Origin of the sequence: Pseudomonas sp. R38(2017) (genome assembly GCF_002112395.1) — a bacterium.
GTDB lineage: Bacteria > Pseudomonadota > Gammaproteobacteria > Pseudomonadales > Pseudomonadaceae > Aquipseudomonas.
This window is the reverse complement of record NZ_NEHN01000003.1, coordinates 403,494-460,823: the sequence shown is the minus strand read 5'-3', so window position 1 is coordinate 460,823 and position 57,330 is coordinate 403,494. Positions and strand designations below refer to the sequence as shown.

Here is a 57,330-nt window from a genome sequence, read left to right as displayed (position 1 = left end):
GCGGCTGGATCGACCCGGCGCGCAACGTTCTGCCGGTCAACGGCACCCGTGAAGCGCTCTTCGCCTTCACCCAAACCGTGGTCAACCGCGGCGACGACGCGCTGGTGGTCAGCCCGAACCCGTTCTATCAGATCTACGAAGGCGCGGCGTTCCTCGCCGGCGCCAAGCCGCACTATCTGCCATGCCTGGACGAGAACGGCTTCAACCCGGACTTCGACGCGGTATCGCCAGACATCTGGAAACGCTGCCAGATCCTGTTCCTGTGTTCGCCAGGCAACCCGACCGGCGCGCTGATTCCGGTCGACATCCTGAAAAAACTGATCGCCCTGGCCGACGAATACGACTTCGTGATCGCCGCCGACGAGTGCTACAGCGAACTGTACTTTGACGAACAGACGCCACCGCCAGGCCTGCTCAGCGCTTGCGCCGAACTGGATCGCAAGGATTTCAAGCGCTGCGTGGTGTTCCATAGCCTGTCCAAGCGCTCGAACCTGCCGGGTCTGCGCTCCGGTTTCGTTGCCGGCGACGCCGATATCCTCAAGGGTTTCCTGCTGTACCGCACCTACCACGGCTGCGCGATGCCGGTTCAGACCCAACTGGCCAGCGTTGCCGCGTGGAATGATGAAGTGCATGTACGCGCCAACCGTGCGCTGTATCGCGAGAAGTTCGATGCCGTACTGGCGATCCTCAGCCCGGTGATGGATGTGCAGCGTCCGGACGGCAGCTTCTACCTGTGGCCAAACGTGCAAGGTGACGACGCGGTGTTCTGCCGTGATCTGTATGCCGAAGAGCACGTGACCGTGGTGCCGGGTTCGTACCTGTCCCGCGATGTCGACGGGGTCAACCCCGGGGCTGGCCGTGTGCGCATGGCGCTGGTCGCGCCGCTGGCGGAATGCGTGGAAGCGGCCGAGCGCATTCGCGATTTCGTCCTGCGCCACAAGTAATGCCTGAACGCTCGTGTCGGGCAATCCGGCACGGGCGCCTCATACATCGGGTTACAGATCCTCCAACTATTTACCCCACTTGCCGGCCGGTCAGACGTTAGTCTTGAGCCGCGCATATCTCTGCGCCTAAAACAAACTCAAGACTTTAACTTCAAGGAAGAAGTAAACATGAACGACCTGCTGGATTGCCAACTTGTTCAATGGCCCGATGATCAAACTGCCTACACGGCAGCCATCAATGAAAACCCCGCCAATGCAGGCGCAAATACTGGCAGCCGACGTAAACGCTCCGTCATTAACTACTCAAAGCTATGGGCCAACGGCCGAACCTTGAAAATAGCTTTCATGGATGCACCTGACGCCGACCACAAGAACAAGATAGTTGCTGCGGCCAACCAATGGTTGCCGTACATCAACCTGAAGTTTGAATTTGTCGAACATTTGAAAGGCGATATCCGGATTGCAACAAAGAACAATAACAACAGCTCGATGCTGGGCACCGATGCACTGTTGATCCACCCCGACCATCCCACCATGAACCTGGGGGTCAAACCGGAGCATGAAGATTTTGAGGTAATCGTGGTCCACGAATTTGGCCACGCATTGGGTGCGATGCACGAACATCAGCACCCCAAGGCCAATATTCCGTGGGATAAGCCAAGGGTTTATGAGTTCTACAAAAATCGCGAAATGAACCCGCTGACCGAGGAGCAGGTCGACAGGAACCTGTTCGCGTCCTTCGACACACTGGACGCGATCTACACCTCCTACGATCGGAAATCGATAATGCACCACCCGGTGGCAAACGCATTGACGGTGGGCAACTGGGAGGTACCGATCAACCGCCGGATCAGTAAAAAAGACAAACGGCTGATGAGATTGCTCTATCCCAAGTAACGTTTTTTCTATTTGACCTGCCCCAGGTTGGCCTCACTCAGGTCGAGCTCACCCAACACTTCACGCAACACGTCATCGCCAATCTGGTGCTGACGGCTGAGGCTGTACAGTTCAAGGCGTTGCGCGCGCAGGGCCTTGAGGCGCAAACGGCGTTCAAGCAGATCCATCTGGAACGCCAGCGCCTGGGCTTCGGCCGAATCGTTGAACACCTCAAGCTGATGACGGTATTCAGACATGATCCGCGCCTTGAGCTCCGCCGACAGTGCCGCTTGCGCAGCATCCTGCGGGTTGACCTCCTCGACTTCCAATGCATGGATCGCCGCTTCGGCGGTCTTGCGCCAGGCATCGCGGACTTCCTGTCGGCGCTTGTCGTCGGGGCTTTTCTGGATTCCACGCAGCAGCAACGGCAGGGCGATGCAGGCTGCGACCAGCGACATCAGGATCACCCCGGCGGCGATGAAGATCAGCAAGTCACGCTCGGGAAAGGCCTCGCTGCCCATCAGCATCGGCACCGACATCACTCCCGCCAACGTCACCGCACCGCGCACCCCACCGACGGTCAGCAGCCAGCACGAACGGGCAGTCGGCACTTGTGTCAATTCACCCTTGCCACGCAAGCGGCGCAGCAGCACCGACAGACGCCAGATGCTTTGTACCCAGATGAAACGCAACAGCACCAGCGCCAGGAAAATCGCCACCACGTCGAGGCAGCGGTAGAACAGCGTCGGCCACAATGACGTTTCGTGACTGACCACAGCCTTGATGATGTCCGGCAGTTGCAGGCCGAGCAGCAGGAAGATCAAACCGTTGAAAGCAAACTCCAGCAACGACCAGACGCTGCGGTTGAGCAAACGGGTGCTGGTCTGGCGCGGCAGCAGGTCGAGCCAGCTCTGCATCATCCCCGCTGCCACCGCCGAGAGAATGCCCGACGCGCCGAGCCGCTCAGCCAGCACGTAAGCGGCAAACGGCAGCAGCAACATGAACACCACATGGGTCGCCGGATCGTCCCAGCCCCGGGCGATCATCCACGCCCGCAGCCGCCCCACCAGCCAACTGAGTGCAACACCGACCGCCAGCCCGCCGACCGCGACCAGCACGAACGTCAGACTGGCGTTGGCCAAAGAAAACGCACCGGTGACCGCCGCTACCAGCGCGAATTTGAACGTCACCAGACCCGAGGCATCGTTCATCAACGCCTCGCCTTGCAGCATGTGCATCAGCGGCGTGGGCAAGCGGTTCTGCGAAATCGCCGAGACCGCCACGGCGTCGGTCGGGGACAGCACCGCCGCCAGCGCGAAGGCCACCGGCAATGGAATCGTCGGCAGCAACCAGTGAATGAAGTAACCGGCCCCGACCACGGTAAACAGCACCAGGCCGACCGCCAGCGTGAGTACCGGCCCGCGCAAGCGCCACAGTTCACGCTTGGGCATGCGCCAGCCATCGGAAAACAGCAGCGGCGGCAAGAACAGAAACAGGAACAGTTCAGGATCAAGGGCCACGTGCAGACCGAGGGTCGGCCAGGCCAGCAAGGCACCGGCGGCGATCTGTACCAGTGGCAGCGGCAGCGGAATCACCCGTCCAACCAGGCGCGAAACACTGACCAGCATCAGCAGGATCAGGACGGTATAAGCGGTTTGCATAAAGCGGAAATCCCGGACAATCGACAGCGTTGAACTGCCATATTAGCCGCTTAGGCTGTGACTGACCGTTGCACCTATGTCGCAGGCGCCCACAGCAGAAGCAACCTCGGCGCCGCGAAACCGTCTTGTCATGGCATAATCCGACACCATTTTTCTCCAGCACCTGTAAAGGGGGCGATTCCTTGACCGTTTCAAGCAAAACGTTGCACCTTTTCGGCATCAAAGCCTGCGACACCATGAAGAAGGCGCGCACCTGGCTCGATGAACACGCTGTCAGCTACGACTTCCACGACTACAAAACCGCCGGCATCGACCGTGAACACCTGACCCAATGGTGTGACGAACACGGCTGGCAAACGGTGTTGAACCGCGCAGGCACGACCTTTCGCAAGCTCGACGACGAACGCAAAGCCGATCTCGACCAGTCGAAAGCCATCGAACTGATGCTCGCTCAACCCTCGATGATCAAGCGCCCGGTGCTCGATCTCGGTGACCGAACCCTGATTGGCTTCAAGCCAGATATCTACGCGGCCGCCCTCAAGTAAGCAGCCCGTCACTTTTTGTAGAGGTATTCACATGTCCAACTCTCTGTTCAGTATCGCCTTCGGCGTCGGCACCCAGAACCGCCAAGGCGAATGGCTGGAAGTGTTTTACGCCCAGCCGCTGCTCAATCCTTCGGCTGAGCTGGTCGCCGCTGTTGCACCGATCCTCGGCTACACCGAAGGCAATCAGGCCATCACCTTCACCACAGCCCAGGCTGCGCAACTGGCAGAAGCCGTGAAAGGCATCGACGCGGTACAAGGCAAGCTGCTGACCCGCCTGGCCGAAAGCCACAAGCCGCTGGTCGCCACCCTGCTGGCCGAAGACGCGCAACTGACCTCCACGCCAGAGGCTTACCTGAAGCTCCACCTGCTGTCCCATCGTCTGGTCAAGCCGCACGGTGTAAGCCTGGCCGGGATCTTCCCGCTGTTGCCAAACGTTGCCTGGACCAGCCAGGGCGCGATCGACCTGAGCGAACTGGCCGAGCTGCAACTCGAAGCCCGTCTGCGCGGCGAGCTGCTGGAAGTGTTCTCTGTGGACAAGTTCCCGAAAATGACCGACTACGTGGTTCCGGCCGGCGTGCGTATCGCTGACGCTGCACGTCTGCGTCTGGGCGCCTATGTGGGCGAAGGCACCACCGTGATGCACGAAGGCTTCATCAACTTCAACGCCGGCACCGAAGGCCCGGGCATGATCGAAGGTCGCGTCTCCGCTGGCGTGTTCGTCGGCAAGGGTTCGGACCTGGGCGGCGGCTGTTCGACCATGGGCACCCTGTCGGGCGGCGGCAACATCGTGATCAAGGTCGGCGAAGGCTGCCTGATCGGCGCCAACGCCGGTATCGGTATTCCGTTGGGCGACCGCAACACCGTCGAGTCGGGCCTGTACGTGACCGCCGGCACCAAGGTGGCGCTGCTGGACGAGCACAACAACCTGGTCAAAGTGGTCAAGGCCCGTGAACTGGCCGGTCAGACCGACCTGCTGTTCCGTCGCAATTCGGAAACCGGCGCTGTGGAATGCAAAACCCACAAATCGGCGATCGAACTGAACGAAGCGCTGCACGCTCACAACTAAGCGCCGCGTCATCCTTCTGTGGGAGCGAGTCTGCTCGCTTCCACAAAGTTTGGCGTACACCCGCCCAAGTTCACCAGGGCTCGAAAGCATGATGATTCCCTCCCCCTGGCGCGCCGATTTTCCAGCCATCGCCGCCCTGCAACGGCAAGACCAGACTTACCTGGACAACGCCGCCACCACGCAAAAGCCCCAGGCCCTGCTCGACGCGCTGGCGCATTACTACGCCAATGGCGCGGCCAACGTGCACCGTGCGCAGCATCTGCCCGGCGCTCACGCTACACAGGCGTTCGAGGACAGTCGCCTGAAGGTTACCCAGTGGCTGAATGCCGGTGACAGCGGGCAGATCATCTTCACCCACGGCGCCACCAGTGCGCTGAATCTCCTGGCCTACGGCCTGGAACATCTTTTCCATCCGGGCGATGAAATTGTCATCAGCGCCCTGGAGCATCACGCCAATCTGCTGCCGTGGCAGCAACTGGCACAACGTCGCGACCTGCAACTGGTGATCCTGCCGCTGGACGATGACGGGGTGATCGACCTCGCCGCCGCGGTTCACCTGATCAGCCCGCGTACACGGTTGCTGGCGGTCAGTCAGTTGTCCAACGTGCTCGGTGCCTGGCAGCCCTTGCCGGCCCTGCTGGCGATGGCCAAGGCGCAGAACGCGCTGACCGTGGTCGATGGCGCTCAAGGCGTGGTTCACGGCCGGCATGACGTACAGGCACTGGGTTGTGACTTTTATGTGTTTTCCAGCCACAAGCTGTACGGCCCCGATGGCCTCGGCGTGCTGTTCGGGCGCAACGAAGCGCTCGAGCGACTGCGCCCATGGCAGTTCGGTGGCGAGATGGTGCTGGAGGCCAATTACCACGACGCACGTTTCCGCCCGGCACCACTGGGTTTCGAAGCCGGAACGCCGCCGATTGCCAGCGTGATCGGCCTCGGTGCGACGCTCGACTACCTCGCGGGTCTGGATCTGGGTGCCGTGTCCGCCCACGAAGCCGCATTGCACGATTATCTGTTGCGTGGCCTCGCCGCCCGCAACGGCATTCGTCTGTTGGGCAAGCCGCAACTGGCGCTGGCCAGTTTTGTCGTCGAAGGGGTGCACAACGCCGATCTGGCGCACTTGCTGACCGAACAGGGCATCGCCGTACGCGCCGGGCACCACTGCGCGATGCCGCTACTCAAACGCTTTGAACTGGCCGGGGCGATCCGTGTGTCGCTGGCGCTGTACAACGATTCCGAAGACCTGGAGCGGTTCTTTGAAGCGCTGGATCAGGCGCTGGAGTTATTGCGATGAGCCTGCCGGTCGAGGCCGCCGAAGCGCTGCAACCCTTTCAGAACGCCGCCGGTTGGGAACAACGGGCGCGGCTGTTGATGCAGTTCGGGGATCGTATGCCGCCTTTAAGCGATGCGGACAAGTGCGAAGCCAACCGGGTGCATGGCTGTGAAAGTCAGGTGTGGCTGGTCGGCGAGTTGCGCGATGGCCACTGGCAGTTCGCAGCGAGCAGCGATGCGCGGATGATTCGCGGATTGGTGGCGTTGTTGCTGTTGCGGGTCAACGGCTTGAATGCTGAAGAATTGCAGCAGGTGGATCTGCCGGACTGGTTCAATCAACTGGGGTTGTCGCGACAGCTGTCGCCATCGCGCAGCAATGGCCTGAATGCCGTGTTGCAACGGATGAACGAGCTGGCGCAGTAAAAGGGCTGCTGCGCAGCCCTCTGCTTCAGGCCTGAGGCTTGACCCGATCCGCCGGCCGCCGGACGCCCGCGACAATCTTGTCCACCGCCTTGGTCGCCGCGACCATACCGAACGTCGCCGTCACCATCATCACCGCGCCAAACCCGCCGGCGCAGTCCAGCTTCACGCCGTCGCCGACAAAACTCTTCTGCAGGCAAATGCTGCCGTCCGGTTTCGGATAGCGCAGTTGTTCGGTGGAGAACACGCACGGCACGCTGTAATGGCGGGTCACGGTGCGCGAGAAGCCGTAGTCGCGACGCAACGTAGAACGCACTTTCGAAGCCAGTGGATCGTTGAAGGTGCGGTTGAGGTCGCAGACCTGAATCAGCGTCGGATCGATTTGCCCGCCGGCACCGCCGGTGGTGATGATCTGGATCTTGCGGCGCTTGCACCAGGCAATCAGCGCCGCCTTGGCGTTGACCGCGTCGATGCAGTCGATCACGCAGTCGATGTTCGGCGTGATGTATTCGGCCATAGTGTCGCGGGTGACGAAGTCCGCCACAGCGTGCACCTTGCAGTCCGGGTTGATCCCACGCAGACGCTCGGCCATCACCTCGACCTTGGGTTTGCCGACCGTGCTGTCCAGCGCGTGCAACTGACGGTTGGCGTTGCTGACGCAGACGTCGTCGAGGTCGAACAGGGAAATCTCGCCCACCCCGCAACGGGCCATGGCTTCCGCCGCCCAGGAACCGACGCCGCCAACGCCGACAATCGCCACGTGGGCGGCGCGCAAACGCTCCATCCCTTCAATGCCATACAAACGGGCGATGCCTGCAAACCGCGGATCTTCTGTACTCATGACCATTACCCCAAAAACCGGCGCGCATTATAGGGCCGTCGGCGGCCAAGAGCACCTTTGCGCTATGAACGGCGAACCTGCCTGCTTTAATTAAAGCTGCACGTAACAAAGATTTGCCTTACATGCTGAAACGAAAGAACTTAAGTCGGGTTGGATTGCCCAACGTCCGGCATTTCCCTGTCTGTTGTAGGACTCGGCGAACTGCCGGTGTAGGATGCGCGCCCTCAGGCGTCAACCAGCCGACCCTTCGTTCCACAGACCTTGGAACCCGACACAGCTATGTCATCGCGTAAATTTGGACTCAACCTGGTGGTGGTTCTGGCAATCGCCGCCCTGTTCACCGGTTTCTGGGCGCTGATCAACCGCCCCGTCTCCGCGCCGAACTGGCCGGAGCAGATCTCCGGTTTCTCCTATTCACCGTTCCAGCAAGGACAGTTCCCGCAGAAGGATCAGTATCCGACTGACGACGAAATGCGCCGCGACCTTGAGATCATGAGCAAGCTGACGGACAACATCCGCATCTACTCGGTCGACGGTTCCCTGCAAGACATCCCGAAACTGGCTGAAGAGTTCGGCCTGCGCGTGACCCTGGGGATCTGGATCAGCCCCGACCAGGAACGCAACGAACGGGAAATTACCCGCGCCATCGAACTGGCCAACACCTCACGCAGCGTGGTTCGTGTGGTGGTCGGTAACGAAGCGATCTTCCGCAAGGAAATCACCGCCAAAGAACTCAGCGTGCTGCTCGACCGCGTGCGTGCTGCGGTGAAAGTGCCGGTGACCACCTCCGAACAGTGGCACGTCTGGGAAGAACACCCGGAACTGGCCAAGCACGTCGACCTGATCGCCGCGCACGTTCTGCCTTACTGGGAATTCATTCCGGTGGACAAGGCCGGGCAGTTCGTTTTCGACCGCGCCCGCGACCTGAAAAAGATGTTCCCGAAAAAGCCGCTGCTGCTGTCCGAAGTGGGCTGGCCGAGCAACGGCCGCATGCGCGGTGGCGCCGATGCGTCGCCGGCGGATCAGGCGATCTACCTGCGCACGCTGGTCAACAAACTCAATCGCCAGGGCTTCAACTACTTCGTGATCGAAGCGTTTGACCAGCCGTGGAAAGCCAGCGACGAAGGTTCGGTCGGCGCCTACTGGGGCGTGTTCAATGCCGCGCGCCAGCAGAAATTCAACTTCGAAGGCCCGGTGGTGGCGATCCCGCAATGGCGCGTGCTGGCCATCGGTTCGGTGGTGCTGGCACTCTTGTCACTGACCCTGCTGATGATCGACGGCTCGGCCCTGCGCCAGCGTGGCCGTACCTTCCTGACCTTTATCGCGTTCCTGTGCGGTTCGGTGCTGGTGTGGATCGGCTACGACTACAGCCAGCAATACAGCACGTGGTTCAGCCTGACCGTGGGCTTCCTGCTGGCACTCGGTGCGCTCGGGGTGTTCATCGTGTTGCTGACCGAGGCCCACGAACTGGCGGAGGCGGTGTGGATTCACAAGCGTCGCCGTGAATTCCTGCCGGTGGTCGGCGATTCGGACTACCGCCCGAAAGTCTCGATCCACGTACCGTGCTACAACGAGCCGCCGGAGATGGTCAAACAGACCCTCAACGCCCTGGCCAACCTCGATTACCCGGACTTCGAAGTACTGATCATCGACAACAACACCAAGGACCCGGCGGTCTGGGAACCGGTGCGCGACTACTGCGAAACCCTCGGCCCGCGCTTCAAGTTCTTCCATGTTTCGCCCTTGGCCGGCTTCAAGGGCGGTGCACTGAACTACCTGATCCCGCACACCGCCAAGGACGCCGAAGTCATCGCGGTGATCGACTCCGACTACTGCGTGCACCCGAACTGGCTCAAGCACATGGTGCCGCACTTCGCCGACCCGAAAATCGCCGTGGTGCAGTCGCCGCAGGACTACCGCGACCAGAACGAAAGCACCTTCAAGAAGCTCTGCTACGCCGAATACAAAGGTTTCTTCCACATTGGCATGGTCACCCGCAACGACCGCGACGCGATCATCCAGCACGGCACCATGACCATGACCCGTCGCTCGGTTCTGGAAGAACTGGGCTGGGCCGACTGGTGCATCTGTGAAGACGCCGAACTCGGTCTGCGGGTGTTCGAGAAAGGCCTGTCGGCGGCGTATTACCACGACAGTTACGGCAAGGGTCTGATGCCGGACACCTTCATCGACTTCAAGAAGCAGCGTTTCCGCTGGGCCTACGGTGCGATCCAGATCATCAAGCGCCACACCCGCAGTCTGTTGCGCGGCAAGGACACCGAGCTCACCCGCGGCCAGCGTTACCACTTCCTCGCGGGCTGGCTGCCGTGGGTGGCAGACGGCATGAACATTTTCTTCACCGTCGGCGCACTGTTGTGGTCGGCGGCGATGATCATCGTGCCGCAGCGGGTCGATCCGCCGCTGCTGATCTTCGCGATCCCGCCGCTGGCGCTGTTCGTGTTCAAGGTCGGCAAGATCATCTTCCTGTACCGTCGCGCCGTGGGCGTGAACCTCAAGGATGCGTTCTGCGCGGCACTGGCCGGCCTGGCGTTGTCGCACACCATCGCCAAAGCGGTGCTGTATGGCTTCTTCACCAGCAGCATTCCATTCTTCCGTACCCCGAAAAACGCCGACAACCATGGCTTCTGGGTGGCGATTTCCGAGGCCCGGGAAGAGCTGTTCATCATGCTGCTGTTGTGGGGCGCGGCGCTGGGGATTTTCCTGGTGCAGGGGATTCCGAGCAACGACATGCGCTTCTGGGTGGCGATGCTGCTGGTGCAGTCGCTGCCGTACGTGGCGGCGCTGATCATGGCGTTCCTGTCGTCGCTGCCAAAACCTTCGGCGGCGCCTGAGCCGGCACCTGTCGTCTAATTCCTCGACGAAGCACTAAACGGCGGCCAATGGTCGCCGTTTTGCTTTAAGATAACCGCCATTTTGCGGGGCTTGGCGTGATATCCAACCCTGTGGGAGCGAGCTGGCTCGCGATGGCAATGTAACAATCAGCCTTTATGTTGACTGACACACCGCCATCGCCAGCAGGCTGGCTCCCCATTGGCCCTTGCCCAATTTCAAGCATCCGGAGTTTTCCATGACGGCCCACGCCGACCTTTCGCCGACCCTCCAACTCGCCATCGACCTGATCCGCCGTCCGTCCGTGACGCCGGTCGACGCCGATTGCCAGAAGCAGATGATGCAGCGCCTGGGCGATGCCGGTTTCCAGCTGGAACCGATGCGCATCGAAGATGTGGATAACTTCTGGGCGACTCACGGCAAAAGCGACGGCCCGGTGCTGTGCTTCGCCGGTCACACCGACGTGGTGCCGACCGGTCCGGTGACCGCCTGGCAGATCGACCCGTTCAACGCAGTGATCGACGAACACGGCATGCTCTGCGGCCGTGGCGCGGCGGACATGAAAGGTAGCCTGGCCTCGATGACCGTAGCGGCCGAGCGTTTTGTCGCCGACTACCCGGATCACAAGGGCAAGGTCGCGTTCCTGATCACCAGCGACGAAGAAGGCCCGGCCCATCACGGCACCAAGGCAGTCGTCGAGCGTCTGGCAGCCCGCAATGAGCGTCTGGACTGGTGCATCGTGGGCGAACCGTCGAGCACCACGCTGGTGGGCGACGTAGTGAAGAACGGTCGTCGCGGCTCCCTCGGCGCCAAACTGACCGTGCGCGGTGTGCAGGGCCATGTGGCCTATCCGCACCTGGCGAAGAACCCGATCCACCTCGCTGCCCCGGCCCTGGCCGAACTGGCCGCCGAGCACTGGGATCACGGCAACGATTTCTTCCCGCCGACCAGTTTCCAGATTTCCAACGTCAACTCCGGAACCGGCGCGACCAACGTGATTCCGGGCGATCTGGTAGCGGTGTTCAACTTCCGTTTCTCCACCGAATCGACGGTCGAAGGCCTGCAGAAACGCGTCGCCGACATCCTCGACAAGCACGGCCTGGACTGGCACATCGACTGGGCACTGTCCGGTCTGCCGTTCCTCACCGAGCCGGGCGCACTGCTCGACGCGGTCTCGTCGAGCATCAAGCAGATCACCGGTCGCGAGACCAAGGCGTCCACCAGCGGCGGCACCTCCGATGGCCGTTTCATCGCGACCATGGGCACCCAGGTTGTTGAGCTGGGCCCGGTCAACGCGACCATCCACCAGGTCAACGAACGCGTACTGGCGGCTGACCTCGACGTGCTGACCGAGATCTACTACCAGACCCTGATCAAGTTGCTCGCCTGATGCTCGCGTGCCCGATCTGCAGTGAACCGCTGAACGCGGTGGACAACGGCGTGGTCTGCCCTGCCGGCCACCGCTTCGACCGTGCGCGTCAGGGTTACCTGAACCTGCTGCCGGTGCAGCACAAGAACAGCCGCGATCCTGGCGACAATCAGGCGATGGTCGAGGCCCGCCGCGACTTCCTCAACGCCGGCCATTACGCGCCGGTAGCCAAGCGTCTGGCGGAACTGGCGGCCAGTTATGCGCCAGCCCGTTGGGTCGATATCGGTTGCGGCGAGGGTTACTACACCGCGCAGATCGCCGAGGCCTTGCCGGACGCCGATGGCTACGCGCTGGACATCTCGAAGGAAGCGGTCAAACGCGCCTGCAAACGCAATCCGGCGCTGACCTGGTTGATCGCCAGCATGGCCCGGGTGCCACTGGCCTCCGGCAGCTGCCAGTTTCTGGCCAGTGTCTTCAGTCCGCTGGACTGGGAAGAAGCCAAGCGCCTGCTCAGCGTTGGCGGCGGTCTGATGAAAGTCGGCCCGACCAGCGGCCATCTGATGGAGCTGCGCGAACGCCTGTACGACGAAGTGCGCGAATACACCGACGACAAGCATCTGGCCCTGGTGCCGGAAGGCATGGCGCTGGCGCACAGTGAAACCCTGGAGTTCAAGCTGACGCTGGACAAGCCCGAGGATCGCGCCAACCTGCTGGCGATGACACCCCACGGCTGGCGCGCCAGTGCCGAGCGCCGTGCGGCGGTGATCGAACAGGCCGAGCCGTTCGTGACCACCGTGTCGATGCGCTACGATTATTTCGTTCTTCAATAACTTTTGGACTCGGGCAAGCAGCCCGGGGCCGGCTAAATCCGCGAATGGATTTTTCAGACCCGCAGTGAGGATATCCATGCGCCAACCGGACATCGAGATTTACCTGAAAGACGCCGACGTCGACCACAAGGCCATTTCCGCCTGGCTGGGCGCCGCCCTCGGCCCGTGCAGCGACTGGGTACAGAAAGGTCAGACCTACAAATGCAAGGCCGGCAACATCCCGGTCACCTGGCTGCCGAAAGCTGTGGGCAAGTGGAACAGCCTGTACCTGGAAAGCGACCAGACACCATGGGACGACGACATTGCCTGCGCCCGCGCCGCGTTCGCCGCGCTGAACGTCGAAGTGCGCTGCGCGCCGGGGACGTGGGTCGAGGAAGAAGGTGAGGAAACGGCGGACCGCTGGATCCGGATCAGCGAAGACGGTGAAGAAGAAATCACCTGGAAAACGGCCTGACGCTGAACACTCCCGCGCTCTGTGCCCCACGGTGGACGCAGAACGCGGGAACGATCATTACAGGCCTACAACATCCTCGGCCTGCAACCCCTTCTGCCCTTCCACCACCGCGTATTCAACCTGCTGACCTTCGGTCAGCGAACGGTGGCCTTCACCGCGGATCGCGCGGTAGTGCACGAATACGTCCACCCCGTCTTCGCGCTGAATGAAGCCGTAGCCCTTGGCGTCGTTGAACCACTTCACGTTGCCGGTTTCACGTGTTGCCATCTGTTCATACTCCTTTTTTATTATTGAACAGGCTTTTCGCAGGAAAGCCTTTGCGGAACGTCAGCCTGCGTCCGACGTCCATAAAAGGGCCCCGGCGACAGAGCGCCGAGTATATGACAGGCAACAAAACTCTCAACAGGAGATTACTTCGCCGCTTTTTTGCCGATTTTCCATGAATCCGGCACACTATCGACCGCCCGAGCAAACGCTCGGTTTATCCACTCATGCAGAAGCCGTATGACCCGTTCCCCGTTCCGCCGTCTTGTGTTTGGCACCTTGCGCCGACTGTTGTATCTCTGGGTTCGCTCCGAGACGATCAACCAGTCGTCGTTCACCCTCAACCTCGACCGCAGTCGTCCGGTGTTCTACGTCCTGCAAAACCCATCGCTGACGGATCTGGCGGTGGTCGACACCGAGTGCACCAAGGCCGGCCTGCCGCGCCCGGTGCTGCCGGTGTCAGTCGGAAATCTGTTGGAACCGGCGGCGTTCTTCTACCTGACGCCGGACCCGGACTGGCTCGGCCGCCAGGACAAGCGCGGTGCGCCGCCGACCCTGACCCGACTGGTCAGCGCCCTCACCCAGAATGCCGCCGAAGACGCGCAGATCATTCCGGTCAGCGTGTTCTGGGGCCAGTCGCCGGACAGCGAGAACAGCCCGTGGAAATTGCTGTTCGCCGACAGCTGGGCCGTCACCGGACGTCTGCGTCGGCTGCTGAGCATCATGATTCTGGGCCGCAAGACCCGCGTGCAGTTCTCCGCACCGATCCATCTGCGCGAACTGATCGAACACAACAAGGGCCACGAGCGCACCGTGCGCATGGCCCAGCGGATCCTGCGGGTGCACTTCCGCAATCTCAAAGCCGCAGTGATCGGCCCGGACATCTCCCACCGCCGTAACCTCGTCAAGGGCCTGCTCAACCAGCCGCTGGTCAAGCAGGCGATCCTCGACGAAGCCGAGCGCGAAAACATCTCCCCGGAAAAAGCCAAGGCCCAGGCCCTGCGCTACGGCAACGAGATCGCCTCGGACTACACCTACACCGCGATCCGTTTTCTGGAAGTGGTGTTGAGCTGGTTCTGGAACAAGATCTACGACGGGATCAAGGTCAATCACATCGAGGGCGTGCAGAAGGTCGCCCAGGGTCACGAAGTGATCTACGTACCGTGCCACCGCAGCCACATCGACTATCTGCTGCTGTCGTACTTGCTGTTCCGCAACGGCTTGACTCCGCCGCACATCGCCGCCGGGATCAACCTCAACATGCCGGTGATCGGCAGCCTGCTGCGCCGTGGCGGTGCGTTCTTCATGCGCCGCACGTTCAAGGGCAACCCGCTGTACACCTCGGTGTTCAACGAATACCTGCACACCCTGTTCACAAAAGGCTTCCCGGTCGAATACTTCGTCGAGGGCGGTCGCTCGCGTACCGGCCGCATGCTGCAACCGAAAACCGGGATGCTGGCGATCACGATGCGCAGTTTCCTGCGTTCGTCGCGGATGCCGATCGTGTTCGTGCCGGTGTACATCGGATACGAGCGCGTGCTCGAAGGGCGGACCTACCTCGGCGAGCTGCGTGGCGCGAGCAAGAAGAAAGAATCGATCTTCGACATCTTCAAAGTCATCGGCGCGCTCAAGCAGCGTTTCGGCCAGGTGGCGGTGAACTTCGGCGAGCCGATCAAACTCGCGGAATTCCTCGACAGTGAACAGCCGGGCTGGCGCCAGCAGGAACTCGGCCCGCAGTTCAAACCGGCGTGGCTCAACGAAACCACCAATCGCCTCGGCGAGAAAGTCGCACAGCATCTGAACGAAGCGGCGGCGATCAACCCGGTCAATCTGGTGGCGCTGGCGTTGCTGTCGACCACTCGTCTGGCGCTGGATGATCGCGCCATGGCGCGGGTGCTGGATCTGTATCTGGCGCTGTTGCGCAAGGTTCCGTACTCGCCGCACACCACCCTGCCGGAAGGCGATGGCCGGGCATTGATCGAACACGTCAAAGACATGGATCTGCTGTCCGAGCAGAATGATGCACTGGGCAAGATTCTCTATCTGGACGAGCAGAACGCCGTCCTGATGACCTACTACCGCAACAACGTGCTGCACATCTTCGCCCTTCCGGCGTTGCTCGCGAGTTTCTTCCAAAGCACTTCGCGCATGAGCCGCGAGCAGATCCTGCGCTACACCCGTGCGCTGTATCCGTATCTGCAGGCGGAACTGTTCATCCGTTGGAGCCTGGACGAGCTGGATGCGGTTATCGACCAGTGGCTGGAGGCGTTCGTCGAACAAGGCCTGCTGCGTTTCGAGAAAGACGTGTTCCTGCGCCCGGCGCCGAGCTCACGGCATTTCGTGCTGCTGACTCTGCTGTCGAAGAGCATCGCCCAGACCCTGCAACGCTTCTACATGACCGTGTCGTTACTGCTCAACGCTGGCCAGAACACCATCAGCGCCGAAGAACTGGAAGACCTGTGCACGGTCATGGCCCAGCGCCTGTCGATCCTGCACGGCCTGAATGCGCCGGAATTTTTCGACAAGAGCCTGTTCCGTCACTTTATCCAGACGATGCTTGATCTTGACGTTCTGCGTCGCGACGAAGCGGGCAAGTTGAGTTATCACGAACTGCTCGGTGAACTGGCTGAAGGTGCAGCGAAACGGGTGTTGCCTGCGGAGATTCGATTGTCGATCCGCCAAGTGGCGCTACATCGCAGTGAGGATGCGGCGGAAACTGCAACCTCGCCGACTTCCTGAAACTTGAGGACAACTAACCGGAAGACCGGATCGTTTTCCGGCTAGTTGTTTTATGAATTAATGGGTTCTTTTTAATCGATAAGGAAATCGATATGAGCTTATTAAACGAGCCTCCTCATAACATCACCGTAACGTTCAGCCTTCCACCAGAGTTCAGTGCCCCTCTCGACGGAGATAATGAAACCGTTGTAGACGTACAGGTGATCAATACCTGGCAAACGTTAAGCATCAAACACTGGAAACATCCCGCCATTGTCGACGGCCAGTGGAATTTCAGGTTTCCCCATCGATATAGCAATGGGAGCGTCAAATACCGCGTCACCATCCAGCTGTTTCATAACGGGCAGCCCTTGTTGCTGGAACAGGATCACTTCGTCATTGTTCATCAGCTCCCCCACCGCCAGACGCTGCATTTGAGTCCAGTCGGTTACTTGTACGTTGAAGTGCAGGAACCCGAAATGATTCCCCCCGAACAGGCAATCACCATCAGCCTGCATGAAAACGAAAGTCCCGATGTCGAACTCGCGCGCGTCTCTCACGATGAGAGAACTGCCACTTCGTTTTATCTTGAATATGATCCGGAGCATGTGCTGCCGGGCAAACGGTATGTACTGACGGGGATAGAAAACAGGTATCACCAACGGCTGTCCGTATTTCCTGAAGGTATCGAACTTGTACCAGCGACACGTCCGCCCCGATCACGCCTGTTGCGGGTCATCGATCAGTGGCTGAATGAACCGTTACGTTTGTTCACTGACTCACTTTCCAAAATCCGCTAGATTTCTCTGGGCGCCCCTCTGGCGCCCAAGTCTTTTGAGGTCCCCATGAAAAAACTTTCTCTTCTCGCCGCCGCCACCTTGTTGAGCGCCTGCCAGTCCACCACACCGAGCGGCAAAGTGAGCCTCGACGGCGAAGTGTTCTACTTGCAGCGCATCGCTCTGCCACCGAGCGCGACACTCAGCGTGAGCCTGCAGGACATTTCGCTGGCCGATGCGCCGGCTGTCGTGCTCGATGAACAGAAAGGCCCGATCAAGGGACAAGTCCCGCTGCCGTTCCATTTGAGCTACGATCCGGCCCAGGTCAAACCCGGCCACCGCTACTCGGTCAGCGCACGCATCGAAGTCAACGGCGAGCTGATGTTCATCACCACCGAAAACCATGCCGTGCAGCTCGATGGCAAGGATCCGCAGCCGCTGAAGATACGCGTCGACGCTGCCCGCTAACGCACCTATGAATAAGGAAGCCTTCATGCTCCGCCCTACCCTTCGCTTCGCCGGCCTGTGCGCGGGCCTGATGATCTCCGCCAGCGCACTGGCCCTGTCCCTCAGCGACCTGTCGCAAGGCGACGCCACCGGCGGCCTCAAGGATGCCCTGACCCAGGGCGCGCAACTGGCCGTCAAACAACTCGGCACCCCGGGCGGCTTCAGCAACAACCCTGACGTGAAGATCGAACTGCCGGGCAAACTCGGCAAAGTCGCCGGCAAGATGAAAGCCTTCGGCATGGGCGCCCAGGTCGAGGAACTGGAAACCGCCATGAACAAGGCTGCGGAAACCGCCGTCACCCAGGCCCAGCCGATCCTGGTCGACGCCGTGAAGAAAATGAGCGTGGAAGACGCCAAAGGCATCCTCAGCGGCGGCAACGACTCCGCCACCCGATACCTGGACAAATCCAGCCGCGAACAGATCCGCACCAAGTTCCTGCCGATCGTCAAACAGGCGACCGACAAGGTAGGCGTGGCGCAGAAGTACAACTCATTCGCCGGCCAGGCTGCGACCTTCGGGGTGGTCGATGCGAAGAGCGCCAACATCGAAAGCTACGTGACCGAACAAGCGCTGAATGGCCTGTTCGAAATGATCGGCAAACAGGAAGAAACCATCCGCAAGAACCCGGCCGCTGCGGCGACGAGTCTGGCGAAGAAGGTGTTTGGCAGCCTCTAGGCCGACGCTGCACGGGAGCGAGACAACTCGCTCCCGTGCTTCAACACACTGGCTGGACTGCGTAAAAAGAACACCCACTCGCTGCCCATTTTTCTTTTCTCGAAGACCTGCAACTCGACCAGTCCATTCAGGGCTGACATCGTGGTGCTGCAAGAACAACCCAAGTGTTCCCTCACGTTGCTCGCCGTAAATTCCTTCGCCACTCCGCTCTTGGCCGCCTGATACAGCGCCCGCTGCCTTTGCGTCAGCCGCTCGAAAAAAACCGACGCCATCAGCCAGCGCTCAAGGTCCTCCGTGTACGCCAGGCTTTTACGGTAGACATCCGTGAAGCGACTGACTGCACGCTGAATCACCGAACACTGAAACTCGATGAAATACGTCAGATCCAGCTCATCGGCCTCGCTATGCAAATACGACCGCCCGTACTTCACCGGCGCATTGCGCAGCAAAGGACTGATCGCAATGTAGCGAAATGCCGAAAACTCGTGATTGAACATGAACCAGTAGAACAACGCCCTCGCAACCCGTCCGTTACCATCGCGAAACGGATGTTCGTAGCCCAGAGAGAAATGCAGCGTAATCGCCTTGATCAACGGGTGCAGGTAGTCCTTTTCTTGAGGTGAACCGAGTGGCTGATTGATCCAGCGCACGAGCCTCTGCAAACGCATCACCAGCCCGACAGCGGGCGGCGGTGTATGCACCGTATTGCCCTCGCCGTCCTGTACCACCACTTCATCGTTCGTCCTGAAAAAACCGGGACTGTATTGCGCGTCATCGATCCCCTCGACGCCCACCCGATGCATTGCCGCGATCAAGTCGACGCTCAAGGGTTGATAACGGTTTTCCCAGGCGAAATTCATCATCCTGTAATTGCCCATGACCATGCGCTCATCCGGCGTGCGCGGCTGCCGTTGATACTTGAGCATGTCCTTGGCAACCCGCGTGGTCGTTGCCGCACCTTCCAACTGGCTGCTGGCGATCACTTCGTCTTCGATCAGATCATTGAGCAAATAACTGAAATGCGACCGTTCGCCAATCTGCCCGGTCATGCATTCCAGCGAAGCGGAAGTCGTCTGCAGATCGACGGCCGAAAGGGTTTTCCGTACCGAGGGTGTCAGCAAGTACTTGCCCCACTGCGGCGGCTCACCCAATGGCAGGAGATTGATGTACTGCGCAGCCCTCGCCCTCTTCACCAGCGCCCAACACAAACGAGCGTCCAGCCTCGGCGCCCAGCGATAGCGCAAATCCTCGAAAGGCAAATAACGCCCCCGATCATCGAGAGGCTTGAGCAGCGCCAGATAATCCACCAGATGCTGCTTGTGCGGCGCCCGCGCCAATAGGTCGAACACCGGATCGGACCGTCCTTTAAACACTGGCGGCTTCTTCACAAAAAACCTCTCGATCACTCATAAACACAGATGACCGAGTACAACACCCCAGACCAGACGACCTCAATATCAGAGAATTCTGAAAAAGCTGTAGGAGACACCGCAGCCCATAGCCCATAGCCCATAGCCCATAGCCCATAGCCCATAGCCACTCAAACACAATGAGCGTTAGCTCGAGTAAAGCTTTTGACGTGCCGGCCCCACCGGCAGGCTGAGTGGAGGGATTTATCCGGGGGTAGGCGCGAAGCGCCGTTCGACGAAGTCGAACACATCGAGAGGAGGTGCAGCGAAGCAAACCGGAGGCGATGTTCCCGGATGAATCCCGGAACGAAGGAACACCGAGCCAAAGCGAGGTGCCGTACGCCGGGGCCCAGACCTTTGGTTCCTTTGGGTCGTTTGCCAAAGGGACTCGCCGTAAGGGCGAAACCGCCAGCGGCAGCACCCGAAGAAACGGATATACACCCAGAACCCCAAGAGCCTGGCCGGCCCGAAGGCCGCCACGCTCAAACAAAAATCAAACCTCCTCACGTACCCGGAACCAAGCCGCATACAACGCCGGCAAAAACAAAAGCGTCAGAGCCGTCGCCACAATCAACCCGCCCATGATCGCCACCGCCATCGGCCCGAAAAACACACTGCGCGACAACGGAATCATCGCCAGCACCGCCGCCAGCGCCGTCAACACAATCGGCCGGAACCGGCGCACCGTCGCCTCAATGATCGCCTGCCAGGGCTTGAGCCCCGCCGTAATATCCTGCTCGATCTGATCCACCAGAATCACCGAGTTGCGCATGATCATCCCCGACAGCGCAATCGTCCCGAGCATCGCCACAAACCCGAACGGCTGACGGAACACCAGCAGAAACAGCGTGACGCCGATCAAACCCAGCGGCGCCGTCAGAAACACCATCGCCGTGCGTGAGAAACTGCGCAACTGCACCATCAGCAACGTCAGCACCACGACAATGAACATCGGCACGCCTGCATTCACTGACTTCTGCCCGCGTTCGGAGTCTTCTACCGTACCGCCGACATCCAGCAGATAACCGTCAGGTAATTCGGCACGAATCGGATCGAGCGTCGGCTGAATCTGTTTCACCAGCGTCGCCGGTTGCTCCTTGCCATAGATATCGGCGCGCACGGTGACGGTCGGCAGGCGATTGCGGTGCCAGATGATGCCTTCCTCGAAGCCATATTCCAGCGTCGCAATCTGCGAAAGCGCCACGCTGCGGCCATTGTCGGTCGGCACCGCCAGACTCGGCAGCAGGGTCAATTCCGTGCGTTCATGCACGGTGCCGCGCAGAAGGATTTCGATCAGTTCGTTGTCCTCGCGGTACTGGCTGACGCTGGAGCCGGTCAGCGAGCTCTGGAGGAATTTCGCCAGGTTCGCAGTGCTCACCCCCAGGGCCCGGGCGCGGTCTTGATCGATGTTCAGGTACACAACCTTGCTCGGCTCTTCCCAATCCAGATGCACATTCACGACATGTGGGTTCTCACGCACCTTGGCCGCGACTTTCCGGGCCAGAGCGCGGACCTCCTCGATATGCTCCCCCGTAACACGGAACTGCACCGGATAGCCAACCGGCGGGCCGTTCTCCAGTCGCGTAACCCGCGACCGCAGGGCCGGGAATTGTTCGTTCAAGGTATCGATCAGCCAGGTGCGCAGGGCTTCGCGTTCCTCGATGGTTTTCGCCAACACGACGAACTGGGCGAAGCTGGCCGCCGGCAGCTGTTGATCCAGCGGCAGGTAGAAACGCGGCGAGCCGGTACCGACGTAGGCCACATAGTTGTCGATGCCGGCATGATCCTTGAGCATCGCCTCCAGTCGCTTGACCTCGGCAGTGGTGTTGGCCAGCGAAGCCCCTTCGGCCAGTTTCAGATCAACCATCAACTCCAGTCGGTTGGAGGCCGGAAAGAACTGCTGCGGGACGAACTTGAACAGCATCACCGAGGCGACGAACAGCCCCACCGTCAGCACGATCACCGTTTTACGCCGACGCACGCACCATTCCACCAGACGTCGTACCCGCTGGTAAAACGGTGTGGCATAAGGGTCCGGTTGACCGTCGCCAGTGCCGTGTTTGGCGGCGTGAATTTTCGCCAGATCCGGCAGGAGTTTTTCCCCGAGGTACGGCACAAACATCACCGCCGCCACCCACGAAGCAAGCAACGCGATGGTGACGACCTGGAAGATCGAGCGGGTGTATTCACCGGTGCCGGACTGCGCCGTGGCAATCGGCAGGAAGCCGGCGGCGGTGATCAACGTGCCGGTGAGCATCGGGAATGCGGTGCTGGTCCAGGCATAACTGGCCGCCTTGATCCGGTCGAAGCCCTGCTCCATTTTGATCGCCATCATTTCCACGGCGATGATCGCGTCGTCCACCAGCAAGCCCAGCGCCAGCACCAGAGCACCGAGGGAAATCTTGTGCAGGCCGATACCGAGGTAATACATGCAGGCGAACGTCATCGCCAGCACCAGCGGAATGGTCAACGCCACCACCATGCCGGTGCGCACGCCAAGGGAGAAGAAGCTCACCAGCAACACGATGGCCAGCGCTTCGACCAGCACCTGGACGAACTCGCCGACGCCACTTTTCACCGCCGCCGGCTGATCGGACACCTTGCGCAATTGCATGCCGGCCGGCAGGTTTTTCTGGAGGCGGGAGAATTCGACTTCCAACGCCTTACCCAGCACCAGAATGTCACCGCCGTCCTTCATCGCTACCGCAAGCCCGATCGCGTCTTCGCCCATGAAGCGCATGCGCGGCGCCGGCGGATCGTTGAAACCACGCCGCACGTCAGCGACATCGGAGATACGGAACGTACGATCACCGATCCGGATCGGGAAGTTCCTGATCTCGTCGACTGTCTGAAAATTCCCCGAGACCCGTAGCTGCAATCGCTCACTGCCGGTTTCGAAGAATCCGGCGGTGGATACTGCGTTCTGTTCTTCCAGCGCCTGCTGGACCGCCGCCAGCGGCAAGCCGAGGGTGGCGAGTTTGACGTTGGACAGCTCGACCCAGATCTTCTCGTCCTGCAGCCCGAGCAGATCGACCTTGCCCACGTCCTTGACCCGTTGCAGCTGGATCTGGATGCGGTCGGCGTAGTCTTTGAGCACGGCGTAGTCGAAACCGTCGCCGGTCAGCGCATAGATATTGCCGAACGTGGTACCGAATTCATCGTTGAAAAAGGGGCCCTGAATCCCCGGTGGCAGGGTCTGGCGGATATCGCTGACCTTCTTGCGCACCTGGTACCAGAGGTCCGGAATTTCCACCGAATGCATCGAGTCGCGGGCGATGAACGTGACCTGGGATTCACCGGGGCGGGAGAACGAGACGATGCGTTCGTACTCGCCGGTTTCCATCAATTTCTTTTCAATGCGCTCGGTGACCTGACGCGAAACTTCCTGCGCAGTGGCGCCCGGCCATCGGGTTTGTATGACCATGGCCTTGAAGGTGAACGGCGGGTCTTCGCTCTGTCCGAGTTTGGTGTAGGACAATGCGCCGACGATGGCCAGCAAAAGCATCAGGAACAGTACGATCTGGCGATTACGCAGCGCCCATTCGGAAAGGTTGAAGCGCATCGGGCCTTACTCCTTGTCCGCCAGATTGACCACACGGTTGGAGCGATCCACGGGACGCACCTGCTGCCCTTCCAGCAGCACATGCACGCCGGCGGCCACGACCCAGTCGCTGGCGTTGAGGCCTTCGAGCACCGGCACGGTTTTCTCGCCGAACGGGCCGATACGCACGGGCGTCTTTTTCAAGGTGTTGTTGGCGCTGACGACCCAGACATAGGTCGCGCCGTTTTCGGCGGTCAGGGCCGAGAGCGGCACCGACAGCGGGATCACATCAGCGGTCTGCACGAATACTCGGGCGCTCTGGCCGAGTTCGACAGGCACTTTGCCGGCGGTGAAGGCGATGCGGGCGGCAAAGGTGCGGGATTTCGGATCGGCGGCCGGCGACAGCTCGCGGATCCGCCCGGCGAAGCGCTGGTTCTGTTGAGTCCACAACTCAACCGACACTGGCTGGCCGACCTTGAAGCGGCCAAAGCTTTGCTCCGGCAGGCTGATCAGCACTTCACGTTCGCCATCGGTGGCGAGGGTGAAAACAGTCTGCCCGGCGGCGACCACTTGCCCGACTTCGACCGAACGCTTGGCGACTACACCGTCCTGAGGCGCACGCAGCACGGCATAACTGGCCTGATTGGTCGAGACGTTGAATTCGGCTTTGATCTGTTTGAGGCGGGCTTCGCCGGAGCGGTAGAGGTTTTCGGCATTGTCGTAGGCCGAGCGGCTGACCATCTGCCGTTCCATCAGGGTCTTGTAGCGATCACGCTCGGCGCGCACCAGATTCAGATTGGCTTCGGCGGCAGTGACCTGGGCGCGGGTGGCTTCCAGCTGCAGGCGTACGTCCTGCGGATCGAGTTCGGCCAAGGGCTGATCGGCCTTCACGCGCTGGCCTTCCTCGACCAGTCGTCGGCTGACTTTGCCGCCGATGCGGAACGCCAGATCGGGTTCATAGCGGGCGCGCACCTCGCCCGGATAACTTTCCATCGCCTGCGCCGAAGGCTCTGGCTGTACCACCATGGCCGGTCGCACGCTGACTGGCGTCACCTCTTCCTTGCCACATGCCGACAATAAAAACGCCAGACTGACTGGCACCGCAAAGGACAACGCATGGCGGAACATGGTGAAGGACCTTTCGCTAAGGAGGCTTGGAATAATTATACTGGCCGGTATGTTATTAATAGCAAACTCACCAGTCCAGTATTAAAAGCGAAGAATGTCGAACAATCTTTCAGCTCCAAACGGCCCCGGCCGCCCGAAGGATCCGGCCAAGCGCCAGGCGATTCTCGAAGCGGCGAAAATCCTGTTCCTGAGTCATGGCTATGCCAACACCAGCATGGACGCGGTGGCCGCCGAGGCTGGCGTGTCGAAGCTGACGGTCTACAGCCATTTCAATGACAAGGAGACGCTGTTTTCCGCCGCTGTCGTTGCCAAATGCGAGGAGCAATTGCCACCGCTGTTCTTCGAATTGCCGGACGGCATCGCGGTGGAAAATGTGTTGCTGAACATTGCCAGAGGCTTTCATCACCTGATCAACAGCGATGAATCGGTGAACCTGCATCGCCTGATCATGGCGCTGGGCAGCCAGGATCCGAAGCTGTCGCTGATCTTCTTCGAGGCCGGCCCGCAGCGCATGGTGCAAGGCATGGAGCGCTTGCTGCGGCGGATTCACGAAACCGGGGTATTGAGCATCGACAACCCGCACAACGCCGCCGAACACTTCTTCTGCCTGATCAAGGGCGCGGGGAATTTCCGGTTGCTGTATGGCTGCGGTGAACCACTGACCGGCGAGGCGGCGGAAAGCCATGTACAGGAAGTGGTCGAGTTATTCATGCGCGCCTATCGCCCTTGAAAACAAAAATCCCACGCCATGCGTGGGATTTTCTTGTGTGACGGATCAGGCCTTGAGCGCTTTCTTCGGGTAGATGTCATAGCGACTGGATTTGCCATCCAGCGCATGGCTCGGCTTCGGCCCTTCGATGCACGGCGCCTTGCGCGGGCGCTTGACCACCACCCGGTGCGTGGCCAGCGCCAACGCTGCTTCCAGCAAGGCCGGTGCATCCGGGTCATCGCCCACCAGCGGGCGGAACAGGCGCATTTCCTTCTTCACCAGGGCGGTTTTCTCACGGTGCGGAAACATCGGGTCGAGGTAGATCACCTGCGGCGGCACGCCTTCCCAGTTGCGCATCACGTCAATCGAGTTGCCCTTGAGCAGCGTCATCCGCGCCACGATCGGTGCCACGTCGAAATCTTCCGCCGCGCGGGCCAGACCATCCTCAAGCAACGCGCCGATCAGCGGCTGACGCTCGATCAAGCTCATCTCGCAGCCCAGGCTCGCCAGCACGAACGCATCCTTGCCCAGCCCCGCCGTGGCATCCAGCACCCGCGGACGCACGCCTTGGGCGATACCGACCGCCTTGGCGATCATCTGCCCGCTGCCACCGCCGTAGCGCCGGCGATGGGCCGCGCCACCCTCGACAAAGTCGACCCGTACCGGCCCCGGCGCATCCGGCCCCAGCTGTTGCAGTTGCAAACCCTGCTCGCCTACCTGCAAGGCGAACTCGCCGTCGGCCACCTGTAACGGCAGGTTCAGGCGCTGCGCCCACTGCTCGGCCTGCGCTTCGAACGTCGGGCCGAGGGCTTCGACATGGATGCGGCAGGCCGCGGGTTGCTCAATCATGGAAAACACGCTCAAAAAAGTTAAGGATCGGCAAAATCCGCCGATAACCCAATCAACGCGCATTTTGCCAGAGCTGAGCGTCGACCGAAAAAAATGTCAGGCATTCTTCCCACATCGATTGGCTACATTTCGCCCACAGGCGATTTCAGCCGTCATAACACTCAAGCATTGGGCGGCGTCAGCCACCTGTGGCAGGATTTCTTTGCCCAGGCCCTGGCCGAACAATCGAGTGATGTGGTGCCGGCCTGTGGCACCTTCCCGCCGGTCGATCTCGAAAGCCCTGAAGAACCGACTGTCGGCAGCGAACTGCACGCCCACATCATCGACCAGCGCGAATGCAACGTGGTGGAAACCCCGGTTCGCCCGCCTGAGCCGCTGTTCCTGCCGATTGCCGAAATCGATATGAACCTGGCCGAGCCGTACCCTCCGTTCCCGCCGGAAGCAATCAAGACTCAGCAAAAGCAGCAGGATTTCGACAGCAGTTGGGTTCGTCCGGTCGTGATCAACAACGGTCAGCCAATTCCGGAACCGGGCCCTGCCCCGCAGAAAAAGCCGCTGTACCTGCCAATTGCCGAGTTCGACCTGGATCTGCTGCAACCTTACCCGCCGTTCCCGCCGGAAGAGATCGTCGAGCAACAGAAAGCCCTGGACTTCGATAACGGCTGGGTGCGCCCGATCGTTCAGCAGAACCTGCGCATCGCCGCCTGATTCCCTTCTGCTTCAGCCCTTGAAAAACTGATTGGCCTTCGCGTACGGCATCGAACGCGAAGTGAAGCTGAACGTGCCCGATTGCTGAATTTCTTCAGCAGCCCGAAAGAACTCACCAAACGCCGCCAGCGCCAGCGCCGAGCCGGTACTGATGCGTTTCACACCCATTTCTTCCAGTTGCTGCACGGTCAGTTTCAGGCCACCGGACATCAACACGTTGACCGGTTTCGGCGCGACTGCGCGCACCACTGCCAGTACCTCTTCAGCTGTCCTCAGACCCGGAGCGTAGAGCACATCGGCGCCAGCTTCGGCGAACGCCTGCAGGCGGCGAATGGTGTCGTTGATATCCGGATTGCCGTGCAGGTAGTTTTCCGCACGGGCCGTCAGGGTGAAGCGAAAAGGCAACGTGCGCACCGCTGCTACTGCGGCTTCAATCCGCGCCACGGCATGTTCGAAACAGTAGACAGGTGCGTCCGGGCGCCCTGTGGCATCTTCGATGGAACCACCCACTGCGCCCGCTTCGGCCGCTCGCAGCAGACTATGCGCGGACTCGGCCGGAGCGTCGGCAAAACCGTTTTCCAGATCCACCGCCACCGGCAAATCCGTGGCGGCAGCAATCGCCCGGACGTTGTTCAAGGTTTCTTCGAGGCCAAGGGCACCATCGGGCTTACCCTGGGAAAACGCATAACCGGCACTGGTGGTCGCCAGCGCCTGATAACCCAGGCTGGCAAGCATCTTCGCGGAACCTGCATCCCACGGATTGGGAATCACGAAAATCCCTGGGCGTTCATGCAGGGCTTTGAAGGCTTCGGCTTTACGGACTTGTTCTTTGCGGGCTTGGGCGTCCATCGGCAGGCTCCTGGGCAGAAAAAAATCGCCTCAGAGCAAGCCAAGTTGCTCCGCGGCGGGTTCTCTGTATAGCTCAGGCAGCGGTGGCAGGCCAGGCAAACGTTGCATCAGCTGTGCGTGAAAACGCTGCGCAAGCTTTGCTGCCAGGATGTTATCGGCGGTGTGCAGGAAGATGTACGGCGTACGGCCCTCTTCGATCCACTCGGCAATCTTCGCCACCCACGGCACCAGAAACGGATCGTTGGCCTCAAGCTCGGGATGGCCGATGAAGCGCACCTGCGGGAATTGGGTGAACGCTGCCGGACGGGTCGGCACGCGGGGCTTTTTCGATTGCGCGTGGATCACCGAAGACTCGGTGGACAGACAACTGAACAACGCGCGCGGATCGAGGCAGATGCGCTCAACGCCGCGATCCAGCAACAGGCGATTGAGCAGGCGTTCACTCTCGCCCTTGGCGAAGAACTGCTCATGGCGCACTTCCACCGCCAGCGGTCGATCAAACGCGTCGATGAAGGCTGCGAGTTCTGGCAAGCGTTGCGGAGTGAAGCTTTTCGACAGTTGCAGCCACAGTGGCGATACACGTTCGCCGAGCGGGCTGAGCAATTGAATGAAGGTTTCGGTGGCGGTCAGTTGATCGCGCAGGTCACCGCCGTGGCTGATATCGCCGGGGAATTTGGCGGTGAAACGAAAGTGTTCGGGCATGACCTCGGCCCAGCGCGCCACGGTGGCCGGCGAAGGGCTGGCGTAGAAAGTCGTGTTGCCTTCCACGGCGTTGAACACTTGCGAATACAGACCGAGGAAATCGGAGGTCTTGGCGTCTGCCGGATACAGATACTCGCGCCAGGCGTTTTCACTCCAGGACGGGCAACCGAGGTAGTAAGGCAGATCCATCAGATGTACAGATCGAGGCCCAGCACGTCTGCGTCCCAATCGACAAAACCGGCGGTGCTCAGGTAGCTGGCCAGAGCCATGGCCACGCTTTTCTTCATCGCACGGTGATAAATCATGTCTTGTTGGCGGGCGGGCAGATTGCTCAGGCGTTGCGCAGAGGCCTTGGCGGCGCGGGCAGCCAGTTGCGCTTCGGTGGGGAATTCCAGCTCGCCTTCAATATCCTCGACGGATTCATCCAGCGCCGGATTGCCTTTGCGAGGCTTGCGCTTGATGGGGTAGGAATGAGTGGAAACGCCGTCTATACGCATAAAGTCATGCTCGGTATCGATGATGGCAATTTAGCGGCACCTGACCGACTTAGCAAATCGCCGAGTGATAACTAGAACACATAAAAGACAAAAGGTTTAAAGCGGGGCGTTGGAAACTGACGATTGGCAGGAGCTGGCGGGACCCTGTGGCGAGTGCCACAGGGAGATTGTCTTCAGCGGGATTTCGGGGTGGCCACTTTATCGCGCAGGTAAACCGGCTGAGCGTCGTCTGCCGGGATCGACTCACCGCGCGCCCAAGCGAAGCGGGCCAACGTCAGCAGGTCTTCGGCATGGGGCAGCATGGTTGCGTCGGAACCGATCAGATTGACCGCGATGCGCTCGCCGTAGCCCCAACCGGTGCCGGCACCGAACCAGTCGCCAGTCGCATCGTCCGGCAGCGCGGCGACTTCCGGCGGCAACACAGCTTCGACGCCGACCAGACGCATCTCCCCGGCCGTCTCGCGATAGCAGCCCCAATACACTTCATCCATGCGCGCATCGATCGCCGCCGCGACCTGGCTCACACCGTGCTCGCGATAAGCCCGTTGCGCCAGCACTGCCAGGTTCGATACCGGCAACACCGGACGATCCAGGGCAAACGCCAGGCCTTGCACCACACCGATGGCGATGCGCACACCGGTGAACGCGCCCGGGCCACGACCGAACGCGATCGCCTCCACCGCTTGCAGCGTGGTGCCGGCGTCGGCCAGCAGTTGCTGGATCATCGGCAGCAGTTTCTGCGCGTGCAAGCGCGGGATCACCTCGTAATGGCTCGTGACCTTGCCGTCATGCAGCAAGGCAACGGAGCAAGCTTCAGTCGCGGTGTCCAGGGCCAGCAAGGTGCTCATCGATGTGTCCGTAAATCAGGTGGGGAAAAGTGCGCCAGTATAAACAACTACGGCCCGCAAGCGGGCCGTGGATGATGCAGCGGATCAGGTTTTTCAGCTCAGTGCTTCAAGAACCTTGGCGGTGATCGCTTCAACCGAACCGACGCCCGGGATGTGGCTGTACTTCGGCTTGCCGTTGGCAGCCGACAGTTTCTGGTAGAAGTCCACCAGCGGCTTGGTCTGCGAGTGGTAGACCGACAGGCGATGACGCACGGTTTCTTCGGTGTCGTCCTTGCGCTGCATCAGCTCTTCACCGGTGATGTCGTCTTTGCCGGCAATCTTCGGCGGGTTGTAGACGATGTGGTACACACGGCCGCTGGCCTCGTGAACACGACGGCCGGCGATACGCTGAACGATCTCTTCGTCTTCAACAGCGATTTCAACCACGGCATCCAGCTCGACACCGGCAGTCACCAGCGCTTCAGCCTGAGGAATGGTGCGCGGGAAACCGTCGAACAGGAAACCGTTGGCGCAGTCAGCCTGAGCGATGCGGTCCTTGACCAGTGCGATGATCAGGTCATCCGACACCAGGCCGCCGGCATCCATGATGCTCTTGGCTTGAACGCCCAGCGGAGTGCCGGCCTTGACCGCAGCTCGCAGCATGTCGCCGGTGGAAATTTGCGGGATGCCGAATTTCTCGGTGATGAACTTAGCCTGAGTACCTTTACCGGCCCCGGGAGCTCCCAGCAGAATGACGCGCATTAGATGTGCTCCTCAATTTTTTTATAAAAAGCTTTTGCAAAACAACGGATTCGCCTCATGGGGCGAAATCCTGAAAATAGGGTCGTGACCGCCCAAACGGCCAGAGGCTGACCAAGATACACAGCAGGCTGCGCCCACACAAGACGCCAAAAGTCGGAGAAACCCGCGCCTGCCGCGACTTTGCGACGCGGTCCCCCAAGTCGCAACCCCATCATTAACTGTCGCTTGCCCGCATTTTTCCCACGCTCGATAAACGGCACCCGACGCTTGCCCCGGGTGCCCTGCCCCACGCAGAAAACCTTAGCCGGTATTTCGCAAACCGGCGGCAATCCCCGCCACAGACACCAGCAACGCCTGTTCTACCGGGCTGCCCTGCTCGACATTCTGCTGCCGCGAGCGCGCCAGCAGTTCGGCCTGCAACAGATGCAGCGGGTCGAGATAGGTGTTGCGCAGACGGATGAATTCGAGGGTGTCCGGGCTATGTGCCAGCAGCTGCGACTGACCGGTCAGGCCGAGGACCACGGAACATGCCTGCGACAATAGGTCGCGTAAGTGCGCACCCAAAGGTAACAAGTCCGACTCAACCAGTCGCTCGTCGTAGGACAGCGCAATGTCGGCATCTGCCTTGGCCAGCACCATCTCCAGCATGTCGATGCGAGTTCGGAAAAACGGCCACTGCTCGCGCATCTGCCCCAGCAATTCGCCTTCGCCGCGCTCCAGCGCCTTGCTCAACGCGGTTTCCCAACCCAGCCACGCAGGCAGCATCAAGCGCGTCTGGGTCCAGCCGAAGATCCACGGAATCGCCCGCAGGCTTTCGATGCCACCGGCGCGGCGCTTGGCCGGACGGCTGCCCAACGGCAAACGCCCCAACTCCTGCTCCGGCGTCGACTGGCGAAAATACTCCACGAACTGCGGATTTTCCCGTACGACGGCACGGTAGGCGCTGACACCATCAGCAGCCAGTTCATCCATCAAATGCCGCCATTCGGGCGTCGGTGGTGGCGGTGGCAGCAAAGTCGCTTCGAGCACGGCAGCCAGATAGAGATTGAGGTTTTGCTCGGCGATGTCCGGCAGGCCGAATTTGAATCGAATCATTTCCCCCTGCTCGGTGGTGCGGAACCGCCCGGCCACCGAACCCGGCGGCTGCGACAGAATCGCCGCGTGAGCCGGGCCGCCGCCACGGCCCACGGTGCCACCGCGACCGTGGAACAGCAGCAGTTCGACTTGCTGCTCGCGACATATTTCCACCAGTCGCTCCTGAGCCCGGTATTGCGCCCAGGCCGCTGCAGTGGTGCCGGCGTCCTTGGCCGAGTCGGAATAACCGATCATCACTTCCTGCGGACCTTGCAGACGTGCGCGGTAACCCGGCAGCAGCAACAGGCGCTCGATCACCGGGCCGGCGTTGTCGAGGTCGGCAAGAGTTTCGAACAGCGGCACCACGCGCATCGGCCGCAGCACACCAGAGTCCTTCAGCAGCAGTTGCACCGCCAGCACATCGGAGGCAGCGCCGGCCATGGAGATCACATAGGAACCCAGCGAAGCCCCCGGCGCGGCGGCGATTTCCTTGCAGGTGGCGAGCACTTCGGCGGTGTCGGCCGAGGGTCTGAAATGCGCCGGCAGCAACGGCCGACGATTTTGCAGTTCACGGGTCAGGAAGCTGATGCGCTGTTCTTCATCCCAGTCTTCATAGCGACCGAGGCCGAGGTAATCGGTGATTTCGGTCATGGCGGCGGTGTGTCGCGACGAATCCTGACGCACATCGAGGCGCACCAGGAACAGACCGAAGGTCACGGCCCGACGCAGGCAATCGAGCAACGGTCCGTCGGCGATCACGCCCATACCGCATTCGTGCAGCGAGTGATAGCACAGCTCCAGCGGATCGAGCAGGTCGCGGTTGTTGTGCAACACATCGGCCGGTGCCGGGGTAGTTGCGGTCAAGGAGGCATGGGCCCAGTTGCGCGTGGCGCGCAGGCGTTCGCGCAATTGCTTGAGCACCGCGCGATAGGGTTCGGCGCTGTCACCGGCCTTGGCCTTCAGCGCCTCGCTGGCCTGCTGCATCGACAGCTCGGCGGCCAGGTGATCGACATCCCGCAGGTACAGATCCGCCGCCATCCAGCGTGCCAGTAGCAATACTTCGCGGGTCACTGCGGCAGTCACGTTCGGGTTGCCGTCGCGGTCACCGCCCATCCACGAAGCGAAGCGGATCGGCGCAGCTTCCAGCGGCAAACGCAGGCCAGTGGCGGCGAAAAGCGCCTGATCGGCCTTGCGCATATGGTTGGGAATCGCTTGCCACAGCGAATGCTCGATCACCGCAAATCCCCACTTGGCTTCGTCCACCGGAGTCGGCCGGGTTCGGCGGATTTCTTCGGTGTGCCAGGCTTCGGCGATCAAGCGTTGCAATGTGTTGTGGATCTGCTGGCGTTCAGCACTGGTCAAATCGCGGTGATCCTGAGCGGCCAGTTGCGCAGCGATCGCGTCGTACTTCTGGATCAGCGTGCGCCGGGCCACTTCGGTCGGATGCGCGGTCAGCACCAGTTCGATTTCCAGCCGCGATAACTGCCGGGCGAGGGAGTCGGCACTGTGCCCTTCCTCACGCAAACGGGCGAGCAATTCCGGCAGTACGCGGGATTCGAACGGTGCGGCTTGCGACTCTTCGCGGCGATGAATGAGCTGGTACTGCTCGGCGATGTTCGCCAGGTTGAGAAACTGGTTGAAGGCCCGCGCCACCGGCAGCAGCTCGTCTTCGCTCAATTGATTGAGGCTGGCGCTGAGTTCGGCGTCCATCGAGCCGCGCCGGTCAGCCTTGGCGCCCTTGCGAATCTGCTCGATCTTGTCGAGAAACGCCTCGCCGTACTGGTCACGGATGGTGTTGCCCAACAGTTCACCGAGCAGGTGAACGTCTTCGCGCAAGCGTGCATCAATATCGGTCATCAGCATCTCTCCAGCAGTAATCGGTGACGGATCGCAAGTGAGTGGATGGACAGAGAGTGCCGCTCTGGGACGCTTCTTACAAGCAGACGACGAAGGGACTTTAAACCTTGCGCCCTGAAGCTAGTCTCAACAGTAAGCCGCACAACGGCTTGCCGCCGGCTGACGGCGGATACTCACCCAGACCTGCCACGAGCAGGTGCGACATGAGGTCATTATGAAAATCCGTGAACTCGCCCAGCATTGGGAAGAAACCGCCAAGGGTCGCCTGACCGACACCGGCTACACGATTCATCTGGATGTGGAGGCCGCCGCACGCCTGGCGGCGATTGCCGAGATGTACCCCAAACGCCATGCCGAAGAACTGCTAGGCGAACTGATCGGCGCGGCGCTTGAAGAGTTCGAGGCGAGCCTGCCGTACGTGAAAGGTTCGACCGTGGTTGCCACCGACGAGGAAGGTGATCCGCTGTATGAAGACGTTGGCCCGACGCCGCGTTTTCTCGCGTTGTCGCGGCGGCATCTGCAGGACCTGTCGACGGCTGCCGGCAAGCAAAAACACTGATCTCTGACACTTCAAACTGTGGAAAATGGCTTGCCCTCGATGGCGCTGGTTCAGCCGCAAATGTGTTGAATTTGATGACCTCATCGCTGGCAAGCCAGCTCCCACATGGACTTTGTTCCCCCTCCGCTTTTGCGCCATTTTTCGCCCGCGCGTACCACTCTTCCCCGCCAAAGTTCCCGGTTTAGAGCCCTGTCCATTCGGTCAAAATATTTTTTGGCGATGGGCCATCTTTTCTGAACTTTTAAAAAATGCCTTCGGTCGGAACAGGTAACCAAGCCTGGAACGAGCGTTTCAAAACGCACTTGAACATGACGGTTGCGGCTCCGCTACCAGGATGGATTTCGAAGCTTCCAAGGAGTTAACCAATGGAGTTGAAGACCATGAAGACCCAAACCTCGTTCTCCCACCTGCGCGGTCTGAAACTGGCCGCCCTGGCCATCGGCACCAGCTTCGTGCTGGCCGGTTGCGCCGGCAATCCACCGACCGAGCAATACGCAGTGACTCAATCGGCGGTCAACAGCGCGGTCAGCGCCGGCGGCACCGAATTCGCCGCCGTGGAAATGAAGCAGGCTCAGGACAAGCTCAAACAAGCCGAAATCGCCATGCACGACAAGAAGTATGACGAAGCCCGCACGCTCGCCGAACAAGCCGAGTGGGATGCCCGGGTTGCCGAACGCAAGGCTCAGGCGATGAAAGCCGAACAGGCTCTGAAGGATTCCCAGAAAGGTGTTCAGGAACTGCGTCAGGAAAGTCAGCGCACTGTTCAGTAAGCGCGCATCCCGATCGCAAGGCTGAAACTCTTATCGATAGAAAGGACGAACGATTATGCGTAAACAACTGATGATCCCCGCTCTTCTGGCCGCAAGCGTTGCCCTGGCTGCCTGCTCGACACCGCCGAACCCGAATCTGGAACAGGCGCGCACCAACTACGCCGGCCTGCAGGCCAACCCGCAGGCCAGCAAAGTCGCGGCGCTGGAAACCAAGGACGCCAGTGATTATCTGGACAAGGCAGACAAGGCTTATCTGGACAAGGAAGATCAGCGCAAGGTCGACCAACTGGCCTACCTGACCAACCAGCGCGTGGAAGTAGCCAAGCAGACCATCGCCCTGCGTACTGCTGAAAACAACCTGAAGAACGCCGCCGCCCAACGTGCCCAGGCCCGTCTGGACGCTCGCGATCAGCAGATCAAACAGCTTCAGGACAGCCTCAACGCCAAACAGACCGATCGCGGTACGCTAGTGACCTTCGGTGACGTGCTGTTCGCCACCAACAAGGCCGATCTGAAATCCAGCGGTCTGGTGAACATCAATAAACTGGCGCAGTTCCTTCAGGAAAACCCTGATCGCAAAGTGATCGTCGAGGGTTATACCGACAGCACCGGTTCGGCGAACTACAACCAGTCGTTGTCCGAGCGTCGTGCCACTTCCGTACAGGTCGCACTGATCAAGATGGGCGTCGATCCGTCGCGCATCGTGACTCAGGGCTATGGCAAGGAATACCCGGTGGCGGATAACGGCAGCGTTTCGGGCCGTGCAATGAACCGTCGGGTGGAAGTGACCATTTCCAACGACAACCAGCCAGTGATGCCGCGTTCGGCGGTTAGCGCCAAATAATTCGCGAAGCAACATGAAAGCCCCGCCGGATCTGCTCCGACGGGGCTTTTTTTTGCAGCGGAGATTGACTACCACTCGTCTTGACCTGTCATTTATAACAGTAGGCGAAACAAATGAGTGCGCGTAACACTTTAGCTCCAAACCAAATGCTGGAAATCAAGGAGCGTTACCATGCGAACTCGGGCCTTTCTGACAACACTGTGTGCAGCCATGCTCGTTGCAGGCTGCGTAGCACCACCATCGAACGCCTCAACTGCAAATGATTTTGGGTATGACGAACGAGATTCCATCCCAAATGAGGTTCCATTGCCTGAACCGGAAGTCAATCAGCGTCCGGTAGTGGGAACCAAAACACTACTGGTCACCGTAACCCATTGGCAGGATGGCGACGCTCTGGATTTTCCATTGATCAGGCAACATACAGTTTCTACGGATCCCAACGCACTGCCGGCTTACATTCACGCAGCCTCGAACGGAAAGCTCACACTCACCGGACAGATCATTGAGCATACATCCGGCCCTCGCCCTGAACTATGCACATTCAAACCCGGAGACTCGGCACCAATGCCGATTAACCTGGCAGATTCAGAGGGGATAAAAGCCGCGCAGGCGCATGGACTGGACGCTAATAACTACGATTACCGCATCAGCGTAATTGACTGTGGCGGGTCAGCTTCAGCCTGGACACCCGGGAAATTCATTGGTGTATATGGACAATCGGGAGGCCCTCACGTTTACAAGCATGAATTCGGGCACAATCTTGGATACAGCCATGGAAGCACCTACATCAAGTGCCCAAAACACGGCGATACCGTATTAGCCCCACTGGAAATGGCCCCCATTGAGTGTGCGGTGATTGGCTATGGCGACAGTGGTGACTCTGTCTCTGGGGGTGGAACCCTCTATCCCGCCAACAATCGGTGGTACTCGGGATGGCTGGACAACTCACAGGTGGCAGTCATCGAACGCAGCGGCCTTTATCGCTTGGCAAAACTGGGCGATGCCGGACCTCAGCTTTATCTCATCAATCGACCTGAAACCACTCCGGCACAATTGGCTTTGGAATACCGAAAACCCACTCCATTCGATAATTTTCCTGCAACCGATAACCGGGTAAACGGCGTTTGGGTGAGATACACCACGATGGGGGGCACAGTTTTAAACACCCAGCTCGATGGCACACCGGAAACAGCCACGACGGATGATCCGACATTACTCCCCGGCAAGACTCTAAGAGATCCAGGGGTAGGTATCACCGTTACAACATGTAGTGCAGATTCGCAGGGTGCGACAATTGCCGTCGCTGTAAATCATGAGACGGCGCCTAAATGCACATCACCACTTCCGTTACCCAAAATTACATCCCCGGCCTTAGAGGGGCCAGCTGCTCCAAATCCGATTAATTTCTCAGGGAAGGGTATTCCTGGCGCAACAACAAAGATCTCCTACCAAAAAAGCGGTGAAAATACCTCTCATGAACTAACAGTCATCGCTGATGCGCTAGGTAACTGGAAAACTAACTTCCCTCATTTATCACCAGGGAAATATATTGCAGTTATATATCATCAGGTAAGCAGTACCTTTGCACCACCAAGAATAGGATCTTTTGACGTAGCCCCTTGAGCTTCCAATTCGCCAACTGTTCTTTGTAAGCAGCATTGTAAAAACACGGGCGCCTCCTGATTTTTCATCTGAAAAAGGGAAGGCGCCCGTACAGACCCTGTTTTACTGCGCCAGCTTCTGCGGCGTCTCCTGCCCCATGCACCGCACGGCTTTCTTGCGGTCGTTGACCAGCACGCCAGTCAGCCCCTTTTGCTCGGTATCAAACAACACCAACACCCCATCAATGCACTGCGCCACTTGCGCCGCTGGCTCCAGGGAGACTTTGTAGTCTTCGCCGGGAATGGTCTTGAGCATGGTGAATTCGTTGAGCAGCAACGCATCCTCGGGTTTGGCGAAGTGCAGGTAGCCATACCACCACAGGGCACCGACGGTGCCGAGGATGCTGCAGATACCGGTGATGATCAGCGGGATGGCGTTGCGTTCTTCAGTCATTGCGGACTCTCTGGTGGTTCGTCTTCAGAATTCGGAGGTGTCGGATAATTCGGGATCTCGCCGAGGCGGCGCAAGCCGTTGAAATGCTCGGGATCGTCGAGGTAACGCAGCATGACCTGACGCCACACCGGGTCGCCGAAAGTCTGCACATGGCCACCGCGGGTCAATTGCAGGACCCGGGGCGGCGGCGCAGCTTGATACAGGCGGATGCCGTTGGAAAGAGGCACCAGCGGATCGTCGATGCTGTGGAAGATCAGTTTCGGTACGCCTTTGAGCTGCGGCATCGAGTTGATCGCACTGTCGCTGTCCGGCACCAGCCACGACAGCGGAACCTGGAATGGCCAGGTCATCCATGAGGTGCTGAGGGCGTATTGACCGACGCTGCGGTAACTGGCCGGAACCCCGTCGAGCACAAAAGCCTTGAGCTGTTTTTGTCTTTCCGGATGTTGCACCAACCAATGCACCGCCATCGCCCCCCCGAGACTTTGACCGAGCAGGATCAACGGTTTGCCTTTGACTTCCGGCGCCTTGTCCAGCCAGGCGAACGCCGCGTCGATGTCCTTATAGATCGCCGGCAGGCTCGGCTCGCCCTCGGACAGACCGTAACCGCGATAGTCCACCAACAACACTTGATAACCGTTTTTCGGCAACCACCAACTGCCACCCAGGTGCATCGGCAGGTTGCCGCCGTTACCGTGCAGGTGCAGTACCGTGCCCTTGACCTCGACGCCGGGTTTGGCCGGCAGCCACCACGCGTTCAACTTGAGGCCGTCGGCGGTGGTCAGGGTGACGGTGCGGTATTCAAGTTTGGCCTTCTCCGGGGTGAATATCTGGCCCGGCTCGGGGTAGAACAGCAAAGAACTGCAACCGCCGAGGGTCAGGAGCAGGCAGAGGATGCCGAGGAGTCTCATCCGGTGAAACCTCGCAAGGTTCGGATTCCCGCGCGCAGCGCGGGAATGATCAATGGGCCTACAGGATGTTGGAGTAATCCGCCTCGATCCGGTCCAGGCTCAAGTGGTTGAGGAAGTTGGAGAAGCACATCCACGCCGACAACGCATTCATGTCACGGAACTGCTCCGGCAGGTACTTGGGCGGCACCACCAGGCCTTCGTCCACCAGCTGACGCAGGGTTCGCATGTCCTCAAGCGTGGTCTTGCCGCAGAACAACAGCGGAACCTGCTCGAGCTTGCCCTTGCGCACGGCCAACTGAATGTAGTTGTAAACCATGATGAAGCCCTTGAGGTAGGACAAGTCTTTGGTGAATGGCAGACCGGTCGGCGTCGATCCACGGAAAACCCGACTGGCGTTGCCGTAGCTTTCCGCCATCTCGAAGCCCTGCTCGCGGAAGAACTCGAAGATCTGCAGGAAGTCCGCGCCCTCCTCCACCATGTGAATGGCGCGGGTGCGGTTGGTCAGTTTGCGCAGGCGGCTCGGGTAGGAGGCGAAGGTGATGATTTCCATCAGGATCGCCAGACCTTCCTGAGTCACGGTCGACGAGGGCGGGCCCTTGGACAGGAAGGTGCAGATCGGCTGGTTCAGACCGTTGAGCGTGGTGCCAACGTGCACCAGGCCTTCGTGGACTTCCAAAGCGCGCACGTCGCGGTCGTTGAACATCGCGTCGGTGCGGATTTTGATGTAGTCGGCGCCCGCTGCCGCGTCGGCGACGATCCCGTCGGACTCAAACACGCGGATGGTTTCCTCGGCCTCGCCGAACACTTTGTTCAGACGGGTTTGCAGCAAGTGCACGGCATCCTTGGCGGTGAGGATCTTCGGTTCGTCCTTCAAGTCGCCACGGCCGTCGATGTTGTTCAGGTAGTCCGACATCATCAGGCCGAGGTCGGCCAGCGTCGGGTCACCGGCGTGGAATGCATCGGACGCGGCGCCATACAGTTCCTGGGAAATCAGGCCGAAATCTTCGGTGCCGCGCGCTTCGAGCATGCGCACCACCATCCGGTATTCCTTGCACATGCGCCGCATGATCTGGCCGACCGGGTTGAACTGACCGAGCTGACGGGTGATGTCGCGCTCGATGTTCTGGAATTCCAGCTTGACCCTGCTTGAGTCGAAGGACAGCGGCCGGTTGAGGTAGTAGTCGCGATCCACCGCCGGCAATTCCTTGCCCTTGGCTTTGAGGAAACCCTTGCGAATGTTCTCGTCCCACTTGACCGCGTCGAGCACGCGGATCGGCGTCTGTGCCAGCACAATGCGATCGGACAGCGTGCGTATCGTCTGCTGGTAATCGTCCACCCGAAACTCCTGTAGAAAACGTGACGAACTGAATTATTTAGCTTTGGCTTTGGCCTGATGCTGATAGCGCGCCGCTTCGACGAAAACGTCGGAGTTGGCCGGGTCGTCGAGGTAAGCAAAGACCTTTTCGAGAGCGCTGTCGACTTGCACGCCCTCGCCGTCATCGGTCTGGAAACCCTGGCCGTCGAGGGTTTTCTGGGCGATGGCCTGGTTGATCTGTTCGAGGTCGAGGTTGTAGATCACCAGTTCGTGCTTATCGGTAATCTCGAATCCGGCGATGGTGAAGTGCCCGCCATACTGCGCCGGCACCTTCGCCGACAGATACCAGCGATTGCCATGACGCGATACGGTAAACGGGTAGGCTTCCCGCTCGTGGGGACGGGCCTTGAACCAGGCGACCGCCTGATAGCGGTCATTGCCCAGGCGCGTCAGCTCCAGAGTCATCGGCTCGCCCCAGGCATTGGTGCTCGCCCATTCGCCGAGCAGGCCCTTGGGCGCCGGCTCACGGGCGGGCAGCGGATCCTTGAAGGTCACCAGACAACCGCTGAGCAGCAGGAACGACAGCGCGATCAACGCGCTACGCCAGGCTTTCATTCAACACTCCCTATGAACCGAACTCGCCACCGGACCTGTGGGAGCGTTACACCGACGCGAGTACCAGATGCATATAGCGCGTCAGAATGCCGAGCATGTCCTCTTCGGCCAAAGGCTCGGCGTCGTTGAGCAGGCCCTGATATTCCATCCGTCCGATAATCGCCGTCAACACCTTGGCATCCTGCTGCGGCTCGCGGGAGCCCAATACCTGGAACAACTGGCAGGTGCCCTGCAATAGAATCTGCTGATGGGAACGCACCAGTTCCGCCAGTCGCGGGTTGAGCAGTGCCTCCTGGCGGAACGCCTGTTCGGCCATCAAATGCTCGCGGCGGTTGACCAGTTGCCGGTGCACGTAATCAGCCATCAACCGGGCGATGTCGTCAGCCAGCTGCGAACGCGACTCCGGGCTGCCATCGCCGCTGACCACCATCTCGCGCAGCAGGCCTTCGTTGTTGATCCACAGCTTGGCCATGTAGGCCGCGCTGCGTTCGACGTACTGGGCAAAGGTATCGGTGAGCAGGTCATCGATGTCCTTGAAGTAATAGGTGGTCGCCGACAACGGCACACCGGCTTCGGCCGCCACCGCACGGTGGCGCACGGCCCGCACGCCGTCGCGCACGACAATGCGCATCGCCGCATCGAGAATGTCCTGCCGACGCTGCTCGCTGCCCTGTCGGCTGGCCTTGCGACCCTGGTACTGAACACTTTCAGCGACCGCAGTGGCGATATCCGCTGCACCCTCTTGAGCCATTGCACCGATCACGACAGGACTTCCTCTGTTGTTTTTTTCAAAAGTAACCATTTGATACGTTTGTACCAGACAGGCAATAAAAAGCCGCCCATTTCAGGCGGCTTTTTTATTGAAACACTTACGCTTGCGGCCGCATGTGCGGGAACAGGATCACGTCGCGGATCGACGGCGAGTTGGTCAGCAACATCACCAGACGGTCGATACCGATACCTTCGCCGGCCGTTGGCGGCATGCCGTACTCCAGCGCGCGAACGAAGTCGGCGTCGTAGTGCATGGCTTCGTCGTCGCCGGCGTCCTTGTCAGCCACCTGCGCCATGAAACGCTCGGCCTGGTCTTCCGCGTCGTTGAGCTCGGAGTAGGCGTTGGCGATTTCACGGCCACCGATGAACAGCTCGAAGCGGTCGGTGACGTTCGGGTTGTCGTCGTTGCGACGGGCAAGCGGCGACACTTCGAACGGGTACTGGGTAATGAAGTGCGGCTGCTCCAGCTTGTGCTCGACCAGCTCTTCGAAAATCATCACCTGCAGCTTGCCCAGACCTTCGAAGCCCAGCACCTTGGCGCCGGCCTTCTTGGCGATGGCGCGAGCCTTGTCGATGTCGTTCAGGTCATCAGCGGTCAGCTCAGGGTTGTACTTGAGGATCGAGTCGAACACCGACAGGCGCACGAACGGCTCGCCGAAGTGGAACACCTTGTCGCCGTACGGCACGTCGGTGCTGCCCAGAACCAGTTGCGCCAGTTCGCGGAACAGTTCTTCGGTCAGGTCCATGTTGTCTTCGTAGTCGGCGTAAGCCTGGTAGAACTCCAACATGGTGAATTCAGGGTTGTGACGAGTCGAAACGCCTTCGTTACGGAAGTTGCGGTTGATCTCGAACACTTTTTCGAAGCCGCCAACCACCAGACGCTTGAGGTACAGCTCTGGCGCGATACGCAGGAACATTTCCATGTCCAGCGCGTTGTGGTGGGTTTCGAACGGCTTGGCGGCGGCGCCACCAGGGATGGTTTGCAGCATCGGCGTTTCGACTTCGAGGAAGTCGCGCTTCATCAGGAAGCTGCGGATGTGCGCGATCACTTGCGAACGCACGCGGAAAGTCTGACGCACGTCTTCGTTGACGATCAGGTCAACGTAACGCTGACGGTAGCGCTGTTCGGTGTCGGTCAGGCCGTGGTGCTTGTCCGGCAGCGGGCGCAGGGATTTGGTCAGCAGGCGCACGCTGGTCATCTCGACGTACAGGTCGCCCTTGCCGGAACGGGCCAGGGTGCCTTCGGCGGCGATGATGTCGCCCATGTCCCAGGTTTTCACCGCGGCCAGGGTTTCTTCGGACAGGGTCTTGCGGTTGACGTAGACCTGGATGCGACCGGTCATGTCCTGGATCACCATGAACGAGCCACGGTTGAGCATGATGCGACCTGCAACCTTGACCGGGATCGCAGCCTCTGCAAGCTCTTCCTTGGTCTTGTCCGCGTACTGTTTCTGCAGTGCTTCGCAGTAGTTGTCGCGGCGGAAGTCGTTCGGGAAGGCATTGCCCTTGGCGCGCTCGGCAGCAAGCTTTTCCTTGCGCAGGGCGATCAGGGAGTTTTCTTCCTGTTGCAGGGCTTGCGAATCGAGTTGTTGGTCGCTCATGTCTTTAAATTTTCCATCACAGGTTCGTTGCCCCCGCCGAGGACGGGGGACTTGAGGTCGGGTGAAAGCTTACAGCCCCGATTTCAGGCTGGCTTCCAGGTATTCGTCGATGTCGCCGTCGAGCACCTTGTCGCAGTCACTGCGTTCGATGTTGGTGCGCAGATCCTTGATCCGCGAGGCATCGAGCACGTACGAACGGATCTGGTGACCCCAGCCGATATCCGACTTGGTGTCTTCCAGCGCCTGGGACGCCGCGTTGCGCTTCTGCATTTCCTGCTCGTACAACTTGGCCCGCAGCATTTTCATGGCGGTGTCCTTGTTGGCGTGCTGGGAACGTTCGTTCTGGCAGCTGACCACGGTGTTGGTCGGTACGTGGGTGATACGTACGGCCGAGTCGGTGGTGTTTACGTGCTGACCACCGGCACCGGAGGAACGATAGGTGTCGATCCGCAGGTCTGCCGGGTTGATTTCGATTTCCACCTTGTCGTCGATCTCTGGCGAGACGAAAACAGCGGAGAACGAGGTGTGGCGGCGGTTGCCGGAGTCGAACGGGCTCTTGCGCACCAGACGGTGCACACCGATCTCGGTACGCAGCCAGCCAAAGGCGTATTCGCCCTTGATGTGCACGGTCGCACCTTTGATACCGGCAACTTCACCGGCCGACAGCTCCATGATGGTCGCGTCGAAACCGCGTTTGTCGGCCCAGCGCAGGTACATGCGCAGCAGGATGTTGGCCCAGTCCTGGGCTTCGGTGCCGCCGGAACCGGCCTGGATGTCCAGGTAGGCGTTGTTCGGGTCCATTTCGCCGCTGAACATGCGACGGAATTCCAGTTTGGCCAGGGATTCTTCGAGACCTTGAAGGACTTCGACGACGTCGTTCACGGCGCCTTCGTCGTTCTCTTCCACGGCCATGTCGAGCAGCTCGCGGGAATCGGCCAGGCCGGTGGCCAGCTCGTCCAGGGTGTCGACGATCTGCGCCAGCGCCGAGCGCTCGCGGCCCAGTTCCTGGGCGTATTCAGGTTTGTTCCAGACTGCAGGATCTTCAAGCTCGCGATTGACTTCGATCAGACGCTCATGCTTTTGATCGTAGTCAAAGATACCCCCGAATAGATTCGGAGCGCTCGGACAGGTCCTTGATGGTGTTCAGGATCGGATTGATTTCCATGACGGGCAGCACTCGTTGGCGAACTTTTGAAAGCCGGCGAGTATAACGTAATCAAGCTGTCACGGCAGCCCGTCTGGCGGCTCTTGAGGCGAATGAACCCGATGGTTCATTCGATCCCCACCTGGTTGCGCCCGTTGTTCTTCGCCAGATACAGGCCACGGTCCGCCGCCGAGATCAGCAACCGGCAGTCGCTGCCCGCCTCCGGCACCATGGTTGCCAGGCCGATGCTGATAGTCAGGCTCGCCCCCTCGGCCGGAGCATTGTGCGGAATCTTCAGCGCCGCCACGGTCTGGCGCAGCTTCTCCGCCACCAGTCGTGCCCCGCCCGGCGAGGTATTGGGCAGCACCAGCGCAAACTCTTCGCCGCCATAACGCGCCGGCAGGTCGGATGGGCGGGCGCTGGCCTCGCGGATCGCCGTAGCGACCTTGCGCAGGGCCTCGTCGCCTTCGACGTGGCCGAAGGTGTCGTTGTAGGACTTGAAGTAATCGACGTCGATCATCAGCAGCGACAACTGGCTCTGGTCACGCAGCGAGCGGCGCCACTCCAGCTCCAGGTACTCGTCGAAGTGCCGGCGATTGGACAGCCCGGTCAGGCCGTCGGAGTTCATCAGCCGCTGCAGCACCAGGTTGGTGTCGAGCAATTGCTGCTGGCTGACCCGCAACGCGCGATAGGCCGCGTCCCGTTGCAGCAGGGTCATGTAGGAGCGCGAGTGATAACGGATGCGCGCCACCAGTTCGATGTTGTCCGGCAGTTTCACCAGGTAATCGTTGGCCCCGGCGGAGAACGCCGCGCTCTTGATCAGCGGATCCTCCTTGGTCGACAGGACGATGATCGGGATGTCCTTGGTCGCCGGGTGATTGCGGTATTCGCGCACCAGGCTCAGGCCGTCGAGGCCGGGCATCACCAGATCCTGCAGGATGACGGTTGGTTTGATCCGCACTGCGTGGGCCACGGCCTGATGCGGGTCGGAGCAGAAGTGGAAGTCGATGTTCTCTTCATTCGACAGCCCACGGCGCACGGCCTCGCCAATCATCGCCTGATCGTCCACCAACAACACCATGGCGGCGTTCTCGTCGGTTTTGATGTCATCGATCTGTAAGTCATTCATGGGCGGTCACCTGAGTGCTGCGGGGGCCAGGATTGCGGATGGACGTGTTCATTTGGGGAAAATCTCCAGCAATCGTGGCGCTATCTTTTCCAGTGGACGGATTTCTACGGCTGCATCGATGGCCGCGGCTGCCTTGGGCATGCCGTACACCGCACTGCTTTGCTGGTCCTGCGCGATGGTCAGATAACCCTGTTGGCGCATGAGCTTAAGCCCTTGCGCCCCGTCGCGTCCCATCCCCGTCAATAAAACCCCTACTGCGTCACCGTTCCAGTAGTTGGCGACGCTTTCGAAAAACACATCGATCGAGGGGCGGTAGATCTCGTTGACCGGCTCGGCGGTGTAGGCCAGCGTGCCGTTCTTGAGTAATCGGATGTGATGATTGGTGCCGGCCAGCAACACTGCGCCAGCCTGCGGCGGCTCGCCTTCCCGGGCCAGGCGCACGTCCAGGCCGCTGGCGCTGGCCAGCCATTCGGCCATGCCGGCGGCGAACACCTGATCGACATGCTGCACCAGCACGATGGCCGCGGAAAAATTGCGCGGCAGGCCCTTGAGCAAGACTTCCAGCGCCGCCGGCCCACCCGCTGACGAGCCGATCGCCACCAGCCGCTGGCGCGACGCCGAACTGCGCGGCATTGTCTGGGCCGGGCGGGCGCGAGCGGTTTTCTCGCCGATCAGCCAGCCGATATTCAGAATCTTGCGCAACAGTGGCGCGGCCGCCTGCTGGGCATTGCCGGCGCCGAGGGCCGGGGTGTCGACTACGTCCAGCGCTCCGTGGCCCATGGCTTCGAACACCCGGTGCACGTTCTGCTGGCGGTCGACCGTGACAATGACGATGGCACAGGGGCTCTCGGCCATGATTCGACGGGTGGCCTCGACACCATCCATTACCGGCATGATCAGGTCCATGAGGATCAGGTCCGGAGTGTTCTCCGCGCACAGGCGCACCGCTTCGGCGCCATTGTTGGCAACCCACACCACCTGATGCGCCGGCTCGAAGGCCAGCGCCCGGCGCAGGGCCTCCACCGCCAGGGGCATGTCGTTGACGATTGCGATCTTCATGCCCGCGCTCCTCCGATGAGCTCAACCACTGCGTCGAGCAGGGCATCGTCATGAAAACTGGCCTTGGCCAGATAATAGTCCGCCCCGGCATCCAGTCCACGGCGACGGTCTTCTTCGCGATCCTTGTAGGACACCACCATCACCGGCAGCGATTGCAGGCGATTGTCGCGGCGCAGCAGCGTCACCAGTTCGATGCCGTCCATGCGCGGCATGTCGATGTCGGTGATCAGCAAGTCGAAATCCTCGGAGCGCAACGCGTTCCAGCCGTCCATGCCGTCTACCGCGACGGCGACGTCGTAGCCACGATTGAGCAGCAACTTGCGTTGCAACTCGCGTACCGTCAGCGAGTCATCAACCACCAGAATCCGTTTGCGCGTGGCCTCTGCGGCCTGATTGCCATGGCGGGCGATACGCTCAAGGCGCCCGGTGTTCAGCAACTTGTCCACCGAGCGCAGCATGTCTTCGACATCGACGATCAACACCACCGAACCATCATCGAGCAAGGCCCCGGCGGAAATGTCCTGCACCTTGCCCAGCCGCTCGTCCAGCGGCAGCACCACCAGCGTGCGCTCGCCGATGAAGCGTTCGACCGCCACGCCGTAGATCGCATCGCGCTCGCGGATCACCACGACTTTCAAGGTGTCGCCGCTGTTCTGGCTGGCCGGACGCTGCAATAACTGACTGGCCGCAACCAGCCCGACATGTCGACCTTCGTGCCAGAAATGCTGGCGGCCTTCGACCTGCACGATGTCGTCCGGCGCCAGGTCGCACATGCGCTCGATGTGCGCCAGCGGGAACGCGTAGGCCTCGTCGCCGACTTCCACCACCAGACTGCGCACCACCGACAGGGTCAGCGGGACTTCGAGGTGGAAGCGACTGCCCTCACCCGCCCTCTGCTCCAGCACCACCGCGCCGCGCAACTGGCGGACCATATGCTGAACGGCATCGAGGCCGACGCCCCGACCGGACACCTCGGTAACTTTGTCCCGCAGACTGAAACCCGGCAGGAACAGGAAGGTCAGCAGCTCTTCTTCACTCAGTTGAGCGGCGGTTTCGACCGGTGACAACTGACGTTCGACGATGCTGCGGCGGACCTTTTCCAGATCCACTCCGTTGCCGTCATCGCTTAACTCCAGCACCAGCAGGCCGGCCTGATGCGAGGCCCGGAGACGGATCAACCCTTCCTCGGGCTTGCCTTTGAGCAGGCGTTCTTCCGGTGTTTCGATGCCATGATCGACCGCGTTGCGCAGCAGGTGAGTCAACGGGGCTTCGAGTTTCTCCAGCACGTCGCGGTCAACCTGGGTTTTCTCGCCCTCGATCTCCAGCCGCACCTGCTTGCCGAGGCTGCGACCGAGGTCGCGCACCATCCGCACCTGACCGGACAGCACATCGGCGAACGGCCGCATGCGGCAGGCCAGCGCGGTGTCATAGAGCACTTGCGCGCGCTGGCTCGCTTGCCAGGCAAACTCGTCGAGTTCGGCGTTTTTTTCCGCCAGCAATTGTTGGGACTCAGCGAGCAGTCGCCGCGCATCTTCCAGCGCCTCTTGAGCTTCAAGGCTCAGGGCATGTTCCTTGAGATGCACGTTGAGACTTTCCAGCGCCCGCAGACCGTTGTTCTGCATGCGCTTGAGGCGCTGCATCGTGGCCAGGTGCGGTTTGAGACGCTGGGTTTCCACCAGGGATTTGCTCGACAGATCGAGCAGGCTGTTCAGACGTTCGGCGGTGACCCGCAGCACCCGCTCGCCACCTTCGGCAGTGCGTTTGCTCTTGCGTGGCACAGGCTCTGGCTCGACTACCTCGACGGGGATTTCAACGGGCGTCGGCTCAACCACTGGCGGTGGCTGAAGCTGCAACTCGGCCATCGGTGGCGCGCTCGGAGCGGTGACAACCACGGCCGGAGCCGCCGGATCGAGCAAACCACCCATCAATGTCACGTAGGCCTCGATGTCCGCTGGTTGCGGGCCATTGGCCGGGGTGGCGATGCGCATCAGCAAATCGGTGCCCTGCAACAGCGCGTCGATATGCTCCGGGCGCAGGAACAGCCGCCCTTCTTGCGCGCTGACCAGACAATCCTCCATCACGTGGGCAACGCTGACGCCGCTGTCGATGCCGACGATCCGCGCCGCACCTTTCAACGAGTGCGCCGCACGCATGCACGACTCAAGCTGATCGGCCTGGGTCGGATTGCGTTCCAGCGCCAGCAGCCCGGCACTCAAGACCTGGGTCTGGGCTTCGGCTTCAAGGCTGAACAGCTCCAGCAGGGAGGCGTCGCGCATTTGCTCGGGGGTCATGTGAGGCTCCGGGAGACGGCGGACAACAGCTGTTCTTCATCCAGCCAACGCAGGCTGCGACCTTTGAAAGGCAACACGCCTCGGGTGTATTTGGCACTGGCCTGCGCCCCGGAACGCGACGCTGCATCGAGGATTCGTTCGTCGATGGCGTGAATCCCGTCGACTTCGTCCACCGGCACCACCACCGGCCCGCCCTTGGCCGCGATGATCAGCATGCGCGGCATGATCCGCGCACCGGTCGCCGGGGTGGCGCTACCGTCGAGATCGAGCAGTTCGACCAGTGACAGGCACGCCACCAGCGCCCCACGCACGTTCGCCACGCCGAGCAAGGCCCGGGAGCGCTGGTGCGGCAGAGAGTGAATCGCCTGCAACGGCGCGACCTCCACCAGACTGTGGGTGGCCAGACCGAGCCATTCTTCGCCGAGGCGGAACATCAGCAGCGAACGGGTTTTCAGCTCGGTCTCGACCTGGATCGCCACCGGATCGCGTTCGTCCTGCTGCAACGCATAGCGGTCGAGCAGCCGTGTGGCGGCGGCGGAATACACCGCGCAATTGCGGCAGTGAATGTGTTCTTCCAACAGCGGGCAGGACTTGTCGCCGTGGATGCCGATGCGATTCCAGCAATCGTCGATGGCCCGGGCGTCTTCGTGGGTGACGTTCAAGGTGTCGGACGGGATCATCGTTTACGCTCACTGTCGGCGGTGCGGCCGCTGCGGGCGGCGCGCTCCTGCAATCGTCTGGCACCGGCCGTGTCGCCCTGGGCCTGCAGCAACCCGGCCAGGTGCATCAAAGCTTCGGCGTGTTGCGGTTCGAGGTACAAGGCCTTGCGGTAAAAACCCTGAGCTTCGAGAGCACTGCCGGCGACGTCGCTGAGCAGGCCTAACCAGTAAAAAACCTGAGCCACCGGCTCATGGCTGCGCAGATACTGTTCGCACGCAGCGCGGGCCTCGGCACTTTTGCCTTCGTTGGCCAGGGCGGCGATATTGGCCAGCAAGGTCGTGGCGTCGGGATTCGGGCTTTTGACGGTGGCGGGCAACGGTGTCACAGCGGCAAACGGCCGGTTGCGCACGGGCGGCGGTGGCGTGCTGCGCACCGGCTGGCGCACGGGCAAAGGCGTCGGCATGGCAACCGGCATTGGCAACGGCGCGGGTTGCGGATCGCTGTGGCGACTGAACGCGAAAGACTGTGGAATCCCGATCGAACGCATGCCCAACCGTCCGAGCAGACTGCCCTCGGCAGGGCCGATAAACAGCACGCCATCGACATGGGTCAGGCGCTTGAGTACGGCAAACACCTGTTGCTGGGTCGGCTGATCGAAATAGATCAGCAGGTTGCGGCAGAACACGAAATCGAACGGTGGCTCGCTGGCCAGCAGCGTCGGATCCAGCACATTGCCGACCTGCAAACGCACCTGTTCACGCACGTTTTCATTCAGGCGATAGCCTTCGTCCTCCGGCATGAAATGCAGTTCGCGAAACGCCAGTTCCTGGCCGCGAAACGAATTCTTGCCGTACAGCGCCCGCCGCGCCTTGTCCACCGACAGAGGGCTGACGTCCATGCCATCAACCTTGAACTGATGGGGCTTGAGGCCCGCATCGAGTAACGCCATGGCAATCGAATAAGGTTCTTCACCGGTGGAACACGGCAAGCTGAGGATGCGCAGCGCCCGCATGTTGTTCAGTTCGGCCAGGCGTTTGCGCGCCAGTTTGCCCAAGGTGGCGAAGGATTCCGGGTAACGGAAAAACCACGTCTCGGGGACGATCACTGCCTCGATCAGCGCTTGCTGTTCGTCCCGCGAACCTTGCAGCGTTTGCCAATATTCATCGGCCGTGACCATCTGCGACAGGATGATGCGCTGGCGCACCGCTCGCTCGATGATCGCCGGCCCTACCGAAGCAACATCGAGACCGATGCGTTCCTTGAGGAAATCGAAGAAGCGCTGGTCGCTGCTCATGGCTGCTCCTCAAGCCGCGCCGGATCCAGCGGCGGCGTCGGGAACAACAGCGGGCGCACCGACTCGTCCAACAGATCATTGACTCGAACCCATTGCACCAGGCCGCGAGCGTCTTCGCGCACCGGACCCAGGTACGGCGCCTGACGATTGTCGAGGCCGTACGGCTGGAAATCATCCGGGTTGCAACGCAGGGTGTCGGTGGCCTGTTCGAGAATCAGGCCGAGCCATTGCGAGGGTTGCGAATCGTCGGCGCGGTAATGCACCAGCACCAGTCGCGTGCTGGTACGCGCTTCGGCAGGCTGGCCGAACGTCAGGGCACTGAGGTCGATCACCGGCACCACCGAGCCGCGATAGGCGAACACCCCCGCCACCCAGTACGGCGCCCGGGCAATCGGTTTCAGCGGCAGGCGTGGCAGCACCTCCGCCACTTCCGTTGCGCGCAGAGCGTAGCGTTCGTTGCCGATGCGAAACAGCAGGAACAACGCCTGCTTCGCCACCGGTGCAGCGCTGCGTTTGGCGATGATTTCGCTCATCAGACTTTGAATCGCGAAACGCCGCTGCGCAGGCCCACGGCCACCTGGCTCAGTTCGTCGATGGCGAAACTGGCCTGACGCAACGACTCGACCGTCTGGCTGCTGGCATCACCCAGTTGCACCAGCGCGTGATTGATCTGCTCGGCACCGGTGGCCTGGGCCTGCATGCCTTCGTTGACCATCAACACTCGCGGCGCCAGCGCCTGCACCTGATGAATGATCTGCGACAGCTGCTCGCCGACCTGCTGCACTTCGGCCATGCCGCGACGCACTTCTTCGGAGAACTTGTCCATGCCCATCACCCCGGCGGACACCGCCGACTGGATCTCGCGGACCATCTGTTCGATGTCATAAGTTGCAACAGCCGTCTGATCCGCCAGACGTCGGACTTCGGTGGCGACCACGGCAAAACCGCGACCGTACTCGCCGGCCTTCTCCGCTTCGATCGCGGCGTTCAGGGACAGCAGGTTGGTCTGGTCGGCGACCTTGACGATGGTCACCACCACCTGATTGATGTTGCCGGCCTTCTCGTTGAGGATCGCCAGTTTGGCGTTCACCAGATCCGCCGCGCCCATCACCGAATGCATTGTGTCTTCCATGCGCGCCAGGCCTTGCTGCCCGGAACCGGCCAGCACCGAGGCCTGATCGGCAGCGGTGGACACTTCGGTCATGGTGCGCACGAGGTCACGGGAGGTCGCCGCGATCTCGCGGGACGTCGCGCCGATTTCGGTGGTGGTCGCGGCGGTTTCGGTGGCGGTGGCCTGCTGTTGTTTGGAGGTGGCGGCGATCTCGGTCACCGACGTGGTGACCTGCACCGACGAGCGCTGGGCCTGGGACACCAGCGAGGTGAGCTCGGTCATCATGTCGTTGAAGCCGGTTTCCACCGCGCCGAACTCATCCTTGCGCTCGAGGTTCAAGCGGCTGCTGAGGTCACCGGTGCGCATGATTTCGAGGATCTCTACGATGCGATTCATCGGCGCCATGATTGCGCGCATCAGTAGCAGACCGCAGAATCCGGCGGCCAGCACGGCCACCAGCAGCGAGACGAACATGCTGACCTTGGCTGCCGCCACCGCGTCGTCGATGTTGGCCATGGCCTGGTCGGCGACTTTCTTGTTCTCGCCGATGATGTCGTTGAGTTTCATGCGCCCGCCGACCCAGGCCGGGGTCAGTTTTTCGTTGAACAGCTTGACCGCATCGGCTTCCAGATTGCGTTTGTGCAGATCCAGCACGGCGTCCTGGATCTTCATGTAGTTGTCGTGATCCTTTTCAAACGCGGCGAACTCGATCCGGTCCTCGTCGGTGCTCACGGTGTTGCGGTAGTTGGCCATCTGCTCCTGAAGACGTTTCTCGAAGGACTGGTAGTCCGCCGCATCTTCACTGCTGACGCCCTGCCCCTCCTTGAGCCCCAGCAGTTCCTGGGTTTGCAGGTAACTGTCGACCCAGGCGCCACGAATCATCGAGCTGTAATAGACGCCGGGAATCGCGTCGTCACGGACGCTGTTTTCACTGGCTTCAATCTTCAGCAGCCGAGAGTAAGAGACGACCACCATCAGCAACATGATGGCGATAATCACCGCAAAGCTCGCCAAAATGCGTTGGCGCAACGTCCAGTTCTTCACAGTCAGTCCTCGGGGCCAGGTCGAAATGCGGGGGAGTATAGCTGAGGGCGGTGTTTCATTTATAAGACGGTTTGCCGCGCTCAGGTCTTCCGATGGTAAACGGGATAGGCTCTGGATAAGGACTTTCAAGGAATCGGTAGGCGGGGTGCCAGTGGCGCAATGGCAAAAAGGGGCGATGGATTGGACATTCCCGACAAATCCTTCGCCTCATTGCCTGCTTCAGTGCGGCCGCCTCACACCGCAGGTCGCGTGTTTTTCAAAGAACCCTGCAATCGTGAATTGATGGCTCGCCCCAGAGTGACGCAGGGTTTCTCCAGCAGTGAGTAACTGACGCCGGCCAGAGTGAGTGTCGCCAGCACGTAGATCAGAAACACCCACACGCTGAATCCAGCCTGCAGGTTGGTGATATGAGCAGCCCACTCCAGAAAGAACGGATGCACCAGATACACCGAATAACTGACAGTGCCCAGCCATGTCAGGCTTCTGATGGTATTGCGCATATACAGGCTGGTGGTCATGGCGAAAGCCATTCCCGCCAGATAGCTCAGCAGATAGGCGTACGGATTCTCGTTGTGCCCATAGCCGATGTTATAAGCCAGCACGCAAATGAACGGCAGCAACACAATGAACAGCGCGACCCAACACCAGATGAAACGGCGCACCTGCGAGCTGGCCTGACCCAGACTGGCCTCCCGCCAAAAACTGCCGAAGAACATGATCGACAGGCACAAGGGCAGTGCTACGGGGATTTTCTTCGCCAGGTAGAACCGGGCAATGGCGAAGATCAATGCCAGCACCAACAACCCGACCGCTGCCGTGAAACGCACGCTGACACGCCCCAGCAGCCCCACGCCAAACAACGCTGCGCAGGCGATATAGAAGAGCATTTCGATGATCAGCGTCCAGTAGACGCCGAATAGATCCGGGGTCTTGAGGATCGCCTGGAACATCGTCATGTTGATCAGCAGCGTCGCCAGCGGAACCTCGGTCGACAGAAACCAGTGCGAGCTCAGGACTGCCAGCAGGATGGAAAACCAGTAGGCCGGGTACAACCTGAAAAACCTCGAAACAGCGAAAGCCGTCAGCGCACGCCGCCCCTCCTTCAGGCTGTAGGGGATGACCATCCCGCTGAGCAGAAAGAAAATCACCACCCCGACTTGCCCAAGGTTCACGTAGGTGAAGAACAATGTGTCCTTGAGCGGTGTTCTCTCGATGAAGTGAGCAACCACGACCAGCATCGCCGCGATGCCCCTCAAGGCATCCAGATGCATCAGTCGATGCTGTCCGGCGAAGGATAATGTTTTCAATGGGCTCAAGCGCTCATCTCCGCCGACGACAAGTTGGCTCCATTGCTGGCACTCTTTCTCGCGAACCGCGCATCCAGGGCAGCATTGATACGCCTCCCTAACCCTATGGAACGTTTCTCGATCAGGAAGTAACAAAGCGTCGAGAGGACAAGCGTACCCAAGCAATAAAGAATAAAAACAGAAAAATCGAAACCGTCCTGCAAGTTAACCGTCGAGTCAGCCAACTCCAGGAAGAATGGATGGATCAAATAGATCGAATAGCTGATCGCCCCCAAGAAAACAAGCACCCGATTGTCCAGTTTCAATACAGTCGTGATCACCATAAAGAACACCAATGCAGAAAAATAGCTGCCTGTATAGTTCCAGGCATTTTCTCCCAGACCTTGATCAACATCGTAGGCCAACAACGCAATTATCGGAAATGCAATAACAAATACAATAATCCAGATGACACTGTATTTTTTTGCCATCGGCTCGTGATCGATCAGATAGTTCCGCCACACCCCTCCGAACAACATCAATGAAAGTGATGACAATATTCCGACAGGGGCCGGGACCGAATAATAATACCTGCTCGCAGCCCCCACCAGCGAAAGCACCAGCAATGTTATCGCTAACCAGAACCGAACCTTGAGATGCCCCAGCAACCCCATCCAGCACAGGGCAACGCACAGCGCGTAAAAAACCAGCTCTACAAATAAGGTCCAATACACGCCGAACAGGTTGGAATAACCCATCATCGTTTGAACCATGGTGATATTCGCCAACACTCTTCCCATAGCCAGTTCACCCTGGACAAAGCAGGTAATCGCGAAGCAGGCCAGTATTATCGAGAACCAATAGGCCGGGTACAGCCTGAAGAATCTTGAAAGTATGAAGCGTCTTGTTTTTCCAGGACCTTCCTTGAAACTGAACGGAATCACGAAGCCACTGATCATGAAAAACACCACAACACCGAACTGCCCAGGGCGGAAGTAATCAAAAATCACCCAACTGAACAGTGGCGTTCTTTCAATATAGTGAGAAATGACGACAGCCAATGCTGCCAGCGCTCGAACAGAGTCGAGGTAAATCAATCTATTGGTGCTAATCATGTATTTGAAGATTCCCTCTCCAATGAAGAATTGCTCCGTTAACTGAGTTGGCATGTTACCTGATGAGCGCAAAAAAGCGACGGAAGTTAAACTGAGGATTCACCTCGTGACCACAGGTTCTGGTTCATAGTGCAAAAACCCGGTCCTGGCACAACAGTCGCAACCCTTGAGAAACCAACGAGCACTGCATTCGCGGAGGCCAATGGCTTGTCGACATTGACCTCGACGCTATGACGACCTGAAAAAGTTACAGGACCGTTTGCCGCACCTGCTTTTCCAGCTCGATCTTCAACCCCGGCTCAAGCCCGAGCTGCCGCGCCAGTTCATCCAGATAGCTCTTCTCCATGAAGTTCTCCTCATCCACCATCATCACGCTCGCCACGTACATCTCGGCGGCCATTTCCGGTGTGCTTGCCGCGCGAGCGACGTCGGTGGGGTCGAGGGGTTTGTTGAGTTCGGCGTGGAGCCAGTGTTTGAGTTCCTGATCGTTGTCGAGTCGGGTGAACTCGCCTTCGATCAGTTGGCGTTCGCGGTCGTCGATGTGGCCGTCGGCTTTGGCGGCGGCGACCAGGGCTTTGAGGATGGCCTGGCTGTGTTGTTCGACTTGCGCCGGTGGCAGGCGATCCAGGGTTTGCGGTTCGCTTTGCGGGGCCGTGCCTTTCTGGGCATTCCAGTTGCCGTAGGCTTTGTAGGCGATCACGCCCAGTGCGGCGAGGCCGCCGTAGAGGGCGACTTTACCGCCAACCTTGCGGGCCTTTTTACTGCCCAGCAGCAGGCCCATGGCGCCGGCCGCCAGGGCACCGCCGCCTGCGCCTGACAGCAAGCCGCCGAGTGCGCCGTTACTGGAAGATCCGCCCAGCAAGCCGCCCAAACCACCGGCAGCCGGTTTGTTCTGCGCCCCGCCCGCCTTGTTCTGCAGCAGTTCCTGGCCGGACTTGAGGAGTTGATCGAGCAATCCACGGGTGTTCATGTTCCGTCTCCAAACAGGGGTTATCCGGATCAATAAGGCCCTCAGCCTAGTTCGAAAGTGCCCCGCGCTTGGCCGCGAGTGTGCTTCCAGATGTTGCCTGGCCCGCAGCGGTCATTCGTGAAAATAGATATACACTCGAGGCAATCTATAAAAACCGCCCACCGGGTAAACCTTCCATGATGACCTTGCGTCAGATCCGCCATTTCATCGCTGTGGCCGAGACCGGCTCGATCTCCGCCGCCGCGCAAACCGCGTTCATTTCCCAATCGACCCTGACCCTGGCCATCCAGCAACTGGAGGAAGAAATCGGCGTCAGCCTGTTCAACCGCCACGCCAAGGGCATGACCCTTACCCATCAGGGCCACCAGTTCCTGCGCCAGGCGCACCTGATTCTGGCCACCGTGGACAACGCCAAACGCAGCCTGCAGCAAAGCACCGATCAGGTCGCGGGGCAGTTGATTGTCGGCGTAACCAGCCTGGTGGCCGGTTATTACCTGGCGGATTTGCTGACCCGTTTCCAGCGCGCCTATCCCAACGTCGAGATACGGGTGATGGAGGACGAACGGCCGTACATCGAGCATCTGCTGGTCAGCGGCGAGATCGATGTCGGGGTACTGATCCTCTCCAACCTCGAAGACCGCCATGCCTTGCAGACCGAAGTGCTGACCCACTCGCCGCACCGTTTGTGGCTGCCGGCCCAGCATCCGCTGCTGGAACACGACAGCATCAACCTCGCCGATGTTGCCCGGGAGCCGTTGATTCAGCTGAACGTCGACGAGATGGATCGCAATGCCCAACGCCTGTGGCGCGGCGCCGGGCTGCAACCGAAGATCACCCTCAGAACCGCGTCCACCGAGGCAGTGCGAAGTCTGGTGGCAGCGGGTCTCGGCGTTTCGATCCAGCCCGACATGACTTACCGCCCATGGTCGCTGGAAGGCGACATCATCGAAGCGCGGCCAATTGCCGATCTCAACCAGACTCTCGACGTCGGCCTGGCCTGGCGTCGCGGCACCGCCCGCCCAGCGCTGGTCGATCCGTTCCTGACCGTGGCCCGCGAGCAGCCTCACGGCGGACGCAAGCCATCTATTTAATCGAATGCCACCTTCAGTATTTAGAATTTGTCGACCCCGGAGCCGCGCACTAGTCTTGCTGCATCTATAAGACGGTCGGCTCCCGAAACAGGGAGCAACATGGCCATACAAGAAAAGAGATCACGGAAAATGGCTGGCGCGCAGATCCACATGCATACCGCGTTGCTGATCGACGGCGAACTGGTCGCCGGGCAGGGTTTTGTCGAACCGATCCTCAACCCGGCCACTGGCGAAGTCCTGACCCAGATCGCCGAAGCCAGCACCGAACAAGTCGAAGCCGCCATCCTCGCCGCCCACCGCGCCTTTGCCGAGTGGTCGCGCACCACCCCGCAACAACGCTCCAACCTGCTGCTGGAAATCGCCAACGCCGTCGAGAAACATGCCGACCACCTCGCCCGACTCGAAGCCCTGAACTGCGGCAAGCCGCTGCATCTGGCGCGGCAGGACGATTTGACTGCGACCGTCGATGTATTCCGCTTTTTCGCCGGCGCGGTGCGCTGTCAGACCGGCCAGCTCAGCGGCGAATACGTGCCGGGCTACACCAGCATGGTGCGCCGCGATCCGATTGGCGTCGTCGCCTCGATTGCGCCGTGGAACTACCCGATCATGATGGCCGCGTGGAAGATCGCCCCGGCCCTCGCTGCGGGCAATACGCTGGTGTTCAAGCCGTCCGAGCACACGCCGCTGTCGATCCTGGCACTGGCGCCAGCACTG

52 protein-coding genes (2 of these 52 running past the window's edge) are annotated in these 57,330 nt (G+C 60.4%); 22 read left to right on the top strand and 30 right to left on the bottom strand.

Annotation, left to right across the window (positions count from 1 at the left end):
- Together dapC and CAF87_RS08890 are read left to right on the top strand one after the other, a co-directional pair.
- A protein-coding gene (dapC, locus tag CAF87_RS08895) for a succinyldiaminopimelate transaminase (RefSeq protein WP_085729803.1) crosses the window boundary here: on the top strand, positions 1-944 show its 3' portion. 256 nt of this gene lie to the left of the window's left edge; 944 of the gene's 1,200 nt are visible here — the last part of the coding sequence; its start codon lies beyond the left edge, outside the window; its stop codon occupies positions 942-944.
- Positions 945-1,112: 168 nt separating this feature from the next.
- Positions 1,113-1,841 carry a M12 family metallopeptidase gene (locus CAF87_RS08890; protein ID WP_085729802.1) on the top strand — a complete coding sequence of 243 codons (729 nt, stop codon included), beginning with the start codon at positions 1,113-1,115 and terminating at the stop codon, positions 1,839-1,841.
- 8 nt (positions 1,842-1,849) lie between these two features.
- Here the strand turns inward: CAF87_RS08890 and CAF87_RS08885 are convergent, their stop codons facing one another.
- A complete protein-coding gene (locus CAF87_RS08885; protein ID WP_085729801.1) occupies positions 1,850-3,481 on the bottom strand; it encodes a Na+/H+ antiporter in 1,632 nt (543 codons plus the stop codon).
- Between the two features lie 182 nt (positions 3,482-3,663).
- On the opposite strand from CAF87_RS08885, the gene CAF87_RS08880 reads away from it, so the two are divergent.
- From CAF87_RS08880 to CAF87_RS08865, 4 genes are all read left to right on the top strand, one after another.
- Positions 3,664-4,026 carry an ArsC family reductase gene (locus tag CAF87_RS08880; RefSeq protein ID WP_003222107.1) on the top strand — a complete coding sequence of 121 codons (363 nt, stop codon included), beginning with the start codon at positions 3,664-3,666 and terminating at the stop codon, positions 4,024-4,026.
- A 31-nt stretch (positions 4,027-4,057) separates the two neighbouring features.
- Positions 4,058-5,092: a 2,3,4,5-tetrahydropyridine-2,6-dicarboxylate N-succinyltransferase gene (dapD, locus tag CAF87_RS08875; protein ID WP_085729800.1), complete on the top strand. Its 1,035-nt coding sequence runs from the start codon at positions 4,058-4,060 to the stop codon at positions 5,090-5,092.
- A gap of 88 nt (positions 5,093-5,180) precedes the next feature.
- On the top strand, positions 5,181-6,386 hold the full coding sequence (locus tag CAF87_RS08870) for an aminotransferase class V-fold PLP-dependent enzyme (protein WP_085729799.1): 1,206 nt from the start codon (positions 5,181-5,183) through the stop codon (positions 6,384-6,386).
- A complete protein-coding gene (locus CAF87_RS08865) occupies positions 6,383-6,787 on the top strand; it encodes a SufE family protein (RefSeq protein WP_085729798.1) in 405 nt (134 codons plus the stop codon). Before CAF87_RS08870 ends, CAF87_RS08865 begins: the two co-directional genes overlap by 4 nt.
- Before the next feature lie 25 nt (positions 6,788-6,812).
- Here the strand turns inward: CAF87_RS08865 and tcdA are convergent, their stop codons facing one another.
- A complete protein-coding gene (gene tcdA / locus CAF87_RS08860) occupies positions 6,813-7,631 on the bottom strand; it encodes a tRNA cyclic N6-threonylcarbamoyladenosine(37) synthase TcdA (RefSeq protein WP_085702578.1) in 819 nt (272 codons plus the stop codon).
- 273 nt (positions 7,632-7,904) lie between these two features.
- On the opposite strand from tcdA, the gene CAF87_RS08855 reads away from it, so the two are divergent.
- The 4 genes from CAF87_RS08855 to CAF87_RS08840 all read left to right on the top strand — a co-directional run bounded on the left by CAF87_RS08855 (position 7,905) and on the right by CAF87_RS08840 (position 13,128).
- Complete coding sequence (locus CAF87_RS08855; protein ID WP_085729797.1) at positions 7,905-10,496, top strand: glycosyltransferase; 2,592 nt, start codon at positions 7,905-7,907, stop codon at positions 10,494-10,496.
- Between the two features lie 217 nt (positions 10,497-10,713).
- A complete protein-coding gene (gene dapE / locus CAF87_RS08850) occupies positions 10,714-11,865 on the top strand; it encodes a succinyl-diaminopimelate desuccinylase (RefSeq protein ID WP_085729796.1) in 1,152 nt (383 codons plus the stop codon).
- Entirely contained in the window at positions 11,865-12,674 is an 810-nt protein-coding gene (locus CAF87_RS08845; RefSeq protein ID WP_064593749.1) for a putative RNA methyltransferase, read from the top strand. The genes dapE and CAF87_RS08845 overlap by 1 nt, the downstream gene beginning before the upstream one ends.
- Before the next feature lie 76 nt (positions 12,675-12,750).
- Positions 12,751-13,128 carry a hypothetical protein gene (locus CAF87_RS08840; RefSeq protein WP_085729795.1) on the top strand — a complete coding sequence of 126 codons (378 nt, stop codon included), beginning with the start codon at positions 12,751-12,753 and terminating at the stop codon, positions 13,126-13,128.
- A 57-nt stretch (positions 13,129-13,185) separates the two neighbouring features.
- Here CAF87_RS08840 and CAF87_RS08835 read toward each other — a convergent pair whose 3' ends face one another.
- Positions 13,186-13,395: a cold shock domain-containing protein gene (locus tag CAF87_RS08835; RefSeq protein ID WP_007954750.1), complete on the bottom strand. Its 210-nt coding sequence runs from the start codon at positions 13,393-13,395 to the stop codon at positions 13,186-13,188.
- A gap of 237 nt (positions 13,396-13,632) precedes the next feature.
- Between CAF87_RS08835 and plsB the strand changes: the two genes are divergently transcribed.
- From plsB to CAF87_RS08815, 4 genes are all read left to right on the top strand, one after another.
- Complete coding sequence (gene plsB, locus CAF87_RS08830; RefSeq protein WP_085729794.1) at positions 13,633-16,131, top strand: glycerol-3-phosphate 1-O-acyltransferase PlsB; 2,499 nt, start codon at positions 13,633-13,635, stop codon at positions 16,129-16,131.
- Between the two features lie 92 nt (positions 16,132-16,223).
- The gene (locus tag CAF87_RS08825; protein WP_085729793.1) at positions 16,224-16,910 is read left to right on the top strand and encodes a hypothetical protein; all 687 of its coding nucleotides are present in this window, start codon (positions 16,224-16,226) and stop codon (positions 16,908-16,910) included.
- Positions 16,911-16,955: 45 nt separating this feature from the next.
- Positions 16,956-17,354 (top strand): YbaY family lipoprotein, encoded by a 399-nt coding sequence (locus CAF87_RS08820; protein WP_085729792.1) that lies wholly within the window; start codon positions 16,956-16,958, stop codon positions 17,352-17,354.
- A gap of 25 nt (positions 17,355-17,379) precedes the next feature.
- On the top strand, positions 17,380-18,069 hold the full coding sequence (locus CAF87_RS08815; protein ID WP_085729791.1) for a DUF4197 domain-containing protein: 690 nt from the start codon (positions 17,380-17,382) through the stop codon (positions 18,067-18,069).
- Here CAF87_RS08815 and CAF87_RS08810 read toward each other — a convergent pair.
- The 3 genes from CAF87_RS08810 to CAF87_RS08800 all read right to left on the bottom strand — a co-directional run bounded on the left by CAF87_RS08810 (position 18,066) and on the right by CAF87_RS08800 (position 24,147).
- A complete protein-coding gene (locus CAF87_RS08810; protein ID WP_085729790.1) occupies positions 18,066-19,457 on the bottom strand; it encodes a Fic family protein in 1,392 nt (463 codons plus the stop codon). The two genes, CAF87_RS08815 and CAF87_RS08810, sit on opposite strands and share 4 nt — an antisense overlap.
- Positions 19,458-19,971: 514 nt before the next feature.
- Positions 19,972-23,040, bottom strand: a complete 3,069-nt coding sequence (locus CAF87_RS08805; RefSeq protein ID WP_085729789.1) for an efflux RND transporter permease subunit — start codon at positions 23,038-23,040, stop codon at positions 19,972-19,974.
- Positions 23,041-23,046: 6 nt separating this feature from the next.
- Positions 23,047-24,147 carry an efflux RND transporter periplasmic adaptor subunit gene (locus tag CAF87_RS08800; protein WP_085729788.1) on the bottom strand — a complete coding sequence of 367 codons (1,101 nt, stop codon included), beginning with the start codon at positions 24,145-24,147 and terminating at the stop codon, positions 23,047-23,049.
- A gap of 94 nt (positions 24,148-24,241) precedes the next feature.
- Between CAF87_RS08800 and CAF87_RS08795 the strand changes: the two genes are divergently transcribed.
- The gene (locus CAF87_RS08795) at positions 24,242-24,877 is read left to right on the top strand and encodes a TetR/AcrR family transcriptional regulator (RefSeq protein ID WP_085729787.1); all 636 of its coding nucleotides are present in this window, start codon (positions 24,242-24,244) and stop codon (positions 24,875-24,877) included.
- A gap of 45 nt (positions 24,878-24,922) precedes the next feature.
- Here CAF87_RS08795 and CAF87_RS08790 read toward each other — a convergent pair whose 3' ends face one another.
- On the bottom strand, positions 24,923-25,705 hold the full coding sequence (locus tag CAF87_RS08790) for a class I SAM-dependent methyltransferase (RefSeq protein WP_085729786.1): 783 nt from the start codon (positions 25,703-25,705) through the stop codon (positions 24,923-24,925).
- Between the two features lie 93 nt (positions 25,706-25,798).
- Between CAF87_RS08790 and CAF87_RS08785 the strand changes: the two genes are divergently transcribed.
- The gene (locus CAF87_RS08785) at positions 25,799-26,413 is read left to right on the top strand and encodes an energy transducer TonB (protein WP_085729785.1); all 615 of its coding nucleotides are present in this window, start codon (positions 25,799-25,801) and stop codon (positions 26,411-26,413) included.
- A gap of 12 nt (positions 26,414-26,425) precedes the next feature.
- On the opposite strand, the gene CAF87_RS08780 is transcribed toward CAF87_RS08785, so the two are convergent.
- The 6 genes from CAF87_RS08780 to ppc all read right to left on the bottom strand — a co-directional run bounded on the left by CAF87_RS08780 (position 26,426) and on the right by ppc (position 32,981).
- A complete protein-coding gene (locus tag CAF87_RS08780; protein WP_085729784.1) occupies positions 26,426-27,262 on the bottom strand; it encodes an oxaloacetate decarboxylase in 837 nt (278 codons plus the stop codon).
- 30 nt (positions 27,263-27,292) lie between these two features.
- Complete coding sequence (locus CAF87_RS08775; protein ID WP_085729783.1) at positions 27,293-28,153, bottom strand: DUF72 domain-containing protein; 861 nt, start codon at positions 28,151-28,153, stop codon at positions 27,293-27,295.
- Positions 28,153-28,461, bottom strand: a complete 309-nt coding sequence (locus CAF87_RS08770; RefSeq protein WP_085712814.1) for a hypothetical protein — start codon at positions 28,459-28,461, stop codon at positions 28,153-28,155. Before CAF87_RS08770 ends, CAF87_RS08775 begins: the two co-directional genes overlap by 1 nt.
- 173 nt (positions 28,462-28,634) lie before the next feature.
- Entirely contained in the window at positions 28,635-29,309 is a 675-nt protein-coding gene (gene tsaB / locus CAF87_RS08765; protein ID WP_085729782.1) for a tRNA (adenosine(37)-N6)-threonylcarbamoyltransferase complex dimerization subunit type 1 TsaB, read from the bottom strand.
- Positions 29,310-29,402: 93 nt separating this feature from the next.
- Entirely contained in the window at positions 29,403-30,050 is a 648-nt protein-coding gene (adk, locus tag CAF87_RS08760) for an adenylate kinase (RefSeq protein WP_085729781.1), read from the bottom strand.
- 300 nt (positions 30,051-30,350) lie between these two features.
- Positions 30,351-32,981, bottom strand: a complete 2,631-nt coding sequence (ppc, locus tag CAF87_RS08755; RefSeq protein ID WP_085730113.1) for a phosphoenolpyruvate carboxylase — start codon at positions 32,979-32,981, stop codon at positions 30,351-30,353.
- 214 nt (positions 32,982-33,195) lie between these two features.
- Here ppc and CAF87_RS08750 point away from each other — a divergent pair, with 214 nt between their 5' ends.
- The 4 genes from CAF87_RS08750 (at position 33,196) to CAF87_RS28970 (ending at position 36,777) form a co-directional block, all read left to right on the top strand.
- Positions 33,196-33,540 carry a pilin assembly protein gene (locus CAF87_RS08750; protein ID WP_085729780.1) on the top strand — a complete coding sequence of 115 codons (345 nt, stop codon included), beginning with the start codon at positions 33,196-33,198 and terminating at the stop codon, positions 33,538-33,540.
- 365 nt (positions 33,541-33,905) lie between these two features.
- Positions 33,906-34,310, top strand: coding sequence for a DUF4398 domain-containing protein (locus tag CAF87_RS08745; RefSeq protein ID WP_065259687.1), 405 nt, complete (start codon positions 33,906-33,908; stop codon positions 34,308-34,310).
- 55 nt (positions 34,311-34,365) lie between these two features.
- Entirely contained in the window at positions 34,366-35,154 is a 789-nt protein-coding gene (locus CAF87_RS08740; protein WP_085702562.1) for an OmpA family protein, read from the top strand.
- A 171-nt stretch (positions 35,155-35,325) separates the two neighbouring features.
- Complete coding sequence (locus tag CAF87_RS28970; protein WP_139831680.1) at positions 35,326-36,777, top strand: transposase; 1,452 nt, start codon at positions 35,326-35,328, stop codon at positions 36,775-36,777.
- Positions 36,778-36,879: 102 nt separating this feature from the next.
- On the opposite strand, the gene CAF87_RS08735 is transcribed toward CAF87_RS28970, so the two are convergent.
- The 17 genes from CAF87_RS08735 to CAF87_RS08660 all read right to left on the bottom strand — a co-directional run bounded on the left by CAF87_RS08735 (position 36,880) and on the right by CAF87_RS08660 (position 55,525).
- Positions 36,880-37,209 carry a hypothetical protein gene (locus CAF87_RS08735; RefSeq protein WP_085697300.1) on the bottom strand — a complete coding sequence of 110 codons (330 nt, stop codon included), beginning with the start codon at positions 37,207-37,209 and terminating at the stop codon, positions 36,880-36,882.
- On the bottom strand, positions 37,206-38,120 hold the full coding sequence (locus CAF87_RS08730) for an alpha/beta hydrolase (protein ID WP_085729779.1): 915 nt from the start codon (positions 38,118-38,120) through the stop codon (positions 37,206-37,208). Before CAF87_RS08730 ends, CAF87_RS08735 begins: the two co-directional genes overlap by 4 nt.
- A 58-nt stretch (positions 38,121-38,178) precedes the next feature.
- Positions 38,179-39,456: a flavohemoglobin expression-modulating QEGLA motif protein gene (locus CAF87_RS08725; RefSeq protein WP_085729778.1), complete on the bottom strand. Its 1,278-nt coding sequence runs from the start codon at positions 39,454-39,456 to the stop codon at positions 38,179-38,181.
- A 33-nt stretch (positions 39,457-39,489) separates the two neighbouring features.
- Positions 39,490-40,050, bottom strand: a complete 561-nt coding sequence (locus CAF87_RS08720) for a hypothetical protein (protein WP_085729777.1) — start codon at positions 40,048-40,050, stop codon at positions 39,490-39,492.
- A 46-nt stretch (positions 40,051-40,096) separates the two neighbouring features.
- Positions 40,097-40,801, bottom strand: a complete 705-nt coding sequence (locus CAF87_RS08715; RefSeq protein ID WP_085730112.1) for a TetR/AcrR family transcriptional regulator — start codon at positions 40,799-40,801, stop codon at positions 40,097-40,099.
- 118 nt (positions 40,802-40,919) lie between these two features.
- Positions 40,920-42,422: a lysine--tRNA ligase gene (lysS, locus tag CAF87_RS08710; protein ID WP_085729776.1), complete on the bottom strand. Its 1,503-nt coding sequence runs from the start codon at positions 42,420-42,422 to the stop codon at positions 40,920-40,922.
- Positions 42,423-42,491: 69 nt separating this feature from the next.
- Positions 42,492-43,587, bottom strand: a protein-coding gene (gene prfB, locus CAF87_RS28965; RefSeq protein ID WP_114881547.1) for a peptide chain release factor 2 whose coding sequence is annotated in 2 segments (ribosomal slippage) — positions 42,492-43,514 and positions 43,516-43,587 — 1,095 coding nt in all. Because the reading frame shifts where the segments join, the coding sequence is not laid out codon by codon here.
- A gap of 106 nt (positions 43,588-43,693) precedes the next feature.
- Complete coding sequence (locus CAF87_RS08705; protein ID WP_085712805.1) at positions 43,694-44,695, bottom strand: PleD family two-component system response regulator; 1,002 nt, start codon at positions 44,693-44,695, stop codon at positions 43,694-43,696.
- Between the two features lie 48 nt (positions 44,696-44,743).
- Complete coding sequence (locus CAF87_RS08700) at positions 44,744-45,754, bottom strand: chemotaxis response regulator protein-glutamate methylesterase (RefSeq protein WP_085729775.1); 1,011 nt, start codon at positions 45,752-45,754, stop codon at positions 44,744-44,746.
- On the bottom strand, positions 45,751-48,045 hold the full coding sequence (locus CAF87_RS08695; protein WP_085729774.1) for a hybrid sensor histidine kinase/response regulator: 2,295 nt from the start codon (positions 48,043-48,045) through the stop codon (positions 45,751-45,753). The genes CAF87_RS08700 and CAF87_RS08695 overlap by 4 nt, the downstream gene beginning before the upstream one ends.
- The gene (locus CAF87_RS08690; protein ID WP_085729773.1) at positions 48,042-48,725 is read right to left on the bottom strand and encodes a chemotaxis protein CheW; all 684 of its coding nucleotides are present in this window, start codon (positions 48,723-48,725) and stop codon (positions 48,042-48,044) included. Before CAF87_RS08690 ends, CAF87_RS08695 begins: the two co-directional genes overlap by 4 nt.
- Positions 48,722-49,999 carry a protein-glutamate O-methyltransferase CheR gene (locus tag CAF87_RS08685; protein WP_085729772.1) on the bottom strand — a complete coding sequence of 426 codons (1,278 nt, stop codon included), beginning with the start codon at positions 49,997-49,999 and terminating at the stop codon, positions 48,722-48,724. Before CAF87_RS08685 ends, CAF87_RS08690 begins: the two co-directional genes overlap by 4 nt.
- Positions 49,996-50,532 carry a chemotaxis protein CheW gene (locus tag CAF87_RS08680; protein ID WP_085729771.1) on the bottom strand — a complete coding sequence of 179 codons (537 nt, stop codon included), beginning with the start codon at positions 50,530-50,532 and terminating at the stop codon, positions 49,996-49,998. Before CAF87_RS08680 ends, CAF87_RS08685 begins: the two co-directional genes overlap by 4 nt.
- On the bottom strand, positions 50,532-52,154 hold the full coding sequence (locus CAF87_RS08675; RefSeq protein ID WP_085729770.1) for a methyl-accepting chemotaxis protein: 1,623 nt from the start codon (positions 52,152-52,154) through the stop codon (positions 50,532-50,534). The genes CAF87_RS08680 and CAF87_RS08675 overlap by 1 nt, the downstream gene beginning before the upstream one ends.
- A gap of 233 nt (positions 52,155-52,387) precedes the next feature.
- The gene (locus tag CAF87_RS08670) at positions 52,388-53,470 is read right to left on the bottom strand and encodes an acyltransferase (protein WP_256575870.1); all 1,083 of its coding nucleotides are present in this window, start codon (positions 53,468-53,470) and stop codon (positions 52,388-52,390) included.
- Positions 53,467-54,555: an acyltransferase gene (locus CAF87_RS08665; RefSeq protein ID WP_170929609.1), complete on the bottom strand. Its 1,089-nt coding sequence runs from the start codon at positions 54,553-54,555 to the stop codon at positions 53,467-53,469. Before CAF87_RS08665 ends, CAF87_RS08670 begins: the two co-directional genes overlap by 4 nt.
- Positions 54,556-54,802: 247 nt before the next feature.
- A complete protein-coding gene (locus CAF87_RS08660; RefSeq protein WP_085729767.1) occupies positions 54,803-55,525 on the bottom strand; it encodes a tellurite resistance TerB family protein in 723 nt (240 codons plus the stop codon).
- 176 nt (positions 55,526-55,701) lie between these two features.
- On the opposite strand from CAF87_RS08660, the gene CAF87_RS08655 reads away from it, so the two are divergent.
- Positions 55,702-56,616 (top strand): LysR family transcriptional regulator, encoded by a 915-nt coding sequence (locus CAF87_RS08655; RefSeq protein WP_007954670.1) that lies wholly within the window; start codon positions 55,702-55,704, stop codon positions 56,614-56,616.
- 99 nt (positions 56,617-56,715) lie between these two features.
- Positions 56,716-57,330, top strand: the 5' end (the start) of a protein-coding gene (locus CAF87_RS08650; protein ID WP_085729766.1) for a gamma-aminobutyraldehyde dehydrogenase. The gene runs 873 nt beyond the window's last position; 615 of the gene's 1,488 nt are visible here — the first part of the coding sequence; it begins with the start codon at positions 56,716-56,718; the stop codon falls past the right edge of the window.

Excerpts from the sequence above, each read along its gene's own strand:
- CAF87_RS08840 (WP_085729795.1), top strand. The coding sequence starts at position 12,751 with ATGCGCCAACCGGACATCGAGATTTACCTGAAAGACGCCGACGTCGAC.
- CAF87_RS08785 (WP_085729785.1), top strand. The coding sequence starts at position 25,799 with ATGTCAGGCATTCTTCCCACATCGATTGGCTACATTTCGCCCACAGGC.
- CAF87_RS08705 (WP_085712805.1), bottom strand. The coding sequence starts at position 44,695 with ATGAATGACTTACAGATCGATGACATCAAAACCGACGAGAACGCCGCC.
- plsB (WP_085729794.1), top strand. The coding sequence starts at position 13,633 with ATGACCCGTTCCCCGTTCCGCCGTCTTGTGTTTGGCACCTTGCGCCGA.
- CAF87_RS08740 (WP_085702562.1), top strand. The coding sequence starts at position 34,366 with ATGCGTAAACAACTGATGATCCCCGCTCTTCTGGCCGCAAGCGTTGCC.
- CAF87_RS08805 (WP_085729789.1), bottom strand. The coding sequence starts at position 23,040 with ATGCGCTTCAACCTTTCCGAATGGGCGCTGCGTAATCGCCAGATCGTA.
- CAF87_RS08885 (WP_085729801.1), bottom strand. The coding sequence starts at position 3,481 with ATGCAAACCGCTTATACCGTCCTGATCCTGCTGATGCTGGTCAGTGTT.
- CAF87_RS08685 (WP_085729772.1), bottom strand. The coding sequence starts at position 49,999 with ATGAGCAGCGACCAGCGCTTCTTCGATTTCCTCAAGGAACGCATCGGT.
- CAF87_RS08855 (WP_085729797.1), top strand. The coding sequence starts at position 7,905 with ATGTCATCGCGTAAATTTGGACTCAACCTGGTGGTGGTTCTGGCAATC.
- CAF87_RS08865 (WP_085729798.1), top strand. The coding sequence starts at position 6,383 with ATGAGCCTGCCGGTCGAGGCCGCCGAAGCGCTGCAACCCTTTCAGAAC.
- dapE (WP_085729796.1), top strand. The coding sequence starts at position 10,714 with ATGACGGCCCACGCCGACCTTTCGCCGACCCTCCAACTCGCCATCGAC.
- dapD (WP_085729800.1), top strand. The coding sequence starts at position 4,058 with ATGTCCAACTCTCTGTTCAGTATCGCCTTCGGCGTCGGCACCCAGAAC.
- CAF87_RS08695 (WP_085729774.1), bottom strand. The coding sequence starts at position 48,045 with ATGACCCCCGAGCAAATGCGCGACGCCTCCCTGCTGGAGCTGTTCAGC.
- CAF87_RS08820 (WP_085729792.1), top strand. The coding sequence starts at position 16,956 with ATGAAAAAACTTTCTCTTCTCGCCGCCGCCACCTTGTTGAGCGCCTGC.
- CAF87_RS08835 (WP_007954750.1), bottom strand. The coding sequence starts at position 13,395 with ATGGCAACACGTGAAACCGGCAACGTGAAGTGGTTCAACGACGCCAAG.
- CAF87_RS08750 (WP_085729780.1), top strand. The coding sequence starts at position 33,196 with ATGAAAATCCGTGAACTCGCCCAGCATTGGGAAGAAACCGCCAAGGGT.
- lysS (WP_085729776.1), bottom strand. The coding sequence starts at position 42,422 with ATGAGCGACCAACAACTCGATTCGCAAGCCCTGCAACAGGAAGAAAAC.
- CAF87_RS08770 (WP_085712814.1), bottom strand. The coding sequence starts at position 28,461 with ATGCGTATAGACGGCGTTTCCACTCATTCCTACCCCATCAAGCGCAAG.
- CAF87_RS08700 (WP_085729775.1), bottom strand. The coding sequence starts at position 45,754 with ATGAAGATCGCAATCGTCAACGACATGCCCCTGGCGGTGGAGGCCCTG.
- CAF87_RS08660 (WP_085729767.1), bottom strand. The coding sequence starts at position 55,525 with ATGAACACCCGTGGATTGCTCGATCAACTCCTCAAGTCCGGCCAGGAA.
- CAF87_RS08665 (WP_170929609.1), bottom strand. The coding sequence starts at position 54,555 with ATGATTAGCACCAATAGATTGATTTACCTCGACTCTGTTCGAGCGCTG.
- CAF87_RS08720 (WP_085729777.1), bottom strand. The coding sequence starts at position 40,050 with ATGAAAGCCTGGCGTAGCGCGTTGATCGCGCTGTCGTTCCTGCTGCTC.
- CAF87_RS08780 (WP_085729784.1), bottom strand. The coding sequence starts at position 27,262 with ATGGACGCCCAAGCCCGCAAAGAACAAGTCCGTAAAGCCGAAGCCTTC.
- CAF87_RS08715 (WP_085730112.1), bottom strand. The coding sequence starts at position 40,801 with ATGGCTCAAGAGGGTGCAGCGGATATCGCCACTGCGGTCGCTGAAAGT.
- adk (WP_085729781.1), bottom strand. The coding sequence starts at position 30,050 with ATGCGCGTCATTCTGCTGGGAGCTCCCGGGGCCGGTAAAGGTACTCAG.
- tcdA (WP_085702578.1), bottom strand. The coding sequence starts at position 7,631 with ATGGTCATGAGTACAGAAGATCCGCGGTTTGCAGGCATCGCCCGTTTG.
- CAF87_RS08795 (WP_085729787.1), top strand. The coding sequence starts at position 24,242 with ATGTCGAACAATCTTTCAGCTCCAAACGGCCCCGGCCGCCCGAAGGAT.
- CAF87_RS08730 (WP_085729779.1), bottom strand. The coding sequence starts at position 38,120 with ATGAGACTCCTCGGCATCCTCTGCCTGCTCCTGACCCTCGGCGGTTGC.
- CAF87_RS08800 (WP_085729788.1), bottom strand. The coding sequence starts at position 24,147 with ATGTTCCGCCATGCGTTGTCCTTTGCGGTGCCAGTCAGTCTGGCGTTT.
- CAF87_RS08735 (WP_085697300.1), bottom strand. The coding sequence starts at position 37,209 with ATGACTGAAGAACGCAACGCCATCCCGCTGATCATCACCGGTATCTGC.
- CAF87_RS08745 (WP_065259687.1), top strand. The coding sequence starts at position 33,906 with ATGGAGTTGAAGACCATGAAGACCCAAACCTCGTTCTCCCACCTGCGC.
- CAF87_RS08680 (WP_085729771.1), bottom strand. The coding sequence starts at position 50,532 with ATGAGCGAAATCATCGCCAAACGCAGCGCTGCACCGGTGGCGAAGCAG.
- CAF87_RS08890 (WP_085729802.1), top strand. The coding sequence starts at position 1,113 with ATGAACGACCTGCTGGATTGCCAACTTGTTCAATGGCCCGATGATCAA.
- CAF87_RS08690 (WP_085729773.1), bottom strand. The coding sequence starts at position 48,725 with ATGATCCCGTCCGACACCTTGAACGTCACCCACGAAGACGCCCGGGCC.
- ppc (WP_085730113.1), bottom strand. The coding sequence starts at position 32,981 with ATGACCGATATTGATGCACGCTTGCGCGAAGACGTTCACCTGCTCGGT.
- CAF87_RS08845 (WP_064593749.1), top strand. The coding sequence starts at position 11,865 with ATGCTCGCGTGCCCGATCTGCAGTGAACCGCTGAACGCGGTGGACAAC.
- CAF87_RS08655 (WP_007954670.1), top strand. The coding sequence starts at position 55,702 with ATGATGACCTTGCGTCAGATCCGCCATTTCATCGCTGTGGCCGAGACC.
- CAF87_RS08775 (WP_085729783.1), bottom strand. The coding sequence starts at position 28,153 with ATGGATCTGCCTTACTACCTCGGTTGCCCGTCCTGGAGTGAAAACGCC.
- CAF87_RS08870 (WP_085729799.1), top strand. The coding sequence starts at position 5,181 with ATGATGATTCCCTCCCCCTGGCGCGCCGATTTTCCAGCCATCGCCGCC.
- tsaB (WP_085729782.1), bottom strand. The coding sequence starts at position 29,309 with ATGAGCACCTTGCTGGCCCTGGACACCGCGACTGAAGCTTGCTCCGTT.
- CAF87_RS08825 (WP_085729793.1), top strand. The coding sequence starts at position 16,224 with ATGAGCTTATTAAACGAGCCTCCTCATAACATCACCGTAACGTTCAGC.
- CAF87_RS28970 (WP_139831680.1), top strand. The coding sequence starts at position 35,326 with ATGCGAACTCGGGCCTTTCTGACAACACTGTGTGCAGCCATGCTCGTT.
- CAF87_RS08790 (WP_085729786.1), bottom strand. The coding sequence starts at position 25,705 with ATGATTGAGCAACCCGCGGCCTGCCGCATCCATGTCGAAGCCCTCGGC.
- CAF87_RS08815 (WP_085729791.1), top strand. The coding sequence starts at position 17,380 with ATGCTCCGCCCTACCCTTCGCTTCGCCGGCCTGTGCGCGGGCCTGATG.